The organism is Alphaproteobacteria bacterium, from assembly GCA_040905865.1.
Lineage (GTDB): Bacteria > Pseudomonadota > Alphaproteobacteria > UBA8366.
Genome location: JBBDQU010000078.1, coordinates 1 through 57671 on the forward strand (window position 1 = coordinate 1; position 57671 = coordinate 57671).

At 63.0% G+C, this 57671-nt stretch carries 49 protein-coding genes and 1 other RNA gene (1 of these 50 running past the window's edge); 13 read left to right on the forward strand and 37 right to left on the reverse strand.

Annotated features, from left to right (window positions below):
* Nucleotides 1–56: 56 nt before the first annotated feature.
* Nucleotides 57–1232, forward strand: a complete 1176-nt coding sequence (locus WD767_18150; protein MEX2618014.1) for a DUF2254 domain-containing protein — start codon at nucleotides 57–59, stop codon at nucleotides 1230–1232.
* Between the two features lie 136 nt (nucleotides 1233–1368).
* Nucleotides 1369–2730, forward strand: coding sequence for an MmgE/PrpD family protein (locus tag WD767_18155; GenBank protein MEX2618015.1), 1362 nt, complete (start codon nucleotides 1369–1371; stop codon nucleotides 2728–2730).
* Between the two features lie 3 nt (nucleotides 2731–2733).
* On the opposite strand, the gene WD767_18160 is transcribed toward WD767_18155, so the two are convergent.
* The gene (locus tag WD767_18160) at nucleotides 2734–4161 is read right to left on the reverse strand and encodes an ATP-binding protein (protein MEX2618016.1); all 1428 of its coding nucleotides are present in this window, start codon (nucleotides 4159–4161) and stop codon (nucleotides 2734–2736) included.
* Nucleotides 4158–4877, reverse strand: coding sequence for a response regulator (locus WD767_18165; GenBank protein MEX2618017.1), 720 nt, complete (start codon nucleotides 4875–4877; stop codon nucleotides 4158–4160). Before WD767_18165 ends, WD767_18160 begins: the two co-directional genes overlap by 4 nt.
* A gap of 200 nt (nucleotides 4878–5077) precedes the next feature.
* On the opposite strand from WD767_18165, the gene WD767_18170 reads away from it, so the two are divergent.
* The 4 genes from WD767_18170 (at nucleotide 5078) to WD767_18185 (ending at nucleotide 8061) form a co-directional block, all read left to right on the forward strand.
* A complete protein-coding gene (locus tag WD767_18170; GenBank protein ID MEX2618018.1) occupies nucleotides 5078–5599 on the forward strand; it encodes a hypothetical protein in 522 nt (173 codons plus the stop codon).
* Between the two features lie 173 nt (nucleotides 5600–5772).
* Nucleotides 5773–6396, forward strand: a complete 624-nt coding sequence (locus tag WD767_18175) for a glutathione S-transferase family protein (protein ID MEX2618019.1) — start codon at nucleotides 5773–5775, stop codon at nucleotides 6394–6396.
* A 19-nt stretch (nucleotides 6397–6415) separates the two neighbouring features.
* Complete coding sequence (locus tag WD767_18180) at nucleotides 6416–7090, forward strand: hypothetical protein (GenBank protein ID MEX2618020.1); 675 nt, start codon at nucleotides 6416–6418, stop codon at nucleotides 7088–7090.
* A 14-nt stretch (nucleotides 7091–7104) separates the two neighbouring features.
* Nucleotides 7105–8061, forward strand: coding sequence for an ABC transporter substrate-binding protein (locus WD767_18185; protein ID MEX2618021.1), 957 nt, complete (start codon nucleotides 7105–7107; stop codon nucleotides 8059–8061).
* A gap of 83 nt (nucleotides 8062–8144) precedes the next feature.
* Here WD767_18185 and WD767_18190 read toward each other — a convergent pair whose 3' ends face one another.
* Nucleotides 8145–9239, reverse strand: a complete 1095-nt coding sequence (locus WD767_18190; GenBank protein ID MEX2618022.1) for a mandelate racemase/muconate lactonizing enzyme family protein — start codon at nucleotides 9237–9239, stop codon at nucleotides 8145–8147.
* 119 nt (nucleotides 9240–9358) lie between these two features.
* Here WD767_18190 and WD767_18195 point away from each other — a divergent pair, with 119 nt between their 5' ends.
* A complete protein-coding gene (locus WD767_18195; GenBank protein ID MEX2618023.1) occupies nucleotides 9359–9646 on the forward strand; it encodes a hypothetical protein in 288 nt (95 codons plus the stop codon).
* Between the two features lie 29 nt (nucleotides 9647–9675).
* Here WD767_18195 and WD767_18200 read toward each other — a convergent pair whose 3' ends face one another.
* Nucleotides 9676–10695, reverse strand: a complete 1020-nt coding sequence (locus tag WD767_18200; protein MEX2618024.1) for a S1C family serine protease — start codon at nucleotides 10693–10695, stop codon at nucleotides 9676–9678.
* 185 nt (nucleotides 10696–10880) lie between these two features.
* Between WD767_18200 and WD767_18205 the strand changes: the two genes are divergently transcribed.
* Together WD767_18205 and WD767_18210 are read left to right on the forward strand one after the other, a co-directional pair.
* Entirely contained in the window at nucleotides 10881–13178 is a 2298-nt protein-coding gene (locus WD767_18205) for a UvrD-helicase domain-containing protein (protein MEX2618025.1), read from the forward strand.
* A 1-nt stretch (nucleotide 13179) separates the two neighbouring features.
* On the forward strand, nucleotides 13180–14058 hold the full coding sequence (locus WD767_18210) for a 50S ribosomal protein L11 methyltransferase (GenBank protein ID MEX2618026.1): 879 nt from the start codon (nucleotides 13180–13182) through the stop codon (nucleotides 14056–14058).
* A 60-nt stretch (nucleotides 14059–14118) separates the two neighbouring features.
* Here WD767_18210 and WD767_18215 read toward each other — a convergent pair whose 3' ends face one another.
* Nucleotides 14119–14352, reverse strand: a complete 234-nt coding sequence (locus WD767_18215) for a DUF1127 domain-containing protein (GenBank protein MEX2618027.1) — start codon at nucleotides 14350–14352, stop codon at nucleotides 14119–14121.
* A gap of 621 nt (nucleotides 14353–14973) precedes the next feature.
* Here WD767_18215 and WD767_18220 point away from each other — a divergent pair.
* Nucleotides 14974–17010 carry an aminopeptidase P family protein gene (locus WD767_18220; protein ID MEX2618028.1) on the forward strand — a complete coding sequence of 679 codons (2037 nt, stop codon included), beginning with the start codon at nucleotides 14974–14976 and terminating at the stop codon, nucleotides 17008–17010.
* A gap of 19 nt (nucleotides 17011–17029) precedes the next feature.
* On the opposite strand, the gene WD767_18225 is transcribed toward WD767_18220, so the two are convergent.
* The 21 genes from WD767_18225 to WD767_18325 all read right to left on the reverse strand — a co-directional run bounded on the left by WD767_18225 (nucleotide 17030) and on the right by WD767_18325 (nucleotide 42697).
* Complete coding sequence (locus WD767_18225; protein MEX2618029.1) at nucleotides 17030–18319, reverse strand: S8 family serine peptidase; 1290 nt, start codon at nucleotides 18317–18319, stop codon at nucleotides 17030–17032.
* A 265-nt stretch (nucleotides 18320–18584) separates the two neighbouring features.
* Complete coding sequence (gene ligA, locus WD767_18230) at nucleotides 18585–20672, reverse strand: NAD-dependent DNA ligase LigA (protein MEX2618030.1); 2088 nt, start codon at nucleotides 20670–20672, stop codon at nucleotides 18585–18587.
* On the reverse strand, nucleotides 20669–22339 hold the full coding sequence (gene recN / locus WD767_18235; GenBank protein ID MEX2618031.1) for a DNA repair protein RecN: 1671 nt from the start codon (nucleotides 22337–22339) through the stop codon (nucleotides 20669–20671). Before recN ends, ligA begins: the two co-directional genes overlap by 4 nt.
* A gap of 7 nt (nucleotides 22340–22346) precedes the next feature.
* Nucleotides 22347–23126 carry an outer membrane protein assembly factor BamD gene (locus WD767_18240; protein MEX2618032.1) on the reverse strand — a complete coding sequence of 260 codons (780 nt, stop codon included), beginning with the start codon at nucleotides 23124–23126 and terminating at the stop codon, nucleotides 22347–22349.
* A 124-nt stretch (nucleotides 23127–23250) separates the two neighbouring features.
* Nucleotides 23251–24153 carry a UDP-3-O-acyl-N-acetylglucosamine deacetylase gene (gene lpxC, locus WD767_18245; GenBank protein ID MEX2618033.1) on the reverse strand — a complete coding sequence of 301 codons (903 nt, stop codon included), beginning with the start codon at nucleotides 24151–24153 and terminating at the stop codon, nucleotides 23251–23253.
* 262 nt (nucleotides 24154–24415) lie between these two features.
* Nucleotides 24416–26005, reverse strand: a complete 1590-nt coding sequence (gene ftsZ, locus WD767_18250; protein MEX2618034.1) for a cell division protein FtsZ — start codon at nucleotides 26003–26005, stop codon at nucleotides 24416–24418.
* Between the two features lie 150 nt (nucleotides 26006–26155).
* Entirely contained in the window at nucleotides 26156–27394 is a 1239-nt protein-coding gene (ftsA, locus tag WD767_18255) for a cell division protein FtsA (GenBank protein MEX2618035.1), read from the reverse strand.
* A gap of 46 nt (nucleotides 27395–27440) precedes the next feature.
* A complete protein-coding gene (locus WD767_18260) occupies nucleotides 27441–28301 on the reverse strand; it encodes a cell division protein FtsQ/DivIB (protein ID MEX2618036.1) in 861 nt (286 codons plus the stop codon).
* Nucleotides 28289–29206, reverse strand: a complete 918-nt coding sequence (locus WD767_18265; protein ID MEX2618037.1) for a D-alanine--D-alanine ligase — start codon at nucleotides 29204–29206, stop codon at nucleotides 28289–28291. Before WD767_18265 ends, WD767_18260 begins: the two co-directional genes overlap by 13 nt.
* Nucleotides 29203–30159, reverse strand: coding sequence for a UDP-N-acetylmuramate dehydrogenase (gene murB / locus WD767_18270; GenBank protein ID MEX2618038.1), 957 nt, complete (start codon nucleotides 30157–30159; stop codon nucleotides 29203–29205). Before murB ends, WD767_18265 begins: the two co-directional genes overlap by 4 nt.
* On the reverse strand, nucleotides 30156–31583 hold the full coding sequence (gene murC, locus WD767_18275; protein MEX2618039.1) for a UDP-N-acetylmuramate--L-alanine ligase: 1428 nt from the start codon (nucleotides 31581–31583) through the stop codon (nucleotides 30156–30158). Before murC ends, murB begins: the two co-directional genes overlap by 4 nt.
* The gene (gene murG, locus WD767_18280; protein MEX2618040.1) at nucleotides 31580–32725 is read right to left on the reverse strand and encodes an undecaprenyldiphospho-muramoylpentapeptide beta-N-acetylglucosaminyltransferase; all 1146 of its coding nucleotides are present in this window, start codon (nucleotides 32723–32725) and stop codon (nucleotides 31580–31582) included. The genes murC and murG overlap by 4 nt, the downstream gene beginning before the upstream one ends.
* Nucleotides 32722–33840: a putative peptidoglycan glycosyltransferase FtsW gene (locus WD767_18285; protein MEX2618041.1), complete on the reverse strand. Its 1119-nt coding sequence runs from the start codon at nucleotides 33838–33840 to the stop codon at nucleotides 32722–32724. Before WD767_18285 ends, murG begins: the two co-directional genes overlap by 4 nt.
* Nucleotides 33837–35225 (reverse strand): UDP-N-acetylmuramoyl-L-alanine--D-glutamate ligase, encoded by a 1389-nt coding sequence (murD, locus tag WD767_18290; protein MEX2618042.1) that lies wholly within the window; start codon nucleotides 35223–35225, stop codon nucleotides 33837–33839. The genes WD767_18285 and murD overlap by 4 nt, the downstream gene beginning before the upstream one ends.
* A gap of 5 nt (nucleotides 35226–35230) precedes the next feature.
* On the reverse strand, nucleotides 35231–36316 hold the full coding sequence (gene mraY, locus WD767_18295) for a phospho-N-acetylmuramoyl-pentapeptide-transferase (protein ID MEX2618043.1): 1086 nt from the start codon (nucleotides 36314–36316) through the stop codon (nucleotides 35231–35233).
* Between the two features lie 3 nt (nucleotides 36317–36319).
* Entirely contained in the window at nucleotides 36320–37726 is a 1407-nt protein-coding gene (murF, locus tag WD767_18300; protein MEX2618044.1) for a UDP-N-acetylmuramoyl-tripeptide--D-alanyl-D-alanine ligase, read from the reverse strand.
* Nucleotides 37723–39195 carry a UDP-N-acetylmuramoyl-L-alanyl-D-glutamate--2,6-diaminopimelate ligase gene (locus WD767_18305; protein MEX2618045.1) on the reverse strand — a complete coding sequence of 491 codons (1473 nt, stop codon included), beginning with the start codon at nucleotides 39193–39195 and terminating at the stop codon, nucleotides 37723–37725. The genes murF and WD767_18305 overlap by 4 nt, the downstream gene beginning before the upstream one ends.
* Complete coding sequence (locus WD767_18310; protein MEX2618046.1) at nucleotides 39182–40933, reverse strand: penicillin-binding protein 2; 1752 nt, start codon at nucleotides 40931–40933, stop codon at nucleotides 39182–39184. Before WD767_18310 ends, WD767_18305 begins: the two co-directional genes overlap by 14 nt.
* On the reverse strand, nucleotides 40930–41280 hold the full coding sequence (locus WD767_18315; GenBank protein MEX2618047.1) for a hypothetical protein: 351 nt from the start codon (nucleotides 41278–41280) through the stop codon (nucleotides 40930–40932). Before WD767_18315 ends, WD767_18310 begins: the two co-directional genes overlap by 4 nt.
* Entirely contained in the window at nucleotides 41277–42239 is a 963-nt protein-coding gene (gene rsmH, locus WD767_18320) for a 16S rRNA (cytosine(1402)-N(4))-methyltransferase RsmH (protein ID MEX2618048.1), read from the reverse strand. Before rsmH ends, WD767_18315 begins: the two co-directional genes overlap by 4 nt.
* A complete protein-coding gene (locus WD767_18325; protein MEX2618049.1) occupies nucleotides 42236–42697 on the reverse strand; it encodes a division/cell wall cluster transcriptional repressor MraZ in 462 nt (153 codons plus the stop codon). The genes rsmH and WD767_18325 overlap by 4 nt, the downstream gene beginning before the upstream one ends.
* A 500-nt stretch (nucleotides 42698–43197) precedes the next feature.
* Between WD767_18325 and WD767_18330 the strand changes: the two genes are divergently transcribed.
* Nucleotides 43198–43983, forward strand: coding sequence for a hypothetical protein (locus WD767_18330; protein ID MEX2618050.1), 786 nt, complete (start codon nucleotides 43198–43200; stop codon nucleotides 43981–43983).
* A 32-nt stretch (nucleotides 43984–44015) separates the two neighbouring features.
* Here the strand turns inward: WD767_18330 and WD767_18335 are convergent, their stop codons facing one another.
* The 7 genes from WD767_18335 to rnpB form a co-directional block, all read right to left on the reverse strand.
* Nucleotides 44016–44903: an RDD family protein gene (locus WD767_18335; protein MEX2618051.1), complete on the reverse strand. Its 888-nt coding sequence runs from the start codon at nucleotides 44901–44903 to the stop codon at nucleotides 44016–44018.
* Nucleotides 44890–45906 (reverse strand): stage II sporulation protein M, encoded by a 1017-nt coding sequence (locus WD767_18340; protein MEX2618052.1) that lies wholly within the window; start codon nucleotides 45904–45906, stop codon nucleotides 44890–44892. Before WD767_18340 ends, WD767_18335 begins: the two co-directional genes overlap by 14 nt.
* A 1-nt stretch (nucleotide 45907) precedes the next feature.
* Nucleotides 45908–47218, reverse strand: a complete 1311-nt coding sequence (locus WD767_18345) for a DUF58 domain-containing protein (GenBank protein ID MEX2618053.1) — start codon at nucleotides 47216–47218, stop codon at nucleotides 45908–45910.
* On the reverse strand, nucleotides 47218–48174 hold the full coding sequence (locus WD767_18350) for a MoxR family ATPase (protein ID MEX2618054.1): 957 nt from the start codon (nucleotides 48172–48174) through the stop codon (nucleotides 47218–47220). The genes WD767_18345 and WD767_18350 overlap by 1 nt, the downstream gene beginning before the upstream one ends.
* Nucleotides 48155–49411: a DUF4350 domain-containing protein gene (locus WD767_18355; GenBank protein ID MEX2618055.1), complete on the reverse strand. Its 1257-nt coding sequence runs from the start codon at nucleotides 49409–49411 to the stop codon at nucleotides 48155–48157. The genes WD767_18350 and WD767_18355 overlap by 20 nt, the downstream gene beginning before the upstream one ends.
* Complete coding sequence (locus tag WD767_18360) at nucleotides 49411–50166, reverse strand: DUF4129 domain-containing protein (protein ID MEX2618056.1); 756 nt, start codon at nucleotides 50164–50166, stop codon at nucleotides 49411–49413. Before WD767_18360 ends, WD767_18355 begins: the two co-directional genes overlap by 1 nt.
* A 116-nt stretch (nucleotides 50167–50282) precedes the next feature.
* Nucleotides 50283–50686: RNase P RNA component class A (rnpB, locus tag WD767_18365), an RNA gene on the reverse strand.
* Nucleotides 50687–50873: 187 nt separating this feature from the next.
* Here rnpB and WD767_18370 point away from each other — a divergent pair.
* Nucleotides 50874–51719: an alpha/beta hydrolase gene (locus tag WD767_18370; protein ID MEX2618057.1), complete on the forward strand. Its 846-nt coding sequence runs from the start codon at nucleotides 50874–50876 to the stop codon at nucleotides 51717–51719.
* On the opposite strand, the gene WD767_18375 is transcribed toward WD767_18370, so the two are convergent.
* The 4 genes from WD767_18375 to WD767_18390 all read right to left on the reverse strand — a co-directional run bounded on the left by WD767_18375 (nucleotide 51716) and on the right by WD767_18390 (nucleotide 55910).
* Nucleotides 51716–52381 (reverse strand): N-acetylmuramoyl-L-alanine amidase, encoded by a 666-nt coding sequence (locus WD767_18375; protein MEX2618058.1) that lies wholly within the window; start codon nucleotides 52379–52381, stop codon nucleotides 51716–51718. The genes WD767_18370 and WD767_18375 overlap by 4 nt on opposite strands.
* A 72-nt stretch (nucleotides 52382–52453) precedes the next feature.
* Nucleotides 52454–54244 (reverse strand): ABC-F family ATP-binding cassette domain-containing protein, encoded by a 1791-nt coding sequence (locus WD767_18380; protein ID MEX2618059.1) that lies wholly within the window; start codon nucleotides 54242–54244, stop codon nucleotides 52454–52456.
* Between the two features lie 2 nt (nucleotides 54245–54246).
* Nucleotides 54247–54978: a TerB family tellurite resistance protein gene (locus WD767_18385; GenBank protein ID MEX2618060.1), complete on the reverse strand. Its 732-nt coding sequence runs from the start codon at nucleotides 54976–54978 to the stop codon at nucleotides 54247–54249.
* Nucleotides 54979–55097: 119 nt separating this feature from the next.
* Nucleotides 55098–55910, reverse strand: coding sequence for a DUF3750 domain-containing protein (locus WD767_18390; protein MEX2618061.1), 813 nt, complete (start codon nucleotides 55908–55910; stop codon nucleotides 55098–55100).
* 193 nt (nucleotides 55911–56103) lie between these two features.
* Between WD767_18390 and WD767_18395 the strand changes: the two genes are divergently transcribed.
* Nucleotides 56104–57671 carry the 5' end (the start) of a hydantoinase B/oxoprolinase family protein gene (locus WD767_18395; protein ID MEX2618062.1) on the forward strand. The gene runs 2068 nt beyond the window's last position, so the window shows 1568 of its 3636 coding nt (coding positions 1–1568); the start codon lies at nucleotides 56104–56106; the stop codon falls past the right edge of the window.

Below are 57671 nucleotides of genomic sequence, written 5' to 3' on the forward strand. Positions count from 1 at the left end.
CATAAGAATCCTGTTCGTCCCTCAGCGCATTAACAATTTATGATTCAGCCCTGGCGGTGGGGGCGGCCTTCCTGGCGCACTTCGCGGATTTCATCGATGCTGGCTCGCTGGTGCCGGAGATCGCGCCCGGAATCATCGAAAAGCTGCTGTCGATCATGTCGGCCGCGATGCTGCCCATCGCTACCTTCGCCGTCGCCTCGATGATCTCCGCCTATAATTCCGCCAGCAGTTCAGCGACGCCGCGGGTCTTTCCGCTGATCGTCGCTGACGATGTCTCCAAAACGGCGCTGTCGAGTTTCGTTGCCGCTTTCATCTTCAGTGTCGTGGCGCTGATTGCGGTGAAATCCAGTTATTACGGTCAGACGGGTTATTTTGTCCTGTTCGTCATGACTCTTGGCATGTTCGCCTGGATTATCGCCGTTTTCGTACGCTGGGTGGACAGTATCGCGCGGCTCGGCCGCATGGAGACGACCATCGTCAAGATCGAATCGGCAACGCGCGATGCGCTGGTAATCCGCCGCCGCTTGCCGAACCTCGGTGGCGTGCCAATGGGGGATTCTGCTGCATCCGGGAATGCCGTGTATGGGACGGATATCGGCTACATCCAGCATATCAACATGCGCGCATTACAGGACGAAGCGGAGGTCTCGGGATGTCGCATAGCGCTGGTCTCGTTACCGGGTACTTTCGCGGCGCCGGGCCGGCCGCTTGCTTATATCCGACCGGAAGAAGGAGGCGTGCCCGACATGTCGCGGATCACCGACTCGTTCCTGATCGGCAATGCGCGGGCCTTCGAGGAAGACCCCCGTTTCGGAATTATCGCAATGTCTGAAATCGCGGCCCGGGCGCTGTCGCTGGGGATTAACGACCCGGGAACGGCAATATCGATTATAGGCAGTTTCGTGAGACTCCTGGCGTCTTGGGCAAAGCCCCTTGAAGACGATGAAGCCTGTGAACCGGAATTCGACCGTGTGGAAGTGCCGGGACTGTCGGTGATGGAGCTGTTCGACGATGCCTTCATCGCCATTGCTCGCGACGGAGCGGGTATGGTCGAGGTCGGGGTGCGCCTGCAGAAGGCATTCCTGTCGCTGGTGTCGATAGACGACGCGCAGATGAAGGGAGCGGCACGGCATCATGCCGGACAGGCATTGGCCCGCGCCGAACGCGCGATGACCCATTCCACCGATATAGAAAGAATTCGCGCACTTGAAGAAAGAGTGCGTGGCGCGTGATTCCGCATAGCGTTCTTGTGGGACCATGCAGAATTGAGAGAATGTCGACGGACCATTCAATGCCGGCATGACAATTGCGCGTTGCGCCTTTGGCCCGGTATGCTCCCGATTGTGAGGATTGGCGCAGGAGATGGCGATGGCTGACAACGCAACCGAAGTTCTTGCAGGATTTGCGGCCGGGCTGACATATGACGCCATTCCCGCGGATGTCCGGGACTCGGCCAAGCTGCTGATACTGGATGCGTTCGCCTGCGCGGTGGCGGGCAACCTGGGCGAGGAAACCGGCCAGATGCAGGCGATGGCCACGGCCCTGGGATCATCGCAGGAGGCAAGTCTGATCGGCGGCGGACGGTTGTCGCTTGCCGGGGCGACAGTCATGAACGGTTACCTTATGACGGCGGTGACGATGTGCGACGTGCATCGCCCGACCCTCACCCATATCACGCCGGAAGTCGTGCCCCCGGCACTGGCGATCGGCGAGCGGGACGGCGTTTCCGGCCGTGATTTTCTGGCCGCTGTAACGGCGGGATGCGAAGTGACGACGCGGATCGGCATCGGGCTCGACTTTCCCGCCTTTCGCGGCAAGGGGTGGCACGGACCGGGAGTCATCGGCCCCTTTGGCTCGGCGGCGGCGGTCGGCAGCCTGCGCGGTTTCGATGAAGCGACAATGGCGCGCGCCTTCGGCCTAGCCGGCAGCCAGTCGGCGGGGACCTACGCCGCCTGGGGAACGCCGACCGTGAAGTTCCACCAGTGCCGTGGCGCGCTGTCCGGCTTGATGGCGGCGCTGCTGGCGGAAACGGGCTTCGTTGCGACCAGTGAAATTCTCACCGCTGCCGATGGCGGCATTTACAACAGCTATTCCAATGGCGGCCGCCCGGCGGATGCTGTCGCCGGCCTGGGCGACCATTGGGAAATGCAGCAGATCGGGGTGCGGTTGTGGCCTTGCGCGACGTCCCTGCAGAACGTCATGACGGCGCTGTCCGATCTTGTGGCGGCGAACAGTTTCGCGTTTGAAGATATTGCCAGGGCGACAATTGCGCTGGGCCAGACGCCCTTCGACATGCATGGCGGGTTCGCCATCTATACCGCGAAGTTCGAAGCGATGCTGTCGGCGCATTATGCGGCGGCGGTCTACCTGCGTGACCGGGAACTGACCCTGGCCCAGTTCGAACCGGAATGTTACGACGATCCGGCGCTGCGCCGCTTCGCCGCCGAGAATGTGGCAATCACCTGCGACACGACACTGGGTAACGGGCAGGCTGTTGCGACGGTGGAACTGACGGACGGTCGGGCCTTCACGGCGCGGTGCGAGGCGCCGCTGGGTGCCCCGGAAAATCCGATGTCCTTTGCCCAGGTGCAGGACAAGTTCCGCACCTATGCAAAACCGCGCTACAGCGAAAGCCAGATCGAGAAGGTGATCGGCGCCATCGGACACTTGGAGGAGATGTCCACGGTTCAGCCGCTGATCGACCTGCTGCGCGAACCGGAAACGCCGTGACTTCTATGCCGGGATGTCCAGCGGCAGGGTGACCGTGACGCGCAGCCCGCCGCCCGCCGCGTTATCCAGTGCGATATCGCCGCCATGGGCCCGCACGATGGTCCGGGCAATCGCCAGTCCCAGACCGATGCCGCCGGTTTCCCGGTTGCGCGATTCTTCCAGCCGGACGAAGGGTTCGAAAACGCGCTCGCGCGCGGCTTCCGGAATGCCCGGCCCATCGTCTTCGATGGTAATGATTGCGTCGCCTTGCGATGTGGATATGGCGACACGGGCGCGCTGCCCATAGGCAACCGCATTTTCGATCAGGTTCCGGAATACCCGTTTCAGGGCGTCCGGACGTCCGGTGATGTCGATCCGCTCGGCCGGGTCGCAGGCGATATCCATGCCGGTATCGGCCAGGTCGGCGGCCACGCTGTCGACCAGCGCGGCAATATCGACAATCCGGCTGGGTTCCGCCGTTACGTCTTCGCGGGCGAAGGCAAGGGTCGCTTCGGTCATGCGCTGCATTTCCGCCAGTGTGGCGATGATCCTGTCGCGAAGTTCCGCATCCTCGATGAATTCCGCCCGCAGCCGGATTGAGGTAATCGGCGTCCGCAGGTCATGGGATATCGCGGCGAGCATCTGTGTCCGGTCGCGAACGAAACGCTGCAACCGTTCCTGCATCCGGTTGAAGGCTTCGGTTGTGCGGCGGATATCCAGCGGGCCTTCTTCCGCCAGGGGCGCGGTATCGGCGCCGCGGCCCAGGCTTTCCGCGGCGCTGGCCAGTTGCGCCAGCGGCCGGGTAACGCGGCGAACCAGAACGATGACGATAATGACAAGCACGACGGCCGTGCCGCCGACCATGCTGAGGGTTGGGACCGCCCAGGACGGCGGCGGCGGCGTCACCAGCGTTTCCACATTCATCCACCGCCCATCCTGCATGCCGATGGACAGCGTCAGCCCGAATGCGGGCCGCAATCGGCGTTTTCGCGGCTGCTCCCTGCGGTCATCGTCGCGCCGTTCATATTCGTCACCGTCCCGTCCCCAGCGAAACGGCATCGGCGGCATCCGGTCGACCAGCCCGCCGGCGGTATCGACGTCCATGCGAATTTCGACGTTGTCGCGGCCCAGATAGCGCTGAAAACTTCGCCGAAGCGCCCAGTCCCGGGGTCGGGCGCCATCGGCGCCGACGGCGGCGGCATCGGATACGGTAAACCGTATCCATTCGTCGCTCGATTCCCCGGCGATCCGGGATGCCAGTGCGGCAGGTGTATTTTCGAGCAGGCGGAAAACCGCCGCGCTGCGCTGCAGGACCTGGGTTCGCGCGGCGGCGCGGGCGGCCATGCGGCGCTCGTCGACGAAAATGGCGAAGGTCGCCAGTTGCGCGACAACCAGTGCCGCCAGGATTCCGGCGACAAGCTGTCCCGCCAGGGTGCGCGGCCATATCCTCACTGCCGCAGGACCTCGGCGGCAAACATATACCCGCCGCCCCAGACGGTGGCGATCAGGGAGGGCGATTTTGGATCACGTTCGATCTTCTTGCGCAGACGGCTGACCTGATTGTCGATGCTGCGGTCGAACACGGCGGCCTCCCGCGACCTTGTATGATCCAGCAACTGGTCGCGGGTCAGCACCATGTTCGGGTGCCGCAGGAACGCATCCAGCAGGTTGAATTCGCCGGTGCTGAGGGGGATTGCCGCGCCGGCTTCATCGATCAGTTCCCGCCGCGCGGTATCCAGCGTCCATCGGTCGAACCGGATATTGCCGGTTGATACCGTTTGCCGCTGCGGCGGCAGGCTGTGTACCCGGCGCAGCACGGCCCGGATGCGGGACACCAGTTCGCGGGGATTGAACGGCTTGGTCAGGTAATCGTCCGCGCCCATTTCCAGCCCGACGATGCGGTCCGTTTCATCGGCCATCGCGGTCAGCAGGATGACCGGAATGGCGGAAGATTCGCGCAGGTGCCGGCATAGCGACAACCCGTCCTCACCCGGCATCATGATATCGAGCACGACCAGGTCGATGGCGCTTTTTTCCAGCATACGGCGGGCCGCTGCCGCGCTGTCCGCTTCGCTGACCCTGTATCCGTGCTGGCCAAGATATTTCACGAGGGGATCGCGAATGTCCCGGCGATCGTCGACGACCAGTATATGCGGCGTTTCTTCCATAGCGTCCCGCGTACTCCCTTTACCCGCATCATGCCGCCAATGCATGGCAGCGGGATAAAAGAATTGTATCAGAATGTCGCAAATGCCGCCGCCGGGACGATTGGCGACAAATTGGCGGTTTCCCGACATAGTTTCGGGATGGTTTCGGTGTCATCTGCTTCCTGTGAGAACAACCCGTTCCCCACTCGAAAGGAAGACAGATGATACGCAACAAGAAGATCCTGGTCGGCGTCAGCGTCATTGCCCTTGGCGCCCTGAGCGCGCTGGCGGTGGGCGCGTCGGCGCATGACCGCAATGGCGGCGGTTATGGCAAGCATCATGGCGGCCCGGGCATGAAACGGCATATGCATGCGGAGCGCCTGTTCGACCGGTTCGACCTGGACAAGGATGGCAAGGTGACCGTGGCGGAAATCGACACGGCCCGCGCCGACAGCCTCGCCAGGTTCGACGCCAATGGTGACGGGGTCCTGCAGCTTGAAGAATACCAGGGGCTGTGGATGGAGCGCATGCGTTCGCGGATGGTCGATGGTTTCCAGCGCCTGGACGATGACGGCGACGGCAAGGTCACCGGCGATGAGATGAAGGCGCCCATGACCCGTATCGCCCGCTTCATGGATCGCGATTCGGATGGCGCTATCACCCGCGATGAACTGCATCGCCGCCACAAGGGCGAACGCCGCCACCATCGCGACGACGAAAAAGACCGCCGCGACAGCAACTGACAGACATTCCGACCACCCGGCCCAACTGGCCCTTTCCGCGATGCGGGAAGGGCCATTTTTTTACTCGCGCCTAGGGCGGATGCTTGAAACCGTTGACTTCGTGGTTGGCACCTTCGAGAACTAGGATTGACGACACAGGCGCCTGGGGGGCGCAGAACAGCAACGGGGCGGCTATGAAACTTTATTACACGCCAAATTCACCTTATGCCCGGATGTGCCGGATCGTGGCCGACCAGGCGGGACTGACCAGCGACATCGAACTGGAATGGGTGACCCTGCGCAGCAGGGACAACCCGGTTATCCCGCTGTCGCCGCTGGGCCGGGTGCCGGTGCTGGTCGATGGCGACCTGACCCTGGCCGAGGCGCGGCATATCTGCGCCTATCTGGACGAAAAAGGCGGCCGGACGCAGACAGTCGCGCGCTATGGCGACTGGCAGGCCGTCGCGGCGGAAACGGAGGCGCTGGCCTTTCTGGACGCCATCACGGTCTGGTCGCGGGAAATCCGGCGGGCGGCGGAAGACCAGTCCGATTTCCTGCTGGAGGTCGAGGAAGAACAGGCGCGGCGGGAACTGGCCCATCTGAACACGACCCTGACCGTGCCGGCCGGCGCCCCGCCGCTGACTTTCCGGACGATCTGCCTGTTTACGGCGCTGGGCATGATGCGCTTCTACAAGCTGGTCCCCGACTGGCGCGAAACCTACCCGGCCGTCGCCGCCTGGTCGGATGCCTACGACGCGCTGCCGATTGTCGCCGCCACGGCGCCCCGCGCCGATGCGCTCAAGCCGCTGATACGCTGAAGGAAAGGGAGATCAGGTCATGACGATTGCTGGACAGGCCATATTGCTGGCGCTGCTGGATATCGATCCTGCCGTGGAAGATGAATTTAACGAGTGGTACAACCGCGAACACATGCGCGACCGCGTCATCGGTCTGCCGGGATTCCGCCGGGGGCGGCGGTTCGAATCCGCCGGCGGGAATCCGCGCTATGCCGCCCTTTACGAGGCGGAGAGCGCGGAATCCTTCACCAGCGAGGCGTACCTGTCGCTGATTCGCGATCCTGACGAAAACAGCCGGCGTTACCTGCCCAATTTCATCGGTCCGACCCGCTTCATGGGGCGACTGCTGGCCAGTGCGGGGGAAGGCGAGGGCGCGGTCGCCGGGTTCTACCTGTTCGACGCAGTGGAAGGACGCACGGATGCGCTGCGTCAGTGGCTGGCGGATACGGTGCCGGGGTTCACCGCCGAACGGGGCGTCATCGCCGCGCATGCCTGGGAGGTTGCGGCGGACCTGGTCGCGGCCTCGAAGCGGGTGCATCTGCGGCAGACCCCGGATCGCGTTCCCGGATTTGTCGTGCTGGTGGAGGCCGCGCGGGCCCCCGGGATCGCATCCGTCGACCGGTTGCTCATGGGTCCGGAAGGCATTGCGGCCCATGGCGGAACCGCGCCGTCGATTGCCGGCAATTACCGGACGGTTTACCGGGTCGGGCCCTGAAGGAGGCGTTTTCCATGCCGACCCTGACCATGCCGACCCGCGATTACGGGTTGATGATGCAGATGAAAGAGGATGTCGTCGAACTGAACGACGATATTCAGCTCGAATATCCCGAATTCGACAATATCCTCGTCGCCGCGCGCCGGATGGTGCGGGAACTCGCGTTCGATATCTGCGAAATGCCGGTCACGACCTATCTCTGCGCCAGGGCGCACCGTAAACCCTTCACCGCCATTCCCGTATTCATCACCCGCAATTTCCATCATGCGGCAATCTTCCATGACCCGAAATCGGGAATTCGCGAACCGCAGGACCTGGAGGGCCGCACCGTCGGGGTGAATCGCGGCTATACGGTCACGACCGGCGTGTGGGCGCGCGGGGTCCTGCAGAATGAATATGGCGTGAACCTCGAAAAGGTGCGCTGGGCCGCGACCGATGACGAACATGTTGCCGAATTCGAACTGCCGCCCAATGCGAACTACCTGTTCAGGGGGCGCAATATGGCCGACCTGTTCAAAACCGGAGATATCGACGCGGCGGCAGCGGTCTGGTCGGCGGTGCCCCCCGGCGCGCCGCCGCCGGGCGTGGAACCGCTGATCCCCAACGCGGTGGAGGCCGGTTTCGCCTCCTACCGGAAAACCGGCATCTACCCGGTCAACCACACCATCGTCGTGCGAGACGATCTGCTGGAAGAATATCCGGGCCTTGCGGTAGACCTGTTCGACGCGCTGACGGAATCGAAAGAGGCCTATTACGGCAGCCTCGACCGTTCGGGCGATCTGTCGGAAGAGGATGCACTGACGATCCAGTTGGAGGCGGGTATCGCCGGCGATCCGTTCCCTTACGGCGTCGAGCCGAACCGCAGGGCGCTGGATGCCCTGGCGCAGATGGCGGTCGACCAGCACATCACGCCACGCCGATTTGAGGTCGAGGAACTCTTCGCCGAGGGAACGCTGGATCTGATCGGGTAGGCGGTTGTCGCGGTTGATAAAATGGCAGGGCGGCGGACCCGTAACAGTCCCGCCGCCCTGCGCTATCATCGTCGCGATCTGATCTACGCCTTGAACGCGGCAATCGCCTTTTCGTCGAATTTCAGGCCCAGCCCCGGCGCGGTCGGCAGGATCAGGTCGCCCTTGTCGATCACGGGGGTTTCTTCGTAGAGCGCCAGCATCCAGGGCATGTATTCCACCGTCAGCCCGTTCGGGCAGGCGGCGACCAGATGCACCAGGATTTCCGGCATCACATGGCTGACAATGGGCAGGTTGAAGGCTTCCGCCATGCCCGCGATCTTCATCCACTGGGTGACGCCGCCGGCCCGGACGATATCCACCATGACGATATCGACCGACCGCGCCTCGATCATCTGGCGGAACGGCGCGATGCCGTACAGGTATTCGCCCCCCGCTATCGGCGTGTTCAGTGCGGCGGTGACGCGGGCGAGGCCCTGATAATCGTCCGCCGTGGTGACATCCTCCAGCCAGAACAGCCCGACTTCTTCCACCCGGCTGCCGATATCGATGGCCTGTTCCGGACGCCAGCGCTGGTTGATGTCGCACATCAGCTTGATGTCCGGACCGATGGCCTCGCGCACCACCGTGACGCGGCGGACCTCGTCGGCCGGCGACGGGCTGCCGGGCAGCGCCATCTGGGTCTTCATCTCCCGGAAGCCTTTCTGCACCAGGATCTGCGCCGCCCGTTGCGCCTGGTCATCGGTCAACCCGCGGCGCAGCGACCCGGAGGCATAGGTCGGCACGCGGTCCCGGTGCCCGCCCAGCAGTTTCCACAGCGGCTGTTCCAGCGCCTTGCCCTTGATGTCCCACAGGGCAATATCGATGGCCGACAGCGCCAGGGTGAAGATGCCGCCCGGCCCGCAGGAATCCCCGGCGCCGCTGCGCAGCTTCGCGACGATTTTCTCGATCCGCAACGGATCCTCGCCGACGGTCAGTTCGGACAATTCCTCGACCGCGACCTTCAGGCTGCCGGTCATCTTGCCGCCATAGAAGGTGACGGCGATGCCTTCGATACCGCTATCGGTGCGCAGGCGCAGCATGACGACGGGCCGGAACCGGCCGGCTTCTTCCGGCATATTCGCCAGCGGGTCGTCCTCCGGCACCTTCAGGATGGCGACTTCGTAACTGCTGATTTTCATGGTTTCCCCCGATGTGATTTTAGATTGGCCAGAGCCTACACATCTTTTGCGCGCGAAGGCCAGCACCGCCCGTCGGCCGTGCTATGATTGAACGGATCAATGCAAACTGGAGAGGCGGCATGGATATTCAGACATTCAGGGATTCGGTCCGCAACGATACACCCCCGGACGGTATCGACCGTGCCCTGCAGGCGCTGTGGCAGGATGCGAAGGGCGACTGGGATGCGGCGCATCAACTGGCGCAGGCCCAGAACGACGCGACCGGCGCCTGGGTGCACGCCTATCTGCACCGGGTCGAGGACGACCTCGCTAATGCCGGTTACTGGTACCGCCGCGCGGGAAAGCCGGCGTCGTCTGCGCCGTTACAGGAAGAATGGGACGAAATCGTCTCGGCGCTGCTGGATTGAGCAGCGCACTTCCCGCAATAGCGGCTGCGTCAGTGGCTGGTGCCGCGCTTCAGCCAGTCGTAGCGGTCGCCGGATTTAATGGTGACGTCCTCCATGCCGCCGGCCTGCCGCAGAACCGTAAGCGGAATATCGATCCCCGGTTCGCCCAGCGCCCAGACCTTGCGGTAAAAATCCATCTGTCCCGAAACCGGCTGGCCGGCGACGGCAACGACAAGGTCGCCCGCCTGGATGCCCGCGACCGCACCAGGGCCCTCGGCCGCCAGCCGGGAGACGAATACCCGCTGGCGGTGCTCTTCGGTGTAAACGCCCATCCAGGGATGCCGGGGTCCATCGGACCGGCCATTGGCGATCAACTGCGCCAGGATCGGTTTCAGCGCGTTGATAGGCACGAACATGTTGCCGGGGCTGGGCGTGTCGGGGCCCTGCGCGTCGCCAACGATCAGCGAACCGATTCCGACCAGCCTGCCGTCCTTGTCGACCAGCGCCGCGCCGCCGAACAGCGGGTAAGGCGGCTGGGTGAAGATCGCGTCGGGCAACAGGTATTCCCAGTAACCGGCAAAGTCGCGACGGGAAACGACCCGGGCCGGAATAGCGCTTCGCACGCCGCCATATCCGGCGACAAGGGCGCCGGCACCGGTTTGCAGGGACGATGAATCGCCTATCCGCATCGGTTTGACCGGTAGCGGCCGAGCCATCCGCAACAGGCCGAAGCCGGTGTTATGGTCATAGGCGATGACGCTGGCCGGTTGCGGTTCGCCGTCGGGCCCGGTCACCATCACCGACGACGCTTCGAGCACCAGATAACCGATGGTCACGATCAGGCCGCTCGAATCGATGACGACGCCATGGCCGTCGCGTTCCGTTCCCAGGGTTTTCGCTGACCGGGCGGTGCTTTCGGTCGTACTCTGGACGCGAACCACCGCGTGGAGTACGTCCTCGGCACTGGATTGCGCGGTAGCGGGAACCGGGACCGCCGACAGGACCGCAAAAAGAAGGACGAACGCCGCCGTTTGCTTTGCATATCCGAAAACGCGGTTCCACATATTCATGACGGATTCACCCGATAGAATTGCGAAAAAACTTCAAAACACAGCGTATCACGTTATTGCGTCGCGCCGTAATGTTGCACTGAAACGTGATCCGGCGCCTGAAAGTTCCGTCACCGTTTCGCTGTGGCAGCTTCTGCCCTATATAGGGTAGTACAGCATCCCTTTTAAACGAGACCTGTGGTTCGATGACCGACCCATTTGCCAGCGATCCGCTGGACTATGAAGAACCGGCGCCGTTCGCCCCGGCGCGGCCGGCGCCCTGGCTGGCCTCGCTGAACGAATCCCAACGCGCGGCCGTGGAAGCGCTGGACGGGCCGGTGCTGGTACTTGCCGGGGCAGGCACGGGCAAGACGCGGGTGCTGACGACCCGGCTGGCGCAGATCATCCACACCAATCGGGCGCGTCCCTATCAGATCCTGTCGGTCACCTTCACCAACCGCGCCGCACGGGAAATGCGCGAGCGGGTCGCGGACCTCATCGGCCCGGCGACCGAAGGGCTGTGGCTGGGCACATTTCATGCGCTGGGCGTCCGTATCCTGCGGCGCCATGCGGAACTGGTCGGGCTGAAGTCCAATTTCACCATCCTCGACACGGACGATCAGGTGCGGCTGCTCAAGCAGCTTCTGGAGGCCGAACAGATCGATGAGAAGCGCTGGCCGGCCCGGGTGCTGTCCGGGATAATCCAGCGCTGGAAGGATCGCGGGCTCACCCCGGCCAAGGTGCCAAGGGGCGATGGCGGCGAGTTCGCCAATGGCAAGGCGATCGACCTGTACCGGCAATACCAGGAGCGGCTGACCACGCTGAACGCCGCGGATTTCGGCGACCTTCTACTGCATTGCCTGACGTTGTTCACGGACAACCCTGATGTCCTCGCCGATTACCAGCGGTTGTTCCGCTATATCCTGGTGGACGAATACCAGGATGCGAACGTCGCGCAGTATCTATGGCTGCGGCTGCTGGCGCAGGGGCATCGCAACCTGTGCTGCGTCGGCGATGACGATCAGTCGATCTATGGCTGGCGCGGGGCGGAGGTCGGCAACATCCTGCGGTTCGAACAGGATTTTCCGGGCGCGACCGTGGTCCGGCTGGAGCGCAATTACCGCTCCACGCCGCATATCCTGGCGGCCGCGTCGGGCCTGATCGCCCATAACGAGGGGCGGCTCGGCAAGACGCTGTGGACGGACATGAACGATGGCGAAAAGATTGTCGTTCGCGGCGTCTGGGACGGCGAGGAAGAAGCCCGCTATGTGGGCGAGGAAATCGAATCCCTGCATCGCAAGCAGCACCGGCTGGACCAGATAGCCATCCTGGTGCGGGCCGGGTTCCAGACCCGTGAATTCGAAGACCGCCTGATGACTCTGGGCGTTCCCTACCGGGTGATCGGCGGCCCGCGATTCTATGAACGCGAGGAAATCCGCGACTCTCTGGCCTATCTGCGGCTGATCCATCAGCCGGACGACGATCTCGCCTTCGAGCGGATCATCAACAAGCCCGCGCGCGGCGTCGGCAAGACGACGCTGCAGGCGCTGCATGGATTGGCCAGAATTGAAGGCTGCTCGCTGTTCAGCGCCGGGGTGCGGATTGTCGAGACCGATGAACTCGGCACCGCGGCAAAGCGCAAGCTGAGCACCATTCTGGAGGATTTCCGGCGCTGGGGGCAGATGGCGGGCGGCGTGCCGCATACGGAGCTGGCGGCGACGGTTCTGGATGAATCCGGCTATACGGAGATGTGGCTCACCAGCAAGAAGCCGGAAGCACAGGGGAAGCTGGAAAACCTGAAGGAATTGCTGCCGGCGATGGCGGAGTTCGCGAATCTGGAAGGCTTTCTGGAACATGTCAGTCTGGTGATGGAGAATACCGAGGCCGCCGGTACAGATATGGTCAATCTGATGACCCTGCACAGCGCCAAGGGCCTCGAATTCGAAACCGTTTTCCTGCCGGGCTGGGAGGAAGAGCTGTTCCCGCATCAGCGCGCCATCGATGAAAGCGGCACCGCCGGGCTGGAAGAGGAGCGGCGGCTCGCCTATGTCGGGATCACGCGGGCGCGCAAGCGGGTCCGAATCTCCCACGCGGCCAGCCGCCGGGTCTATAACCAGTGGCGCAGCGCCATTCCGTCCCGGTTTATTGACGAACTGCCGCCCGAATGCGTCGAGGTGACGAGTGATTCGGGCCTGTACGGCAGTTCACGGGATGGCAGGCTGTCGGAATACGGCAGCGGTTCCGGGTTCGGCGGCGTGCCGTCGAAAACGGAGGGCGGCCCCGGCTGGCGCCGCTATCAGGCGCATGGCAAGGGGCAGAAATACATCGACTCGACTGCCTATACGGTTGTCGGGGATGAATCGGGATTTTCCGTGGGCGAGCGCTGCTTCCACCAGAAATTCGGCATGGGCGACGTCCGGGAAGTCGATGGCGACAGGTTGACCATCGCCTTCGATAATGCCGGCGAAAAGCGGGTCGTTGCCGCATTCGTGACCAGGCCGTAGCATGAACCTGACCGCCGATGGCTGGAAGATAGAGGTCTTCGTGCCGCCGCGCGCCGCGGCGTTCTTCGAACAGGCCTTCGAGCCGTTCTGTATGGCCCTCGTATCGTTTGAGGTGGAGGAAAACATCCTGTGGCGGGTCGAAGGCTATACCCTGGCGCCGCCGCCATCGGAGGCGCTGACAGCCGCCATTGCGATTGCCGCTGCCCGTGCGGGGGTCCCGGAACCGGAAGCCGTCTGCCTGCCATTGCCGGCAACCGATTGGGTGGCGGAAACCCAGCGTTCGTTTCAGCCGCTGCGGGCCGGGCGTTACTTTGTGCAACCTTCGCATTTCGAGGGGACGGCGCCGGCCGGAGCGCATGTCATCCTGCTCGATGCCGGTGCGGCCTTCGGAACGGGTGAACATGCGACGACGAAGGGCTGCCTGCTGGCGCTGGACCGGTTGGCGCGGACGCGGCGCTTCGCAAAACCGCTGGATCTAGGCTGTGGCTCGGGCATCCTGTCCATTGCTGCTGCATTGACCTGGCACGCGCCGGTAATGGCGGCGGATATTGATCTGCGGTCCGTTGCCGTTGCCCGCGCCAATGCGCGGCAGAACCGGGTTGCCGGACAGGTGACATCCCTGTGCAGCAACGGATTCGCCGCCCGCGCGATTCGCCAGGCGGCGCCTTATGATCTTATCCTGGCCAACATCCTGGCGCGGCCGCTGGTCGCATTATCGTACGCGATCCGTCGGCATATCGCGCCAAACGGCGTTTGCGTCCTGTCGGGTCTGCTGGCCCATCAGGAGCGGGAGGTCGGCGCAGCGTATCGTCGCCAGGGATTCCACCTGGTACGGCGACTCCCGATCGACGGTTGGCACACGCTTGTCCTCGCCCGGTAACTACCGTCCGGCTGCCATATCCCGTTTTACCGGGGGCCGCCGGATGGGCAGGGAATTCGCTCAGGAAACCCAGTAGAGCCGCTGGTCGCCTTCGTGGAGATGCCGGTAATTCAGCGGCAGTTCTTCACGCCGGATTCCGATATCGGCAAGCGTATGATCGTCAAGGCTGCCAAGATCACGCTGCGACGACCGAACCGCTCTTCCCGAAAACATCGTGCTTGTGAAATGAGCGATACGCGAGAACAGGTCGCTCGACTGCGATTGACCCGTTTCGGAAACAGTTATGTTCGCCATGTTCGATATCCTTTTCATAACAGAATGTTAATTCGCACCTATGCGAGTTCTTGCCTTCAATATATGCCGCAATAATGAATATTTGAGCGGAATTTTTGCGTTGCAGCATTGCGATTGACGCATGGCAAAACCGGATGAAGAATGCGACAAACTTGACGATTCCACGGCCGTTAGACGAAGGAATGCCCGCTGGCCGCCGGTATGTTGATTGATCGTGGGGGAAAAACGGTACCGCCTGCCGTCGTCATGGACTACGCCCCGTGGGGCGAAAAGTTATCGACGATCGGCGTCTGCTTGTCGTCGCGCGATGAGCGGCGGCAGGCGGTACCTGGGTCCGATACCAGGGGGGAGGATAGTACCGGACCGTTCTGTATTACTTCCGGGAAACACGGACCCGTTGGTTATTTCCTTGACCTCTTTGTACCTCAACGATTCGGGAATGTCAGCAAAAATATTGCGTTGCAGCAATAAATTTTGCAGGGCAATAAAAATTGCTGCTTTGCGGCAAATATTTGCGGATTCCTGCGGGATTTCATGAAAATGGGATTGCTGGTGCGGTTCAATTCTGTGAGTCTGGCGACAACCGGTGGGGCGCAGGTGGTGACGGAAAGGAAGTTGAAGATGGCGTCTGATGCACCGGATTATGACGGAGACACGGCGCTGCTATCGGAATTATCGGCGGCCGGCGTCACCCTGAACCGGGACGCCGTGTATTCGCTGGTCGCGGGCGTGGCTGGCGCCCCGGAAGGCCGGCGGCCCGACGCCTGGATCGACCTGATTGCCCCGCGGGCGAATGCGACGCTGCGTGACCAGTTGCAGGCGTTGAAACGGATGATATCACAGCAGGGCGATGGCGGTTTCGCCGAAGGCCCGGCGCCCGCCGCCCGGCTGGCGGCGCTGCGCGCCGAACTGGCGCGGCGCGGGCTGGATGGCTTCATCGTACCGCGGACCGATGCGCATCAGGGCGAATACGTGCCGCCGCATGATGAACGACTGCGCTGGCTGACCGGGTTTGCCGGGTCCGCGGGTACGGCCATTGTGCTGCGCGAAACGGCGGCGATTTTTGTCGATGGCCGTTACACGCTTCAGGTCCGCAACGAAGTGGCTACCGCGCTGATAGAGCCGATTCACCTGACGGATACGACGCCGGCGGATTGGATTGCCGCCAATTTGTCCGCGGGGAGCAGCCTTGGCTACGATCCCTGGCTGCATTCGGAGAATGCCGTTGACGCCTTCCGGCGGTCGGCGAAGCGGGTCGGATGCAATCTGGCGCCGCAGTTGGACAACCCGCTGGACGCGATCTGGCTGGATCAGCCGGCGCCGCCGATAGCGCCGATTGTCGCGCATGACCTGGCCTATGCGGGCAAGCCGTCGGAAGAGAAACGGGCCGAAATCGGCGCTGCCCTGCAAAAGGCCGGTTGCGATGCCGCAGTGCTGACCGCACCGGATTCAATCGCCTGGTTGCTGAATATCCGCGGCGGCGACGTGCCGCGCGCGCCAATGCCGCTGTCCTTTGCGATTGTGCATGGCGATGGCGCCGTCGACCTTTTTGTCGATCCGCGCAAGCTGGCGCCGGGCCTTGGCGCTCATCTTGGAAACGGCGTTTCCGTCAACAGCGAATCGGCATTTCCCGCCGCGCTGGCCGCATTGCAGGGCAAAATCGTGCGCGTGGATGCGGCGAGCACCGCTGCCTATGCGGTCGACCGGCTGAACGAGGGCGGTGCGACCGTATCGCGCGGCGACGATCCCTGCGCACTGCCAAAGGCGTGCAAGAATGCAGTCGAAATCGCCGGGGCCCGCGCGGCCCATGAACGGGACGGGGCGGCGCTGACCCGCTTCCTAGCGTGGTTTTCCCAAAAGGCGCCGACGGGTACGCTGCGGGAACTGGAAGCCTCCGACAGGCTGGCGAAATTCCGGTTTGGCGATTCGCTGATCCGTGATCTCAGTTTCGATACAATTTCCGGATCCGGCCCCAATGGCGCCATCGTGCATTACCGCGTGTCGCCGCGCAGCGACCGGCGGATCAATGTGGGGGAGCTGTTTCTGGTCGATTCCGGCGCGCAATACCTGGATGGCACGACCGATGTTACCCGCACCATTGCGGTCGGTACGCCAACGGCGGAAATGCGCGATCGTTTTACGCGTGTGCTCAAGGGCCATATCGCGATTGCGCGTGTGCGCTTCCCGGCGGGAACGACGGGCGCGCAACTGGACCTACTGGCGCGCCAGTCCCTATGGCAGGCCGGTCTGGATTTCGATCATGGAACAGGCCATGGCGTCGGCAGCTATCTCAGCGTCCATGAGGGGCCGCATCGCATTTCGAAGGCGCCGAGCACGGTTGCCCTGCAGCCGGGCATGATCGTGTCCAACGAACCGGGTTATTACAAGTCCGGCGCCTATGGGATCCGTATTGAAAACCTGGTCACCGTGGTGCCCTGCAAGGCGCTCGCGGGAAGTGAACGGGTGATGCTGGAATTCGATACCCTGACCCTGGCGCCAATCGACCGCAGCCTCGTGGATGTCGCGCTGCTGGATGCCGGTGAGATCGCCTGGTTCGATGGCTATCACGCCCGGGTCCGGGAAACGTTGTCGCCGGCGCTGGCCGGTCCGGACAAGGCATGGCTGGAAGACGCCACGCGGCCGATTCAGCAGGCGTGATGGCGGATTGGGAAGCGCCTTACTTGCAATTCGGCCGCATCCGGACGAGTCCCCAGCCAAAAACAGGGTCGCGCCCCGGGGGGCCGAGGTCCTGCGTCAGTTTACGCAGGGCGGCGCGCAACGCCACGGGGTCGGGCCTGGCGCCGCTGGCAATTTCCAGCGTGACGGCGGCCGTGATAAAGGGGGCCGCGAAGGAAGTGCCGCTCTGCAGCGCACCGCCGCCATTCATGGCTGTCCAGAGGCCCACGCCAGGCGCGGCGAAATCGATATAGTCGCCCTGGTTGGCATGGTCATAGGCGGCAAGTTGCTGGTCGATGGCGGTTACCGCCAGCACATTGGGATGGGCAGCCGGATAGGCCGGTTTCGCGGATGCGCCGCCATTGCCCGCCGCCGCGACGATCACCAGCCCCTTCGCCGATGCCCGTTCCATGAGCAGCGAAAGGACCCTGTTCTCCGATCCCGTCAGGCTGATATTGACGACCGGTACGTTCTTGGCAACCTGCCAGTCGAGCGCCTTCATCATCGACCCCAGGCTTGCCTTGAGCTTACCGTCCGGCGTTGCCGAAAAGATATTGGCCGCATAAAGCGAAGCGCCGGGCAGCAGCCCGTTCCACTGGCCGTCGTTGCCGTTGCCGATGAGGATCGCAGCTACGCCGGTGCCATGGTCGGAAACTCCGGGCTTGTCCTGGGCCGCGAGAAAGGATCGTCGCGCAATATTCCGGCCGCGCAGCGCGGGATGTTCCAGGTCGACGATGGTATCGATGATTCCGATGCGCAACCCGGCGCCGCAATCCCGCGAAACCTCGCCCCAGCCGAATAGCTTTCGCCCGTAATCGCCCTTCTGGCCGGACCCGGGACTCAGTCGCTGGTTCGCGCCCGAAACGACGGACGGGTATTGGGCGCGGATCGAGGCAAGCGCCTGGTCCACGGTGACATCCGCCGGTGTCCGTAACCGCAAGACGGTCATGTCCAAAGCATCCAGGCGGATCCGTTCAATAAGGGCGTATCCATCACGCACCATGGCGCGCAGGAACCCGGAAGGCGGATCGACAATGAGGACTTCGCGCGGTTCGTGGGCTTCCGCATCCGTATCGGCAAAGGCCGGCGCCGACGCATTGTCACCTGCGGCGGGCTGACCCGGAGATTGCGGCGCTACAGCGGGGGCCGGGCTTTCAGTCTGCTTTTCCGTGCTGCCGATGACATTGCCGTTCTTGTCGTACTGCAGGATACTCGTGCTCGACTGCGCGACGGCGAGGGACGCACCGAAGGTAAAAAGGAACAATCCGGCCACCATACGGACAAAGATCATGTCGTCGGGCTCCTCCGGTCCTGGCCATCGGTGCCAGCGCCGCATAGCAATCCGCAGACACTGTCGCCAGCAGCCGCGCATATTTCGTCGTCGCTCATCAGCACGGTATCAGAAACATTCTCGCAATCAATTTCGCAATTGTCCTGTTAAAGCAAATCGTGATTAATCGGAATCACCCGGGTGATTCCGATTAACACGTGAATCTGCTCTATAGGCGCTTCAGCATCAAGGTCCCGGCTTCGGCCGTTACCGCAGGTTCCGCCATTCATTGCGTCTTTTCGCCGACCATTTCGAGCCATTCGTCTTCGCTCAGGATCGGAATTTCCAGTTCGGCTGCCTTTTTTGCCTTCGAGCCGGCGCCCGGACCGGCTACGACATAGTCGGTCTTGCCGGATACGGAACCGGAAACCTTCGCGCCCAGCGATTCGGCCCGCGCCTTGGCCTCGCCGCGAGTCATTCGTTCCAGCGTGCCTGTAAAGACAATGGTCTTGCCGGCGACGGGCGAATCCGTTGACGATTGAACGAATGGCTCAATCGTCAGGATGTCCTGCAGATCGTCCAGCACTTCCTCGTTATGGCCCTCGGCAAAGAAGGTTATCAGATCGGCGGCGACCGACGGACCGATGCCATCGATACCCAACAGGGTCGCCAGGGCCTCCGACTCTTCGTTCCGCGCTTCGATCATCGCGGTCCGGAAGGCATCGAACGTACCGTAGTTGCGGGCCAGAAGCCGGGCATTTGCCTGACCGACCTGGCGCACTCCAAGCGCGTAGATGAACCGGTCGAGGGGGATCGTTCGCCGCGCATCGATTGCCGACATCAGATTCGCCAGCGATTGCTCGCCCCAGCCTTGCCGTTTCGCAAACGCCTCTTTCCGGTCCCGCAGCCTGAAAATATCCGCAGGCGTCCTGATCAGCCCGTCTGCCACGAAGGCCTCTATATGTTTGCCACCCAATCCTTCAATGTCGAAGGCGTTGCGGCTGACGAAATGCTTCAGTTTCTCCAGCGATTGCGCCGGACAGACGAGGCCGCCCGTGCAGCGGCGCACGACTTCGCCTTCCTCCTGCACGACGGCGCTGCCGCATTCCGGGCAGTGGGTAGGGAAGTCGAAGGCTTTCGAATCCACCGGCCGTTTGCCCAGGACGACCTCGACAACCTGCGGGATGACATCGCCGGCACGCTGGATGACGACGGTGTCGCCGGTGCGGATATCCTTGCGCGCGATTTCGTCGGCGTTATGCAGCGTCGCCCGGCTGACGACAACGCCGCCGACCGTGACCGGCTCCAGTTCCGCCACGGGAGTCAGGGCGCCGGTGCGGCCGACCTGGATGGAAATACGACGCAGGATCGTTTCCGCGCGCTCGGCGGCAAATTTATGGGCGATTGCCCAGCGGGGCGCGCGGCTGACCATGCCAAGTCGCGCCTGCCAGTCCAGCCGGTTTACCTTGTAGACGATTCCGTCGATATCGTATGGCAGGCTTGCGCGGCTTGCCGCGATTTCCGCGTATAGCGCCAATGCCGCCGCGGTATCGTTGCAGCAGCGCGACAGGGGATTGATCGAAAACCCCCATTCCTTCAGCCGGGTGAGCAGGTCCCAGTGGGTCTGCGCGATTGCCGCGCTGGTCTGGCCGGTCGCGTAGGCAAAAAAGCGCAGAGGACGGCTGGCGGTGATTTTCGGATCGAGCTGCCGCAGGCTGCCCGCTGCCGCATTGCGCGGGTTCGCAAAAGGCCGGTTGCCCGCTGCCTGCTGCCGTTCGTTCAGGGCGAGGAAATCGTCGCGACGCATATAGACTTCACCGCGCACTTCAAACACCTCCGGCGCATTGCCCGGCAGGGTATCGGGAATGTCCGGGATGGTGCGCAGGTTCGTGGTGATATCTTCACCGACCGATCCGTCGCCCCGGGTCGCGCCTGTCTTGAAGACGCCGTTTTCGTATCGCAGGGATGCGGACAGGCCATCGATTTTCGGTTCGGCAACAATTGCCAGCGCCTCCGTTCCGGGCAGGTTCAGAAACCGGCGTATCCGGACTGTGAACTCGTTTACGTCGTCCGCGCTGAAGGCATTGGCGAGCGACAGCATCGGCTGCGCATGGGCGACCTTGGCGAATCCGGCCGATGGCGCCGCGCCGACCCGGGTGCTGGGACTGTCCGGGCGAACCAGGTGGGGAAACCGCGCTTCCAGGACGTCGTTGCGCCGGCGCAATGCATCATAGGCCGCATCGGAAATTTGCGGCGCATCCTGCTGATGGTAAAGCCGGTCATGCCGCGCGATTTCGGCGGCCAGCGTCGTCAGTTCCCGTTTGGCGTCTTCTTCGGTCAATTCGTCCGGTGGCGCCGGTTCCCGGTCTGTCATGGCACGTGTCCTTCCATAAGACGCCGCGCGGCGGCCCTGGCCTCTTCGGTTACGGCGGCGCCGGAAAGCATGCGCGCCAGCTCCTCATGCCGTTCCGCGCTGGAGAGGCGTTCGACGCCGGTCGTCACCCGGCCGCTCGACATGGCCTTGTGGACGCGCAGGTGGTCCGCGCCGCGCGCCGCCACCTGTGGCGAATGGGTCACGACGAGGACCTGAAGCTGATCCGCCAGTCGCCGCAACCGCTCGCCCACCGCATGCGCCGTCGCCCCGCCGATGCCGCTATCGACTTCATCGAAGACGAGCGAGGGCTGCGCCCTCATCGTTGCGAGGGATACCTTGATCGCCAGCATGAACCGGGACAATTCGCCGCCGGATGCAATGCGACCGATGGGTCCCGCCGTTTCGCCCGGATTGGTGGCGACGGTGAAGCTGGCGCGGTCTATTCCGTTTTCGTACCAGTGTGCTTCGGGCAGGCGTTCCATTTTCGTGGTGAATACGGCCCGTTCCAGTTTCAGCGGCACGAGTTCCGCCTGCACCGCCTTGTCCAGTCTGGCGGCGGTCTTGATCCGCGACTGGCTCAGATGTTCCGCCTTTTCGAGATAGCTTTTGCGCGCCTTGATAACGGCGGCGGTCAGCATCGAAATCGCTTCTGTCTGGTTGTCAATCAGCGCCAGCCGTTCCTGCATTTTCTGGCGGAGCGCGGGCAGCGCATTAGCATCGACGCGATGCTTGCGGGCGAGTTCGCGCAGGGCGAATAGCCGTTCCTCCGTCGTGCCGAGGCGGGCATCGTCGATTTCGATGGCATGCCCGGCGGCGTTCAGCGCATCGGACGCGGTTTCGACTTCGTCCAGCGCCCGGTCGAGCGCGGCAACGGCCTCGTCGAGTTGCCCGTCGGCGGATCCGGCGACCCGTTCCAGCCGCCGCAAGGCGTTCCGCAGAGATTCGGTGACCGCGACCCGCGGTTTCATGTCGGCCTGTGCGGCGTTGACCGCCTCAACCAGATGGCTCGCCTGCATCAGACGTTGCCGTTCGCGGCTTAGCGCCGCATCTTCATCGGGTCGCGGATCAAATTTGTCCAGTTCCTCCAGCGCGTGGCGCAGGTAATCCTCGTCCTGCCGCGCCTGTTCGGATTCCGTTTTCACCTGATCGAGTGCGCCGCGCGCATCACGCCAGGCGCGATAGGCCCGCGCGGTTTCCGCAGCCTGATCCTGTAATCCGCCAAAGGCGTCCAGCAGCGGCAGGTGAGTCGCCGGATCGAGGAGGCCCTGCTGCGCGAACTGTCCCTGTACCTCGATCAGCAGCGCGCCGACCTGCTTCATGAATCCCACGCTGGTCGCCTGGTCGTTGATGAATGCACGGGTCCGCCCGGCGGCATTCAGAGTGCGGCGCAGAATCAGGACATCATCCGACTCAATGCCATGTTCCCGCAGCAGGGCATGGACCGGATGGCTGGAATCAATCTCGAACGTCGCTGTAACAGTGGCCTCGCCGCCGTCCTGGCGCAGGAGACCGGTATCGGCCCGTTCCCCGATCGCCAGGCCGAGCGCATCCAGAAGGATGGACTTGCCGGCGCCTGTTTCGCCGGTAAAGACGCAGAGTCCCTTTTGGAAGGAGAGATCGAGTTTTTCGATCAGAACGACATTGCGAATGCTGAGCGTCGTCAACATCGAGGGATTATTTCGTCCAGTCCCACATCCAGCTGAGCCAGGACCCCTCTTTCAGGGCGGGTTGCAGATTGCCCTTGTCCAGCAGCGCGTAACTGTCTTCGTACCAGCTGCTGCCGGGGAAATTGTGACCCAGAACGGCAGCCGCCATCTGCGCCTCGTCTGTAATGCCAAGCGCCAGATAGTTCTCGGTCAGCCGCAGCAACGCTTCGGGAACATGCGTGGTTGTCTGGTAGTCGCGTAGCACGACGCGGTAGCGGTTGATGGCGGCCAGATTGTCGCCACGCTTCTGGTAATACCGGCCGACAGCCATTTCCTTGCCGGCCAGATGGTCGTGCACCAGGTCGATCTTGGCGCGTGCGTCCCGGCCATACTTGCTGTCCGGATAGCGCTGGATAACGTTGTCAAGGGCGGCCAGCGCCAGTTCCGTCATCTTCTGATCACGGCCAACATCTGAAATCTGTTCGTAATAACACAGGGCTTTCAGGTAATACGCATAGGGCGCATCGTTGTTGCCCGGGTGCAGTTCGATGAAACGTTCGACGCCGACGATGGCTTCGTCGTAGTCGTCGCGTTTATACGATGCATAGGCCGACATCAGTTGCGCCTTGGTCGCCCAGACCGAATAGGGATGCTGCCGTTCGACTTCGTCGAATGAACTGATGGCGTCCTTGTAAAGGCCGGCCTGCAGGGCATCGACGCCGAAATTATACAGTCGCTCGACCGACTGTTCGACATAGGCGGGCTCTTCTATCGTACAGGCGGCGACGGACACACACGCGAAGAGCATGATTAATCGGCGAAATGATATCGAAAGGAAACGCATGCGGGCACGACCCTATTTTGATACAGGCGGTAATATATCACCGGCTGCGGGGATTTCCCACAGGAACCATACTCGAAATCGGGGCAAATCAGGCGCTGGCGGCGACCGCGCGGGTATCCCAGGTCGGGGCGCTCATTCCGGCCGGGCGAGTGCCTGAAACCGTGGTCCAGGCCGAATCCTGGTCGAACAGGGCGCGCAGCAGCTTGTGATGCATCGCGTGGCCCGATCTGACGCCGCGGAATTTTCCAAGCATCGGACCGCCTGCAAGATACATGTCGCCGATACAATCGAGAACCTTGTGGCGTACAAATTCGTCAGTGTACCGCAAACCGCCCTCATTGACGACCTTGTCGCCATCGACGACAACCGCATTGTCGAGCGAGCCGCCCCGGGCGAAGCCGGCCTTGACCATCGCCTGCACTTCATGCAGGAAACCGAAGGTGCGGGCGCGGCAGATATCCGCCTTGAAGGCGGGGCCGGAAACATCCAAGCTGAGACCCTGGCGGCCAATGGCGGCGCTGTCGAATTCGATGTCGAGGGTGATGGAAAACCCGTTATAGGATTCCAGCGATGCGACGCTGTCGCCGTCACGCACCGTTACCGGACGCAACACCCGGATCATGCGCCGGGGAAAGTCCTGCTCGACGATGCCGGCCTGTTCGATCAGCGCGACAAACGGTTCCGCGCTACCGTCCATGATCGGAATTTCGGGACCGTTCACTTCGATGACGGCATTGTCTATTGCACAGCCCGCCAGCGCGGCCATGAGGTGTTCGACCGTCGCAATAAGCACTCCGTGTTCGTTGACAAGGGTCGTGCAGAGCTCGGTCGCTCCGATAAAATCGCAATGCGCGGGAATGACGCTCACCGTAGCCGGCACATCCGTGCGGCGGAACAGGATACCGCTTTCCGGCGCCGCCGGGTGTATCGCCAGCGAAACAGGGACCCCGCCATGCAGGCTGATACCGGAACATCGTACGCTGCTTCTCAAGCTTCGCTGCCAGAAAGAATCTACCAGCCTTGTTATTTTCTCCATTACTCGGGAGACCCCTCTCGCCGGACGCCGGCCAATCATTACCGGCTATTGGTTACCGGTTTGATCGGTCAGCGTTTTTTTAACGCATTAACCTGATTGCAGGTGTAACAACCGACCCAGTCGAGCTCAAATCACTCTTTGTTACCAATTGTTACGTAGCCGCGTTGTCTGCGCGGCTACGTAACATTCTGATATTACGCCGGTTTTAGCAGGGGCCTCAGTTTGCCTGACGACGCAGGAAAGCCGGTATCTCCAGCATTTCCTCTTCCGCCGCCGAGGTGCTGGGAGAACTGGACGAATCGAGCCCGCTCAGGCTGGCCTGACCGCCTGTCTCCTGTGGCCGCGTCGTGGGCGCGGGACGCGCCGGACCGGCGGCTTTCGGCGCAAGACGCGGTTCTTCAGCCTGCGGCTTCTGCGGCCGCCCGCTGCCCGTCATGCGTTCGAAAAGGGACAACCCCCGGCGGCGTTCCTTCGGCGGCTCGCTGCGGGCGTTTTCCATCGCCGCCGCGGCAAAAGGCTCCGCTTTCCCCCGGCTGCTGTTTGCGTCGCCCGGGCGTGCCGGACGCGGCGGGATGAATGCCGGACGATCCGACACCGCTGCTTTCGGGGCCAGCGGCTCGGGGACGGGTTCCGGCTCCCGCGCGACAGCCTGGACGACTTCGTTTTCCCGGGCGGTGGCGATTGCCGGCTCTTCTTCGGAATGTCCGGTTTCGACCCGCTGCGGTTCCATTTCCGTTTCCGGTTCCGGTTCCATAGCGACTTCGACAATCTGTTCCGGTTCCGCGACGTTTTCCACCGGTTCGGCAGCGACGCTGACGGCCGGCTTGGCGACGGCGCGGGACAGGCCGACAGGTAGCGGCCGGTAGTCGGACTGTTCGACCGCTTCAATACCTGTCGCAACCACGGATACCCGGATAATCCCTTCAATGGATTCGTCAAAGGTCGACCCGAAAATGATATTGGCGTCGGGATCGACTTCGTCGCGGATCCGGTTTGCGGCCTCGTCGACTTCGAAGAGGGTCATGTCCGGCCCGCCGGTGATGTTGATGAGCACGCCTCTCGCGCCTTTCATCGTCACATCGTCCAGCAGCGGGTTTGAAATGGCCCGTTCGGCGGCTTCGGTGGCGCGCTTGTCGCCTTCCGCTTCGCCAGTGCCCATCATGGCCTTGCCCATCTCGCTCATAACCGTGCGAATATCGGCAAAGTCGAGATTGATGAGGCCCGGCATGACCATCAGGTCGGTCACGCCGCGAACGCCCGAATGCAGCACGTCATCGGCCATGTTGAACGCATCCGCAAAGGTTGTCTTCTCATTGGCGATGCGGAACAGGTTCTGGTTGGGGATGATGATCAGCGTGTCGACGAACTGCTGCAGTTCCTCGATTCCGGCTTCCGCGATCTTCATCCGGCGGTTGCCTTCGAACTGGAACGGTTTCGTGACCACCCCGACTGTCAGAATGCCCTGTTCCCGGGCCGCCCTGGCAATAACGGGCGCCGCGCCGGTGCCCGTGCCGCCGCCCATGCCGGCCGCGATGAACACCATATGGGTGCCGTTGAGGTGATGCTGGATTTCGTCCAGCGCCTCTTCGGCCGCTGCGGCGCCTATTTCGGGCCGCGAGCCCGCACCCAGCCCCTCGGTCGTGCTCAGACCCATCTGGATCTTGCGTTCGGCGAGGGAATGGCTCAGGGCCTGTGAATCCGTATTACAGACGACAAAGTCGACTCCTTCGAGATTCGAGCGAATCATGTTGTTGACGGCGTTGCCTCCAGCGCCGCCGACACCCACGACGAGGATACTCGGACTCAAGATGGTTTCCGACTTTGGCATGCTGAGGTTTATTGTCATGAGATCTGCCTCCAGGATACCGGTTATAATATCAGAATGTTCCGGCGAATGCCGGGATATTCCCGCGTCGTCGAGACGCCGCGAGGAATTTCGTTGCGGGGGGCCGCGATTCTAGAAATGTTCACGGAACCACCCTCCAAAACGGCCGAACGGGCCGCGATATGACTTGATGACCCCGGCTTCCGCCGGCCTGATTTCGCCGCGATCGTCGGCGGCGTAGGTCAGCAGCCCCGCAGCCGTCGCAAAGGCGGGCCCACCGGTCGCTTCCGCGAGCCCGGCGATTCGCATCGGCCGGCCCAACCGGACCTGTTTGTCCAGGATCTGGCTGGCGAGGAGCCGGACATCATTGATCTGGCTGGCGCCGCCCGTCAGGACCACCCGGCGACCGGCCAGCTTGTCAAAGCCGCTCAGTTCGAGTCGTTCTCGGACGAGTTCAAAGGTCTCTTCCAGTCGGGGTGCTATTATGCTGACGATGAAGGATTTCGGGACACGGTTGACGGTGCCTTCTTCTTCCTCGCCGATTTGCGGCGCATCGACGATGTCGCGTTCGTCGTTCGGTGACGACAGTGCGCTGCCGTAAAGTGTCTTCAGCCGTTCGGCGTGACTTAGCGGGGTGGACAGGCCGCGGGCGATGTCGTTGGTGACATGCGTGCCGCCGACCGGAATCGTATCCGTAAAGGCCAGCGTGCCATCGTAGAAGACGGCTACGGAGGTCGTGCCGCCGCCCATGTCGATGACCGTGACGCCGAGATCCGTTTCGTCTTCGACCAGGCACGACAACCCCGAGGCATAGGCGCTGACAACATGGCCGCGGACGTTCAGGTGGCATCGGCCGATGCAGGTATTGAGGTTCTGGATGGCGCTGGCGGCGACGGAAACAGTTCGTACCTGTACGCCCAGCTTTTGCCCGGACAATCCGCGCGGATCGCGGATGCCGTTCGAGCCGTCAATCTTGTACCCTGCCGGGATGGCATGCACGAGCGCGCGTTCATTACCGGTGTCGCGCAGGCGGTTTTCGTTGAACAGGCGGCGCATTTCGCCGTCACCGATGGCGCCGCTCTCAATCGTGGTTTCCAGAATCATCTGGCCGCTTTCGGGGTGGCCGCAGCTGACATTGACGAAGACGTCGCGAATCTGTTCGCCTGCCATCTGTTCCGCCGCATAAACGGCGCTGATCACCGAATGCTGGGCTTCTTCCATATTGACGATCGTACCCGCCTTGAGTCCCCGGCTGGCGTGATGGCCGATTCCAGTCACGCGAACGCGATCGTTTTCGTCGATTTCCGCGACGAAGCAGCAGATCTTGCTGGTGCCGATGTCCAGCGCTGTAATCAGTTCCTTGCGGGCCAAGACCTGTTTTCCTTTCCTTTGGTCCGGTTACGCGAAAATTGCGTCTTCATGTGCTGTCTCCACGGTCCCGCTGTTGAACGATCAGGCGGTCGCGGATACGCAGATCGACGACCGAAATGTTCCGGCTTAAGATTTTGCTGTCGCGGTCCAGGGTAACCAGCCGCGACCAGGCGGCCTGCGGATCGGATTCCGGAAGGTGGATATCGATGCCGTCGTCGAGCTGAAGGTTCCAGCGCCGGTTGCCAACCCAGATGCCGGCCCGCACCCTCTGCATCAGGTGCGGCGCGCTTGTCAGCATGTCGAGAAGCGCCGGCGCGTGCTTCGGCGCGGCTTCGCCGATGATGACCTTCAGATGCGTATAGCGTTCCAGCCCCTCTGCGCCGATGACTTCGCCGTGGGGATCGACCAGGACAAATTGTCCGTTGCGCTGCCAGATCGCCATCGCGGTACGCTCCTTGATGCTGACATACAGGGTCCCCGGCAGCCGCCGCTGGACAACCGCATCCGCAACCCAGCCCAGCGCGCGCAGACGGCTTCTGATCGCTTCGGTATCGATGGTGAGGATCGGGTCGTTCTGTCGAACCCCGATTGCATTCAGCAACTGGGCGCGGGTCGTTTCGGTGCGGCCCTCGACAAGGATCTCGTCGACCGAAAGACCGGCGCGGACAGAGGCTTCGGTTGCGGAGACGATGAGATGATCCGTCAGTCGCGCCACCATACCGGATGACCACGCCCAATAGGCGCCGCTGCCGGCGCCGCCTATGAGAAGCAAAAAGCCGGCGGCATGCAGCGCGGGACGGCGCCAGCGCGGCGCGACGCGCCGGCGTTGCGCCTTCCGGTTTATCTTCCCGCGCGGCGACTTTTCCTGGCCGCGCCAGAGGCCCAGGGTGGAAATCAGCTGTCGCATGCGGCGTTCTCCACCATCCATGTGACCAGCTCGCCGAACGGCATGCCTGCATGGGCGGCCTGTTCGGGAACGAGCGACAGCGGCGTCATGCCCGGCTGGGTATTCAGTTCCAGCATGTAGAGCTGCCCCGGTTCGCCCGCCGTGTCGTCGTAACGGAAATCCGAACGGCTGACGCCCTGGCATCCCAGGGTGCGGTGCGCCGTGACGGCGTATTCCATGGCCAGACGGGCGACGTCATCGGGAATCGGCGCCGGGCAGAGATGAACGGTCTTCCCTTCGGTATATTTCGACTCGTAGTCGTAGAACCCGGTCAGCGGCCGCAACTCCGTTACCCCCAGCGCCCTGTCGCCCATTACGGCGACGGTCAACTCGCGGCCGGGGATGAATGTCTCGACAAGCGCCGTATCGCCGAAGGGCCATTCACGGGTTGGAACCCGGTTGTCGCCGGGTCGAACGATGTACACGCCGACACTCGACCCTTCGTCATTCGGCTTGATCACATAGGGCGGTTCAAGGTCGGTGCAGGCGCTGATCTGATCCAGCGTCATGACCCGGCCGTCGGGACAGGGAATTCCCTTCGCGCCGAACAGGATCTTCGCCTTCTGCTTGTCCATGGCGACGGCGGAGGCGAGGACGCCGGAATGGGTGTAGGGAATGCCGAGAAGATCCAGCAGCCCCTGTATCTTGCCGTCCTCGCCATGGCGGCCGTGCAAGGCGTTGAAAACGACATCCGGCTTTTGCGTTATCAGGGCGGCGATCATGGCCTGGATGTCGCCGGTGACATCGATGCAGGCGATCCGGAAGCCGCATTTACGCAACGCGTCGGCACAGGCCTTGCCGGTGACAAGCGATACCTCCCGCTCTGCCGACGTGCCGCCCATCAAAACCGCAACGGATTTCTTCATGCCGCACCGCCATTGGCCGTATGGCCTGGAATGACCGAAGCCGGCTGGCCGATGCGCTGGATTTCCCATTCCAGCAGAACACCGGAATTATCCTGAACCCGTTGCCGGACAGTCTCGCCCAGCACCTCGATATCGGCGGCGCATGCCGCACCGGTATTGATCAGGAAGTTGCAATGCTGCTCGGATACCTGCGCACCGCCGATGCGTAATCCCCGGCAACCTGCCTGGTCGATCAGTTCCCAGGCCTTGATTCCCTCCGGATTCTTGAAGGTGGAGCCGCCAGTCTGGGTGCGCACCGGCTGGGTTTGCGTCCGCGCTTCGGAAATTTCCGCCATGCGGGCCGCGATAGCGTCCCTGTCGCCGGGGGCAATCCGAAGCTCGGCACGGACAAAGACCCAGTCATCCGGCACCTGGCTGTGACGGTATGAGAATCCCATCGCTTCGCAGCTCAGGACATTCAGGACGCCGGCGGGATCGATCGCCCGGGTGCGGATGACGACATCCCGGGTTTCCCGCTGATAGGCGCCGGCATTCATACGCAGGATGCCGCCGACGGAGCCGGGAATGCCCGACAGGAATTCCAGGCCCGCGAATCCTTCGCGCTGTGCCGTGCGCGCCACGTTAATCGCCAGCGCCGCGGCGCCTGCCGCAATGGTCTCTTCCTCGATTGAAATGCGCGAAAACGCCCGCCCAAGCCGGATCACCACGCCGGGCACGCCGCCATCCCGGACAAGCAGATTGGAGCCGACGCCGATAATCGTGACCGGGATATCGCGCGGCTTCTCGGCGAGAAAATACCGCAGGTCATATTCGTCCGCGGGTTCGAACATGACCTCCGCCGGGCCGCCGACCTTGAACCAGACGATTCGCGACAGCGGATAGTTTTCCCTGTAGGCGCCGCGAATTTGCGGCAGACGGTCAACAAGTCTCGGATTGCCGGTCATGACATTCATTGCCCCGTCTCCGCCGGCGCGTCCGACAGCTGACGTAAAGCGCCGGGCAGGTCATTGGCCCAGTTGCTGATCGATCCGGCGCCGAGACAGACCACAAGGTCGCCCGGCGCGGCCATTTCGCGGACCAGCGCGGGCAGATCGGCAGGATCGTCCAGCGGCGAAACCTGACGGTGTCCGTGGGTGCGCAATCCCTGGATCAGCGCATCGCGGTTGATTCCTTCGATCGGCGCCTCACCGGCCGGGTATACATTGGCGACGATAACCGAGTCCGCATCGTTGAAGCAGGCGCAGAATTCCTCGAACAGATCCTTCAGGCGGGAATAGCGGTGGGGCTGGACCACGGCGATGACACGGCGACGGGTCACCGCGCGCGCGGCTTTCAGGACCGCCGCGATTTCCACCGGGTGATGGCCGTAGTCGTCGATTATGGTGACGCCTCCGGTTTCGCCCGTTTTCGTGAAACGCCGCTTTACGCCGCTGAAATCCTTCAGCCCGCGCGCGATTGCTTCGTCACTGATCCCCATCTCGTTCGCGACGGCGATGGCGGCCAGGGCGTTCAGCATGTTGTAGGCGCCGAACATCGGCAGTTCGATCCTCTTCAGCACACGGGCCCGGTCGTCGCGCGAATCGATCACGACATCGAAGGTGACGCCGGCGGGACCTGTTTGCAGATTTTCGCCGCGGATTTCCGCCTGCGGGTTTGTGCCATAGGTCACAAGCCGACGGCTGCTGATCTGACCGATCAGCGTCTGCACGTCGGAATCGTCAATGCACAGCGCGGCGAATCCGTAGAAGGGTATGTTCTGCACGAAGGTTCGGAACGCTTCCTTCTCCGCATCGAAACCGCCATAGAAATCAAGGTGCTCCGGATCCATATTGGTCACGATGGCGATGGTTGCCGGCAGTTTGGTGAAGGTGCCGTCGGATTCGTCCGCTTCCACGACCATCCAGTCGCCATCGCCCAGGCGCGCATTGGTGCCGTAGGCGTTGATGATGCCGCCATTGATGACGGTCGGGTCCAGTTCCGCTGCTTCAAGCAGGGCGGCGACCATCGAAGTGGTTGTGGTCTTGCCATGGGTGCCGCCGATGGCGATCGACCATTTCAGGCGCATCAGTTCACCCAGCATTTCCGCGCGGCGGACAACCGGAATCATGCGCGCCAGCGCCTCGGTCATTTCGGGGTTTTCCGGCCTGATGGCCGACGAGACCACGACGACCTGCGCATCCGTGACATTGTCCGCCGCGTGGCCGACAATGACCTGAATGCCGAGTTTGCGCAGTCGGGCGACATTGGCGCCTTCCGCGACATCGCTGCCCTGCACCTGATAACCGAGGTTATGCAGGATCTCGGCGATCCCGGACATGCCGATGCCGCCAATACCGATGAAGTGAATCAGGCCGATGGACAGGGGCATCGCTCTCATGCGGCTTCCTCCCGCAGCGTGGCATGCGCGCCGTTTCCGTTTTCTCTGATGACGCCCAGGACCAGGTTTGCCAGCCGCTCGGCGGCTTCCGGCATTCCGGAACGCGCCGCGCAGCGCGCAGCCATTTCCAGCGTCGAGCTTACGGAAAAAAGCGATTTCAGCCGGTCGGACAGGACCGTTGGCGTAAAATCGCTGTCCGGAATCATCCAGGCGCCGCCGGAATCGCAAAACCGCGCCGCGTTCGCCGTCTGGTGATCGTCGATGGCGTGCGGATAGGGCACCAGTATGGCCGGCCGGCCGGCACAGGACAGTTCGGCCGTCGTGGATGCGCCGGCGCGGCAGATCACCAGATGCGCCTCGCTGAGGCGTCCGGGGATGTCGTTGAAGAACGGCGCAAGGACAGCTTCCGTCTCCGTCCGCGCATAGGCGGCCCGGACGGAATCGATATCCTCCCGGCGGCATTGCTGGGTAATGCGGATTCGCCTGCGCAAACCGTCCGGCAGGGCCGCCAGCGCCTCGGGAACGACTTTTGAAAAAATCGACGCGCCCTGGCTGCCACCCGTGACGAGCATATGGATCGGCGATTCCGCATCCAGCGGCGGATACGGATTGTTCCGGATCGCCAGAATTTCGGGTCGGACAGGATTCCCCGTCCAGACGGTTCGTTCCAGATCCGCATCGCGCAGGAATGCCGTGGTCTTGAAGGCGGTAGCGATCCGGCTGGCACGTGGCGCGAGCACGCGATTGGCGCGGCCCAGAACGGCATTCTGTTCGTGGATCACCGTCTTGATCTTCAGGTGCGAAGCCGCCAGCATGGTCGGAATTGTCGGGTATCCGCCGAAGCCGACAACCACATCCGGTTTCATGTCGCGAAGCAGGTTCCGCGACTGGAAAAAGCCGATCGCGAGCCGGAACAGGGCGACACCTTTCGTAAGGGGGCCGCGCCCGCTGATGCCGGCGGCCTGGATAAAGCGGGTTTCAACGCCGGCGAATGATTCGCCGTAGGAATTGCCGCGCCGGTCCGTGATCAGGGCCAGCCTGTGACCCTGCGCCAACAGGTTTTCGGCCAGCGCCTGGGCGGGAAAAACATGGCCGCCCGTACCGCCGCTGGACAGGATGATCAGCTTGCCGTCTGCAGTCATCGCTGGCTCCCCGGACGGCGGCGGGTCAGCGCCAGCAGCATTCCCATGCCGAGGCCGAGCGCCAGGAGCGACGATCCGCCATAGGAAATGAAGGGTAGGGTCATGCCCTTGGTCGGCATCAGGTTGACGGTCGAGGCCATGTTGATGATGGCCTGCAGGGCGAACTGCACGATCAGGCCGGTTGCCGCCAGCACGATGAAAAGATCCGTATCCGCCAGCACCCGGACGAGGCCGCGCAGGATGATAAAGACGAACAGGGCGATTATGATGAAACAGGCCAGCAGGCCGAATTCCTCGCCGGCGACAGCAAAAATGAAATCGGCATGGGCGTCGGGCAGAAACGCTTTTGCCGTTCCCTCGCCGGCGCCGCGGCCCAGCAACCCGCCATTCAGGAACGCCTCCATCGCCCGGTCGATCTGGTAACTGTCTCCCGAGGCCGGATCGAGGAACCGGTCGATCCGGCTGCTGACATGGGGAAAGACGAAATAGGCGACAACCATCGCCAGGATTCCGGCAATGCCGATCATAAAGACCCAGCTCATCGAAAGCCCGGCCAGAAACCACTGGATAAACCAGATGGCGGTCACGACGATGGCCTGCCCGATATCGGGTTGCGCCAGCAACAGCGAGAGCACGATCAGATAGAGGACGCAGGATATCAGGTAGCCGGGAATATCCTCGCCGAGGCGGCGGGCCGAAAACATCCAGGCCGCGACGACGGCAAAGGTCGGCTTGATGAATTCCGAGGGTTGCAGCGAAAAGCCCGCAATGATCAGCCAGCGCTGCGAACCCTTGATTTCCGGGCCGACAAGCAGCGTCAGGATCAGCAGGCCGATCGTGCCGGCGAAGGCGATGGCGCCGACCCGCCGGATATTGCGCGGTTCCAGCAGGGAGACCGCGATCATCAACGCGATGGCGGGCACGATCATCAACGCCTGCCGACGCACGAAATACAGCGAATCCAGGCCAATCCGCTCCGCAACCGGCGGGCTCGCCGCGACGGTGAGGACGAGGCCGAATGCGGTCAGCAGGCCGAAGCCCAGCAATGTCCAGTGATCGACGGTCCACCACCAACGGCCCAGGATTGAGGTGTCGTCGCGCGCGATCGGCCTCATGGCGCCGCCTCCCCGGTCGTGGAGAGGCGCCGGACAAGGCGACCGAATTCACGGCCGCGTTCCTCGAAATTGGGAAACTGGTCGAAGGAGGCGCAGGCCGGCGACAGCAGGACCACCGCATCTTCCGGATGTTCCGAACTAACCGCCGCGTGGGCATCCTGTACTGCCTGCGCCAGGGTGCCTGAAACTTGCGTATCGATTTTGTCAGACAGCGCCGTATTGAACGCTTCCGCGGCCTCGCCAATCAGATAGGCGCGCCGGATGCGCGGCAGGAAGGGGGCTATGGCTTCCAGCCCGCCTTCCTTTGGCTTGCCGCCCGCGATCCAGTAAATCACGGGATAACTGCCAAGCGCCTTGGCGGCGGCTTCCGGGTTGGTCGCCTTGCTGTCGTTGACGTAGCGGACGCCGGCGATTGTGGCGACCAGTTCCTGGCGATGCGGCAGGCCGGGATAGCTGCGAATGCCGGCCACGATATCCGCGCGGGCCAATCCGGCAGCCTGTGTCGCCGCATAGGCGGCGGCGGCATTCTGCGCATTGTGCGATCCCGGAAGCGTCTGGACATCGCCCAGATCCATGACAGCGACCCGTTCGCCGGCGACGTCGTCATACAGGATGCCGTCTTCGGCATAGACGCCGCCATCGGTTTTCCGGCTGCCGGAAACCGCGATGACCGTCACCGCGGGATTGTCCCGCAATACGTCACAGGTGGCGGCGCTGTCCGGATCGTCGACCCCGACAATGGCGGTGCCGCGGCAATGCTGAAAAATCCGCCGTTTGGCCGCTTTGTAGCCTTCCATGCCGCCGTGGCGGTCAAGATGATCCGGCGTGATATTGAGCAGAATCGCGATATCGAACGCCGCCGATGGCATCAGTTCAAGCTGGAAGGACGACAGTTCCAGCACATAGGTGCCGGATTGGCCCAGAGAGGCCAGGTCGAGTGCCGGCGTGCCCAGGTTGCCGCCGACCTGGACCGGTTGTTTCGCGGTTTCCAGGATGTGACCGATCAGGGCCGTCGTCGTCGATTTCCCATTGGTTCCGGTGATACCGATATAGCGTGCATCCCGTTCGGCGCGGGCCAGCAGTTCGATATCGCCGACGATTTCGGTGCCCTGCGCCCGGGCGCGCGCCGCAACCGGGTGGGGTGCGGGGAAGGTGTGGGGAATGCCGGGGCTGAGCACCAGCGAGTCGACATCCTTCCACAACCCGTTGGTCAGGCTGGTGACCGTTATGCCGGCGGCTTCGGCCTCGGCGCGACGATCGCTGCTGTCATCCCAGGCATATACCTGCGCGCCGCTGGCCAGCAGCGCCCTGGCGGTGGACAGGCCGGATTTGCCCAGCCCCATGACCGCGATGGTTTTGCCTGATGTGGAAGGAATCCGGATCATCGCGCCTACCTCAGCTTCAGTGTGGAGAGGCCGACAAGGGCGAGAACGATGGCGATAATCCAGAACCGGATGACGATGGTCGATTCGGCCCATCCCTTCTTTTCGAAGTGATGGTGCAGCGGCGCCATGGCGAAGACCCGCTTGCCGGTCAGCCTGAACGACGCGACCTGCACGATGACCGAGACTGTCTCCAGGACAAACAGGCCGCCGACAATGGCCAGTACGATTTCATGCTTGGTCACGACGCTGATCGCGCCGAGCGCGCCGCCGACCGCGAGCGACCCCGTATCGCCCATGAAGACCATGGCGGGCGGGGCGTTGAACCACAGGAAACCCAGGCTTGCACCGACCATCGCGCCCGCGAACACGGCGAGTTCGCCGGCGCCGGCGATGTAATGGATTTGCAGGTAGTTCGAATAAACCGTGCTGCCCACCAGATAGGCGATAAATCCGAAACAGCCGGCGGCGATCATCACGGGCACGATGGCCAGCCCGTCCAGCCCGTCGGTCAGGTTGACGGAATTGGAGGCGCCGATCATCACGAAGGCGGCGAAGGGAACGAAGACCCAGCCGAGATTGATCAGAACGCTTTTGAAGAACGGCACGACCAGGGCATCGTTCAGCGGCGGCTGCGTCAGTTGCAGGACCCAGATTGCGGCGGCGACGGAAATCAGCAACTGAAACAGCAGCTTCAACCTGCCGGATAGGCCCTTTGAATTTTTGCGCGACAGCTTCAGATAATCGTCGGCAAAGCCCACCGCGCCGAATCCGATCGTGACGAACAGGACAATCCAGACATAGACGTTGCTGGAATCGGCCCAGAGGATGGTGCTGATCGTGATCGACAGCAGGATCAGGAAGCCGCCCATCGTCGGCGTGCCGATTTTTTTCAGATGGGTATCCGGAACGTCTTCGCGGATGTTGTTGGCCGCCCGCTGCCGGCTTTTCAGCCAGTTGATGACTCTGGGCCCGAACAGGAAGCTGATGATCAGCGCGGTCATGATCGCGCCGCCGGTCCGGAATGTCAGATAGCGGAACAGGTTGAACGCCAGAAAATCTTCCGAGAACGGCACGAGGAAATTGTAGAGCATCGCCTAGCGCCCTCCTGCCATTGCTTCGGCATCGGCATCGCGATCCAGCGCCGCCAGCGCCGCAACGACCGGCGCCATATTGCTGCCAAATGACCCCTTGACCATCACGACGTCGCCGGGACGGATCGCATCGCGGACAATCGGCAGGATCGCGGCGCTGTCGCTGCCATGCGCGGCGCACCGGTCATGTCCCAGCGCCGCAGCCAGATGGGCCATGTTTTCGCCCGCGAGAAAGACGAGATCGATATTGTTGCCGGTGATGCTTTCCGCCAGCCCGGCATGCAGTTCAGGCGCCTGCGGCCCCAGCTCCCGCATGTCGCCCAGCACCGCGATGCGGCGACCCGGCGCCGTGCCCAGCACGTCGAACGCCACCCGCATAGAGGCGGGGCTGGCATTATAGCTTTCGTCGATCAGCAGGAAGCTGCCGCCATCGAGGCGGACATTCGTTCGCGACCCCCGGCCCTTTGGCGGGGAAACGTCCGTCAACGCCGCCATCGCGGCATCGACATCCGCGTCCAGCGCGGTGACGGCGGCCAGGACGGAGAGGCTGTTCAGCGCCCAGTGGCGGCCCGGCGCGCCAATTGTATACGTAACGTCCCGATCCGGAATGCGGGCGGAAACCCGGCTGTGCGCCGGCTGGACGTCGGCGGCAGCGAGCCGGAAATCCGCCATGTCATGGACACCGAAGGTCAGGATATTGCGAATGCCCGCCGCGTCCGCATGGCGGCGCAGGCGTTCGAAATGACGGTTGTCACGGTTCAGTACGGCGGTGCCATCGCGGTCCATGCCGGTGAAAATTTCCGCCTTGGCGTCCGCAATTCCTTCCTCGGAATCGAAGAATTCCAGATGGGCCGATTCCACATTGGTGATAATCGCAACCTCCGGGTGGGCCAGCCGGGAGAGCGGCGCGATTTCGCCGGGCGCGCTCATGCCCATTTCGAATACGCCAAACCTTGCGTCGCGCGGCAGTCGCGCGAGACTGAGCGGCAGACCCCAATGGTTGTTGAGGTTGCCGCTGGTCGCGGTGGTTTTGCCCTGCCGGCCGAGCACCAGCGCAAGGGCGTCCTTCGTGCCGGTTTTTCCTGCGCTGCCGGTAACGGCGACGATTCTGGCGGCGCTGCGATCACGCGCGTGACGGGCCAGCGCGGTCATGCCGTTCTCGGTATCGGGCACCGTCAGCAGCGGTCCGCCATGGTCCACCGAATCCGCCACCATGGCGGCCGCGGCGCCGGCGGAAAATGCGTCACGGACATAGGCATGGCCGTCCATGTTCGGGCCCTTTATGGCAATGAACAGATCGCCGGCCTGCACCGTACGGCTGTCGATGGACACGCCGGATGCCTGCCAGGATGTCGTAGTCCTGCCGCCGGTGGCCTGGGCCGCTTCGTTGGATGTCCACAGCGCGGTCATGCCGTAGCCCCGTCAATGTCGCGGATCGCGCCACGTGCGACCTCGATGTCGTCGAACGGCAGGATACGGGTGCCGATCGTCTGGCCCTGTTCATGGCCCTTGCCGGCAATGACCAGAACGTCGCCTGTCTCAAGCCCGGCAATGGCGGTTCGGATCGCTTCGCGCCGGTCGCCGATATCCGTCGCCAGTGGGCAGGCGTCGAGGATTCCGCGCCGAATGGCCGCCGGAATTTCGCTGCGCGGATTATCGTCGGTGACGATGACCCTGTCGGCCAGGGCTGCGGCGATGGCGCCCATTTGCGGTCGTTTGCCTGCATCCCGGTCGCCGCCGCAACCGAATACCGTCACCAGCCGGCCGGCGGCATGGGCGCGCGCCGCGCCGAGTACGGTGGCCAGCGCGTCGGGCGTGTGCGCGTAGTCGACGATGACCGGCGCGCCGTTCGTTCTGTGTCCGACAATCTGCATGCGGCCCGCTATGCCGTGCAATTGTGCCAAAAATGGGACCATGTCATCCATGTCCGCGCCGCACCCGGTAACCAGCGCGAGGGCGCAGAGCGCATTGGAAACCTGGAAATTTCCCGGCAGGGGAAAGGCGACGTCGAATGGCCGGCCATGGACGGAAAGGGACAACCGCCAGCCGCCACCCTGCGCAACCGCGTTGACGCAGCGGATGTCTCCGCTTTTCCGACCGTAGGTCAGCAGGGTCAGATTACGGTGGCGCGCGATTCTGGCGACGGGTTCAAACAGGTCTGAATCGGCGTCAACCACAGCGACGCCGCCGTCGTCCACGAGTTCCGCGAACAGCCGCAGCTTGGCGTCGCGATAGGCGTCCATCGTTTTGTGATAATCCAGATGATCGCGCGTTATGTTGGTGATCGCCGCGGCGGCGACACGCACGCCGTCCAGCCGGTACTGGTCGAGCCCGTGGCTCGACGCCTCGACAGCCAGGCGGTCGATATTGGCCATTTTCAACGCGGCGAGGGTTTCATGCAGCTTAACGGGATCCGGCGTCGTCAGTCCCGGACCGCCCGCCCATCCGGGCGCGGTGACGCCCAGCGTGCCCAGCGCGGCGGCGCGATGGCCCGCCAGCGTCCAGAATTGCTGCGCAAAATTCGCAACCGACGTCTTCCCGTTGGTGCCGGTTACCGCAACGATGGTGGCAGGCTGTTCTGGAAAGAAACGCGCCGCCATGAGAGCGAGGCGGCGGCGGGGATTCGGATCGATGATAACGGGCAGCGCGTCAGGGGCTTCCGCCGGACGGGAGCCGGGGGGCGCAAGAACCGCGGCGGCGCCGTTTCGTATTGCCTGCCCGATATAGTCGCGGCCGTCATGAACCGTACCGGGCAACGCCGCAAACAGAAATCCCGGGCGTACCTCGCGGCTGTCGGCGGTAAGGCCGATGATTTCGGTATCGGGCAGGATCGTCGCCGTCGTCACATTATCTCCGTTGACCAGCTCAGTAAGACGCAAGCTGGCGCCCCTCCCGGTTGAGTTGAATATCCAGCAGTTCGTGAATTTCCGGCGATGTCTCATCGACCGGACGGACGCCAAGCAATGGTGCCGTGCGTTCAATCAGTCGTTTGACGGACGGGGCCGCGACCCAACCGCCGGTCGCGTAGCCATGGGTCTGCTTGTTGCCCTGCGGTTCGTCAAGGATCACCAGAACCACGTAACGCGGCGCATGCATCGGAAAGGCGGCGATGAACGATGAAATCAGGGATCGCCGCCGATAGCCGCCGTTGCCCGGCTTGTCGGCCGTGCCGGTTTTCCCGCCGACGACATAGCCTTCGGCGGAAGCGTTCCTGCCGGTGCCGTTCTGGACGACGAGCCGCATCAGCCGCCGGATTTCGGACGAGGTCCGTTCCGAAATCACCCGCTTGCCTTCCGGCGGTTCGGTCGAATCCTTGCGGATCAGGGTGGGGCGATGGACCAGGCCGCCATTGACCATCGCAGAGACTCCGGACGCCAGTTGCAGCGGGCTGACGGCCATGCCGTGGCCATAGGAAATCGTCATCGTATTCACCGGACGCCATGGCGACGGCGTGATCGGTGAGCCGACTTCCGGTAATTCGATGTTGGCCTGCCGCAGCATGCCAAGCTGGCCGAAGAATTCCTGCTGCGCTTCGGCGCCGACATCCTGCGCCATTTTTGCCGCACCGATATTGGACGAGTACATGAAGATTTCCGGAACCGACAGCCAGCGCTTCTTGGCGTGGTAATCACGGATGAGGAACCTGGACACGCGGATAGGTTCGGTGGCGTCGTAGCCGCCGCTCAGTTTTACGACGCCATAATCCAGCGCCATGGCCGCGGTGAAAATCTTGAACGTCGATCCCAATTCGTAGACACCCAGCGTTGTGCGGTTGAATTTCTGATCGGGCAGGGCCGTGCCGGCATTATTGGGGTCGAAATCCGGCAGCGAGGCCATGGCGAGGACTTCACCATTGCTGACATCCATGATGATGCCTGCGGCGCCGATCGCGTTGAATTCCGTCATTGCGCGGGTCAATTCGCTCTGCACGGCATGCTGGACCCGAGTGTCGATGGTCAGTTGCAGGGGCGTATTGTTGTCACGCAACGATGGATCGAAGGACCGCTCTATTCCGGCGATGCCGCGATTGTCTATATCGACATAGCCCAGAATATGGGCGGCCAGCGGCCCGTTGGGATAGACGCGGGTTTCCGCGCTCTGGAAATACAGCCCCGGAATGCCGAGCGCATTAACCCTGGCCTGCTGGCGGGGGGTCATGTTGCGCTGCAGCCAGATGAACGACCGGTCGGTTTTCAGGGATCGCGCAATTTCGGCTTCGCGAAGGTCCGGCAGCGCCCGGACAAGCTGGCGCGCGGCATCGTCCGCATCGATAATCTTGCGCGGGTTGGCGTACAGCGAGGCGGTGTTCAGGTTGGTGGCCAGCAGGACCCCGTTCCGGTCCACGATATTCGACCGGTCCATGCGCATCGCCTGGATATGCGTGGCGTGTGCGGTCTTTGGCTCCCGGGCCTCCTGAAACAGGGCGATATCGACCAGCCGGACGGAAATCGCAACGAACGCGAGCATGAGCATCGCGCCCGTGAATACGATACGGCTATGGCTGACCTCCAGGACATGGGCGTTCCGCTTGTCCGTATGGGCTGCGCAGGGCCGGGTGCCGGCACGCTGCGAATTACGCCGCCGCTTCGACAGGTGCCTGCGCCGGGAGAAAATCATCGTACGCTCCTGACCGCCGAAGCGCTGACGGGTGTCCCGCGCGTCGTTTCGACCGCAAGTGTCGGGGCCGGCGTATCGACGAGATCTTCCAGCCCGCCGACCTGCGAGGTTTCCGGGTATTGGAGGTCGGGCAGATACTTGCGCGCGAGGTTCTCGATATTCTCCGGCCGGTTCAGATAACTCCATTCCGCACGGAGGACATGGACGGCGTTCTGCTCCCGCAGGATCTGCTTGTTCAACCGGCTGAGATCGTTTTGCAATTGCTCAACCTTGAAAGTGATGTTGAACAGGGCGAAGCCCGCGATACCCGCAAGACCTATCCAGATGAAAATGGCAGTGCTTCTCATGCTGCGTCCTCCATCGGCCATGCCGCCGCCGCTGTTCGGCAAGCGGCCCGCATCCGTGCGGACCGTGCTCGCGGATTTGCGCGCGTTTCGGTTTCGGACGGGGTCAGGCCCCGGCGGTGGAGAAGCGTGAAGGACGGCGCGCGTCGATGCGGCGCTTCGGGCGCATGACGCGAGGCGCGCGGCGCTTCGTCAGAGCGGACCCGCAGGAAATTCTTGATCCGGCGGTCTTCCAGGGAATGGAAACTGACGACAACCAGCCTGCCGCCCGGCTGCAACAGATGTTCCGCGGCCACAAGGCCGCGGTCCAGTTCGCCCAGTTCGTCATTCACATGGATACGCAGCGCCATGAAGGTCCGGGTTGCGGGGTCGATACCGTCGGCGGCGCGCGGCATGACATCGCGGATGATCTGCGCCAATTGCAGGGTCCGGGTGATGGGACCCGTTTCCCGCGCCGCAACAATGGCATGGGCGATGCGTCGGGCGTGCCGTTCTTCGCCCAGGCGCCGGATCAGGACGGCCAGTTCCCGCTCGTCGAATTCATTGACGATATCGGCGGCAGTGGGGCCCTCCTGCGCCATACGCATGTCCAGTGGGCCGTCGCCGCGAAATGAAAACCCGCGTGCGGCGTTATCCAGTTGCGGGGACGATACGCCAAGGTCGAATACGACCCCATCCAGCGCCGGGGCTCCGGCGTTTTCCAGCAGTTTCGGCAGGTCCCCGAACCGGCCGTGCAGCAGGGTCAGTCGACCGTTATATTCGCGCGCCATTTCCCGTCCCCGCGCAATGGCGTCCGGATCGCGGTCGCAGGCCCAGACTGTGCAGTCCGCCGCGTCCAGTATTGCGCGGGAATAGCCTCCGGCGCCGAAGGTTCCATCGAGGTAGACCCGGCCGTCCGCCGGATCCAGCGCGGCCAGCACCTCGTCCCGCATGACCGGGATATGACGGTCCGATGCGGTCATGCCGGAGCTCCGCGCGGCGCGGCCGGCAGGGTATAGTCCGGCGATGTCCGATTGACTCCGGCTGCATAGGCTGCATAGAGCTCCGGCTGCCAGATGTGAAACTGCCTTCCGGCGCCGATGAATACCGCTGTTTCTTCGATCCGGGCGGCGTTGCGGAAGTCTTCCGGCAGGACGATACGGCCCTCGCCGTCTATGCTCAGTTTGCGCGCCCGGCCCAGTATAGTGGTCGTGAAATATTCCTGTTCCCTGGTGTATTTGCCGAAGGAATCGATGTTTTCGGTCAGGGCTTCCAGTTGCGCCCGGTCTATCGCTTCAAGCGCGGTTTCCCATTTCGGCGACGGGTAAATGTAAATATACCGGCCGTCTCCTTCCGGGAGTTCGGCACGAAAATCGGCCGGCAGGGAAACACGTCCCTTCCTGTCGACCTTGTTTCGGTGTTCTCCCGTGAATAACAGCATTCCCGTTCCCGATTTCCGCATTCTCCACCACCGGGTTACATGCTATCTTTGCCGGAGGTGCGGACCCGTTAGGTAGGACGGATTATATGTCCGCCATGACAATTCATGGTACTTTATGGAGTATCATGGAATTTTTTGGGAAGTCAAGCAACGTGCAGTAAAAGCGCGAGAACAAATGCGTCTATTCTGTTCTCTTTCAAGAATCCAGTTTTAGCGACATCATTAAATACACCTACAAGGACTTGTGGGACCCCGATGAATAAATGATATTTTGCGAATCGGGTTCAATATATGTTCCTATAATGTTCTTTTCGCGACATATTTATTGGCGCGTGTAATTTGGATTTTTCCGCCACAAGGACGGTTTGGTATCGGGGTCGATGCCTGTATTCTATGTTTGCGCGCTGTCCTGAAAGTGGTGGTTACGAGTATTAGTTCTTGAATTTTGGCGATGGACTGCAAGGGCGTAGCGGAAATGGCGGCAACGGAGGAATGTACAGATGAGTCAGGGTGGAGCGGGTCTGGGGCCGATGCCGATAACGGATTTTGAAATCGGCGCCGTGATACGGCGCAGCTTTCTGGTGCTCTTCAAGAATTTCGGTCCGTTCATCCTGTTGTCGCTGATATTCATGCTGCCTTCACAGTTTCCGTTATTGCTGGCGTCGCCGGAACCCTCCGTCGAAGCGGGTGGTGACGTCACCGTGGATGCAATGGTTCCGTTAGCCACCTTCGTCGTGCATTTCCTGTCGACGAGCCTGCTGTCCGCCACGCTGGTATATGGCACAATCATCCAGCTGCGCGGCGGTCACGCGACGGCGATGGAATCGGTCGTGAAAGGCCTCGGCCTGTTGTTACCCGTGATCGGCGTAAGCCTGCTGGCCGGCCTGATAACCCTCGCGGGAATGCTGCTGCTGATTGTCCCTGGAATTCTGGCATTCACCGTCCTGTGGGTCGCCGTGCCGGCGGCGGTTGTCGAAAGGCCCGGCATAGTGGCCAGTTTGCGCCGCAGCGCCGAATTGACCGACGGTTATCGCTGGCGCGTACTCGGTGTGATCGCGGTTATCCTGCTGATCAGCGCCGTGATCGAAATGATCGTGGTCGGGCCGCTGGTGGCAACCATGAACCATGAAACGGCCGGCATGCCAATTGGCGCGACAATTATCCTGCTGATTGTCCAGGCTTTTTTCGCGGCGCTGTCCGCGGTGACGATTGCTGTCAGCTATCACGATTTGCGGATTACCAAAGAAGGCGTCGGCACGGAGCACATTGCAGCGGTATTCGATTAAAGGCGTGAATCTGACTTATTTATACCGCCGCGTCAGGGGCGGTCGAATTTGTTCGCCCGCGGCTTTCCAAACAAGGCGCTGTGCTCCAGATGGCCGCGAAGGGCCGCGTAAAAGGCCCGCAGGAAATCCGATGCGTCGACCGGATGTTCATCCGATGGCGTCCAGCCGATTTTGGCCTGGATCGTCCGTGCGATGGCGGCCCGGGACTCGACGGTGTCCGGCGCGTCCTGCCGCAGCACCTTTTCCAGCGTCTGCAATTCATACACGCCGTAGACCGACAGCTGGGAGGGGGTAAAACGGATGGCCGTCCGATGAGACTTGTCGGTTTCCGATACCGCGATATCCGGCAGCAATGCGGTTTTCGGCGTTTCGACCACCCAGGTGCCGGCGACGATATCGCCGCAGCGCAGCCTGTCACGGTTGAACCAGGGCAGCGCCATCAGCATCCCTGTCCATGACAGCGTCAGCAGATTGACCCAGAAACCGTTGCCGCCATGGACCGACATCAGCAGGGTGACCGGCATGAAGAGTTCGACCTCTCGCATCAGGTTCCGGGCAAAGATGGCGCCTGGCAGCAGCCGCCCGCCGTTGCGATCGATCACCCGCAGGCCGAGAAGCCGCTTCCCCGGCGTCGTGCCCTGCCATCTCAGTTCGAAGAAGATGAAATAAAAGCCCCGTATGCCGAAAGACAGGACAATGGCCAGCGACATCGCCCATTTTCCGCCGGTATCGGGGAAAATTGCGATGGCGATCAGCACTATTGAGGCCAGGCCGAGTAAAATGATGCCTATATCGATCAGGACGGCGAAGAAGCGATCCCCGCGGGCGGCGAGCCGGACCCGTAATGCCAGGCCTTCGGGGGTGACGATCTCGCGAACTGCGCCGGCGCGCATGCTGGCGGGCGGGTCAGTTGGCGTCACGGCCTGCCTCCCGTCCCGAAAAGGCGAAATATGCCAGCCAGGCCAGCAATACGCCGCCGCCGATGCCGTAGCGGAAAATGCCGTCGGTGACGAGCTGGCGGGCAAACCCTTCGAGCAGCGCCGCCACGAAAAACAGCCCGACGGCGCCGATGGCGACCACGGCGGCCATGCGGCCTTTCACCGCGAGATTATGCAGCCGGCTGTAACGGTCCGGGAAGGCGAGGGCGCCTCCCAGGACAAGCCCGGCGCCGCCGCATAACGCCATCGCGAGCAATTCCGTCGTGCCATGGATCATCAGCCAGGCCCAGAGGTCCCAGGAGAGCCCGCGCGACGCGTAGAGCGCGGCGAATGCTCCCAGGGTGAGGCCGTTCACGAACAGCAGCAGCACGGTTGGAACGCCGAAGGCGAAGCCGAGCGCGAAACTCAACAATCCGATCTTTGCGTTGTGGCTGAACAGGAAACTGGCGAAGAGATTGAGGCTGTCGATGGCGGTGTCGTCGGTTTCGTAAAGGGCGGCGCGCAGGTCGCCGGTTTCCGCCGTCGGGGACCGGAATCCGGCCATCGATTCGGAGACGAAACTGTAATACCAGTCCGGGCTGTTCGCCGTCAGCACGAAGCCCACGATACCGCCGAAGGCCAGGACCGCGAAAGCGGCGGCGATATGCCATCGTGCCGCGCGGACCGCCGCGGGAAAGTCGCGCACCAGAAATCGCCGTATTCCCGCGCCCGGCGACTCGCGACCGCCGTAGACGCAGAAATAGGCGCGAACCGCGAGGCTTTCGAGATAAGCGACGACATTCCGGTCCAGCGAAATACTGCGCGCGACCGACAATGAGGAAATGGCCGAACGGTATAGTTCCGGAAGGCGGCGCAACTCCTGCGCGGAAAGGCTCGACAGGCCTGATCGCTGCACCCGCTGCACCAGGCTGTCGAGGTCGCGCCAGCCTTCTTCGCGTTCGCGGCGGAAATTGTAGCTTCGGAGATGCGCTTCTGGTTCCGCCATGTCAGATAAGTTCCAGTCGCTTGATGTGAATGTACCGGTTCAGCAGTTCGGCGCCGACCGCATGGCTTGGCGCATCGATGCAATGGATACCCATGCGGCGCAGCCGTTCGAAAACCGTGCGGCGCTCGCGCAGGAAGCCGTCGGCGACAACCATGCGATTGACGTCTTTCAGGGTCCGGGGGCTCTTTTCCGGAGGCGTGTGCAGCCGGGGATCGTGCATCGACACGAAGATGACGAGGTGCCTCGCGGCCAGCCGTTGCAGGTTCTCGACCATCAGTTCCGCCGTCACCGTATCGACGAATTCCGTTTGCAGGATGATGAGCGAGCGCCGTTTCAGGCGCGTCATCAGTTCCATCAGGCCCCGGGTAAAGTTCGTTTCTTCCTGATGGTATTCGATGTCCGATGTCAGGCGCATCAGCCGCGGAAATTCGTGGACGCCGCCAAAGGGCTCCGCGGAGACGCGGGTCTGTGCGTCAAAACCGAAGACGCCGATGCGGTCGCCGTGACGCAGCGAGGCGTGGCCAAGCAGCAACCCGGCATTAATCGCGTGATCAAGCCGCGGAATGCCGTGCAAGGGCGTGCTCATCAGGTGTCCGGTATCGAACGCCAGGATGATCTGGTGGTTCCGCTCGGTCCGGAATTCCTTGCAGACAAGCTTGTGGTGGCGCGCCGAATGCTTCCAGTCGATGGAGCGGTGATCCAGTCCCGGCATGTATTCGCGCAGGGCATCGAATTCCGTTCCCTCGCCGGACTGGCGCTGGGTCTTGATTCCGAATGTGGCGTCCCGCACGGATAGCGTCAGGGCGGCGCCGCGGACCGCCCGGATATTCGGGACAATCGGCACCGATGCATCCGTTTCGCGGATGTGGCGCCGCTCGACAAGGCCCAGTGGGCCCTGCCAGCGCAGCCAGAGACGCTGAATCGCCGCATGCCCGCGTCGGTTCGGCACCAGAGGGATCCGTAATTCGCATGATTCGCCGGGTATCATCCGGCAATGCTGATGCGGCGGCGGCTGGAGTGTGCCGCCGGTGTCGCAGGCCAGCGTCACTGTTGTCGGATGACGCAGCGCGATGCCGGACAGCGCAATCGTCACGACGTCACGGTCGCCGACATAGAGCACGCCGGGTATTTGCACATCGATGGCAAACACGCCGACGCGCGGCGTAAGAACAGCATCCCATCCGGTGATGGCGACAGCGACGGCAAGGCAACCGAACGCCAGCGGCCACAATGTCTCGTCGGCGAGAATCAGGGCAAACCCGAGCGGGACACCCGATGCAAAGACAATGAAGGCGCGAAGCGTCGGCAGCATCAGCGCGGCGCCGGTACCTGGTCGAGGATGGCCCTGATGACCTGATCGGCATTCGTGCCGTCTATTTCCGCGCCCGGCGCCAGGACAACGCGGTGTCGCAGCGCCGGAATGGCGAGCGTCTTCACGTCGTCGGGAATGGCATAGTCGCGGCTTTGCAGGGCGGCATAGGCGCGCGTGGCGATGGCCAGCATGTTCGCGGCCCGGGGCGAGGCGCCGAACTGCAGTGACGGGTGCTCCCGGCTCGCCCGGATGACATCGACGATATAGTCGATCAGGTCGGCTGACAGCCGGATTCCGGTGACGACCTGCCGGATCTGTTGCAGGACCGTGAGGTCGGCGACCCGGGTCATGCCGAACGCGTCCAGCGCCGGCATCGTGGTGCGCTGGCCGTGCTGTTCGACGATGGCGCGCTCCTCGTCCCGCGACGGATAGTCCAGCACATGCTTGAACAGGAAACGGTCGAGCTGCGCTTCCGGCAGCGGGTACGTGCCATGCTGTTCGATCGGGTTCTGCGTGGCGATCACCATGAATCCGTCGTCCAGCGGATAGGTCTTCCCGTCGATGGTGACGGTGCGCTCATGCATGGCCTGCAACAGGGCTGACTGGGTCTTGGGCGGTGTCCGGTTTATTTCATCCGCCAGCAGCAACTGCGTGAAAACCGGCCCCTTGGTCAGGGTGAAGGCGCTTGTCTGGAAATTGAAAAGATTGGTGCCCGTGACATCGCCCGGCATCAGATCCGGTGTGAACTGGATGCGTCCGAATTTCAGCGACAGGGCATGCGCAAACGCCTGCGCCAGCAATGTCTTGGCGGTGCCGGGCACGCCCTCCATCAGGATATGGCCGTCTGACAGCAGGCTGACGAGCATCAGGTCGATGGCGGTATCCTGTCCGATGACAACCTTGCGGACCTGCTCCCGCAAGGCCTCGCTTGTCGTCCTAATGCCGTCTAGGTCCATGTATCATCTCCTGCTTCCAGTGGTGTAGGCGCTGCATCGCGCGCAGCAGCCGGGGTCCGCCCGAAAGGGGCGCCGCTGATGCCTCGCGGTACAATGCTTCAAAGGACGGTTCCATTCGGCGCGCCGCGCCGATACGGTCTATCCATCTGATTTGTTCCGCCGCGTTCATATGGCGTGGCGCATGAAGCTGCTGCGCCAGTTCACGAAGCACGATGCCGGGATAGGCGCGCGCGACTTCCTGCTCATGGCCGGCCTGCTGCAACAGGTCGATCGCGTTTTCGATCAGGTCCGATTCCGTTGCCGTACCGCGGCGCGGGGCGGGTAGCGCCGCCCCGAAACGGCTCGACGCCGCCCAGACCAGAATGCCGAGCGCCGCGATTGCGGTGACGGTCGCCGCAAGGAAAGGCAATCTGAACAACGTCCGCCACAGGCTCGGGGTCTGGAAAAATCCGTGGATGACCTCATCGATAACGACCGTGCCGTCCTTTGGCCGCATCAGCTCGATCATATCGAGCATCAGTGCGGCATGATCGCCGCGACCGATTCCCGCATTGGACAGCAGGTCCGGATCCGAAACGACGAAAAGCGTCCGGCCCTGCACCGTGACGGCGCCGACGAGGATTCCCTCCCAGGCGGAAACAATGGGCTCGATGACCGACGATCTGATCAACTGAAGGCCCTCGATTTCCGGCACGGCCCGGCCGCGGATTCGGTTCGTCAGGGTGTCATTATCGACGCGCCCGCCATTGAATCGCCGAACCGATGCGGCGGATGCTTCGTTCCAGCCGATTTTCACGGGCTCGCGGATCACGACCGCGTTCGGGTCGAACTGCCGGATCACATGCTCGACCCACTTCCGGGGCTGAAATGCGACGTCGCGAACCCAGCCCGGGTGTGCAGGGTCGGCGTCCGCCGCCCATTTGGGCAGGATCAGCAGGGTCCGGTCCGCCAGCCCGTAACTGCCCGGTTGCAGGTTCGGTTCCGCGAGAATCAGCAGCGCTTTCCCGCCGGCCTTCGCCGCCGAATTGTTGCGGCTCACGACCGTTGGAATGCCGCGCCGTTGCAGGAATTCCAGGAAGGCGCGGTGTCCGACGGCAGACGTCGAAAACACATTGGCGCCGCTTGTCCCGGGCTGGTCATCCGATATGGCGAAATAGGCCGCGCCCGCGAAGGCAAGGATACCGCAGGTGATCAGGATGGCGACGGTGCGCGGCGAAAAGACAGGTTGTTTCGCCATTAGCGGACCGTGGCCTGGCGGCGCGTGAAATTACGGTAGCCTTCGAGGCATTGCTCGAAGGTGTCCCGGTCGATTTCCATGCCACCGAATCGCGTGCGTTCGACCGATGCAACGATGAACGCAAGGCTGGCCCTCGCAGTTTGGGGCAGTGATACCGACGCCACGACCTCCCGGCTCGTCAGCGCGGGTTGCACGGCGGTTCCCTGCTGTGTCCGGATATCCTCGATGAACCGCAACAACAGCAGATGGACGGCGTCCGCCAGCGCGCCGTCGCGGGCAAGTCGCTCGACCTCATCCAGCGGGGAATGCGGCGTGCCGGATTGTACTGCGGTCCGGGCCGGGACCGGTTCCGTTTCGGCGGGACGTTTCCGGTCGCGCCGCATCTTCCGCATCGCAAGATAGACGAGGTACACGATACCCGCCGCGATCAGTGTCCAGGCGATGTATCGGAACATGTCGGGCAGGGGGCGGGTCGAACCTTCGAAATCTGTTTCAAACTGAAAATCAGGCGCCTCGGGCTGAATCGGGGCAGGGCGGGTTTCCGGTGCTGGCGGCGCCGGGGTGACGGGAAACTGGCGCTGGTAATCCCGGCCCGACAGGACGGTCTCGATGTCCTGCCTTACGGACTCGGTATCTCCCGGCGCCGCCGCCGTCTGTGCGTGGGCGATGCCGCCGCCGAAAACAATCGGCAGGACGAGGACAAGGATGTTTCGGATTGGCGGCACTCGCGGCCCGATGGCCGGGTTCGGTTTCATTCCTCTGTTTCCGGCGCGATACTCTGCCATTTCCGCGACCCTGAAATCCAAATAATCACTACGTGCCGTCGCACCGGATTTTTATACACATACCGGGCAGTGCCCGTAATTGTAGAAATGTCAGACGGTCTGTAAGCCGGGTTCTGTTCCCGCCCTTTCGGGCGTTCGATGGCCATTCATCTGGGACGTCCGTCGCCGGATGCCTCGTGCGACCTACCCGGGCGGCAGCCCGAAAACCTGCCTTCCGGCGCCGAAACGCCGAAATGCCGCCCCTTTTCGGTCTTGCTCCCGGTGGGGTTTGCAATGCCACCCCCGTTGCCGGGGATGCGGTGCGCTCTTACCGCGCCTTTTCACCCTTACCGGCAGGCCTTGCGGCGATGCCGGCGGTACGCTTTCTGTTGCACTTTCCCTGGGGTTGCCCCCGCCGGGCGTTACCCGGCACCGTGTTTCCGTGGAGCCCGGACTTTCCTCCCCCCGGCCGCGGTTTCCCACGCCGAAAGGCAGCCATCCGACCGTCTGACAGGCCCTACATAATGTCCCCAGCGCCCGAATGCTATCGAACATTTTCATTATCCCTCTGGACGCAAACATAATTTTCGTCGCAGACTGGTACACCTGCGGGCTCCCGCGGGGGCGCAATCGTCGAAATGACAAGGGATACAGCGAATATGAGCGCAGGAGAACGTCTGCCCGGAACTCCGGTTCCCATGCATAAATGGACCGGTCATGGCGGTATTACCATTGCCGGAGACACCTGGGGCGACCCGAACGGGCCGCTTGTCATCCTGCAGCATGGCGGCGGCCAGACCCGTCACGCATGGAAAGGCGCCGGTGAAACGCTGGGCGAGGCAGGCTATCACGCCGTTGCCTTTGACGCGCGCGGACACGGCGACTCCGACTGGGCGCCGCCGGATGAATACGATCCGGATTTCATGGTCGAGGACCTGCTTTGCGTCGCGAAGGCGCTGGGCAACTTGAATCCCATTCTCGTCGGCGCTTCGATGGGGGGCGGGGTCAGCCTGCTCGCCATCGGCAAGAAGCGTATCGATGCCGCGGCGCTGGTGCTGGTCGACATGGCGCCAAAGATCGAAACCGAAGGCGCGCTGAAAATTCGCGAATTCATGAATCAGAAGCCGGACGGCTTCGACAGCCTGGAAGAAGTCGCCGCCGCCATCGCCAATTACCAGCCGCATCGCAAGCGGCCGCGCAACCTCGACGGGCTGGCGAAGAATGTCCGCCTTGGCGCCGATGGAAAATACAAATGGCACTGGGACCCGGCGCGCCGCCGCAGCATGGAGAATATGGAAAACTATCGCAAACGGCTGCACGAGTGTGCCGATACGCTGACCCTGCCGACCCTGCTGGTGCGGGGCGGGTTGTCCGATGTCTTGAGCGAGGAAGGCGCGCAGAGTTTCCTGAAACAATGCCCGCATGCGGAATACGTGAACGTGAAGAACGCGGCGCATATGGTCGCGGGCGACCGCAACGATATCTTCGCGGATTCTGTGATCGACTTTCTTGGCCGTGTCGCGCCGGTATCGGTGTCGAGCTAAACCAGTCTGAGCAATCCGGCGAGCAGTCGGGCGCATTCGGCGTCCGGTTGCCCGTCAATTCGCGACGGCCGGAAATGCCGCTGGAATGCGGCAAGCGCTGCGTCGTTTTTCGCGTCATAACCGTATTGCGCCAGCATTTCCGGGACGGCGGCAATATCGGCGTCACATTCTTCCGGCCATAATCCCAGTTTCCGGTCCGCCATCCGTCGCCAGTCGAAATGCTCACCGGGGTCAGTCTTCCGGCCAGGGGCGATATCCGAATGGCCGACCACGTTGCGGGCCGGGATCGGGTGGCGGGCGACGATGCCGGCCGCAAGGTCGATCAGCGCCGCCATCTGCGTCTCGGGGAAGGGCCGATAGCCGTGTTCGTGCCCCGGATTGACCAGTTCCACGCCGATGGAGCGGCTGTTTACATCGCGGTGCCCGCGCCAGTGGGCAACGCCGGCGTGCCAAGCGCGGCGGGACTCATCCACCAGCCGCAGGATCGCGCCGTCTTCGTCGATCAGGTAATGCGCGCTGACCTGCGCCGCCGGATCGCAAAGCCGCGCCAGCGCCGCTTCGGCCGTTTTCATGCCCGTATAATGCAGCACCAGCATATCGATGGCCGAACCGGCCGCGCGCGGTCCGTGATTGGGCGATGGATGATCGGCGATCCTGGGCATGCGACTTCCCTTCGCGCACCTTCACAGGATTGCCGGATCGCCATGGGCGATTCCAGCAATCCACGATCTGATTCAGGCGGCGCCTTCCAGCGCCTCGCGCTTCATTTCCACTTCAAGCCAGCGTTCCTCCGCCTTGTCCTTTTCCTGCCGGGCGGCGTCAAGGCGGGCGGCGGACGATTCGAATTTTTTGCGGTCGCGGCCGAACAGTTGCGGATCGGCAAGCGCTTCTTCCAGCGCGGCGATTTCCGATTCCAGCGCCGCAATGCGGCCCGGCAGTTGTTCCAGGTCTGTCTTCTCCCTGAAGCTCAGCCGTTCCGTCCTGCCCTGGCGGTGGTCCGGGGCGGATGCTTTCGGCGTGTCGCGGCGCTGCGATTCGATCCGCGCGTTCCGCTGCATCAGGTAGTCGTCATAGCCGCCCGGATATTCCGCGACATCGCCATCGCCTTCGACGGCGATCATGCTGGTCACCAGCCGGTTCAGGAAATCGCGGTCATGGCTGACCAGCAGGAGGGTGCCGTCGAAATCGCTCAGCATGTCCTCCAGCAGGTCCAGCGTATCCATGTCCAGATCGTTGGTCGGTTCGTCGAGCACCATCAGGTTGCAGGGCTGCGCCAGTTTCACGGCCAGCGCCAGGCGGTTGCGTTCGCCGCCCGACAGGCTGGAAACCGGGCTGCGCGCCTGTCCTTCGTCGAACAGGAAATCCCGCAGATAGGCCACTACATGGCGCTGCCGGTCACCGACCATGACGCTGTCGCCGCCGCCAGGACACAGCGTGTCCCACAGCGACGCATCCGGATCGAGCGAGGCGCGGTGCTGGTCGAAATGGGTCATGGTGACCCGCGCGCCGTGTTTCACGGTGCCGCTGTCCGGAGCCAGTTCGCCGGTCAGCAGCTTCAGCAATGTCGTTTTTCCGGCGCCGTTGCGCCCGATGATGCCGATCCGGTCGCCGCGCAGGATACGGGTCGAGAAATTATCGATAACGGTGTTGCCGTCATAGGCCTTGGAGATGCCGTCCGCGTCGATCAGGATGCGGCCGCTGGTCGGCGCGGCATCCGCGGCGATGGCGGATTTCCGGTTCGGACGCAGCAGGGCGACCCGTTCCTCCCGCAGCGAGGCGAGCTTGCGCACCCGGCGCTGGTTGCGGCGGCGGCGCGCGGTGACGCCCCGCTGCATGTAGCGCAACTCCGCCTTCAGGTAATGTTCGACCCGGCTGCGCTCCTGTTCCTGGTCGGCGATGATCTGGTCGGACCACTCCTCGAAGCCGCCGTATCCGGCGCTCAGCCGGTGCATCTTTCCGTTGTCGAGCCACAGGGTGGCCTGGGACAGCCTGGTCAGGAAGGCGCGGTCATGGCTGATGACCAGCAGACCGCCCTTGAACCGGTTCAACTCGTCCTCCAGCCATTCGATCGTCTGCAGGTCGAGATGGTTGGTCGGTTCATCCAGCAGCAGGATATCGGGGTCGGTCGCGAGTGCGCGGGCCAGGGCGGCGCGCCGCCCTTCGCCGCCGGACAGGGACGATGCGATCTGCGCGGGGTCCAGTTGCAGCCGGTCCATCATCGCCGCTGCCCGGTGTGTTTCGCCGCCCCCGGCTTCGACATATTCCGACAGGGTCTGGCCTGGTTCGGGCGCGAAATCCTGCGCCAGATAGGTTACCTGCGTGCCGGGCTGGATGAACCGCTCGCCCGACAGCAGTTCGACTTCGCCGGCCAGCGCCTTCAGCAGGGTCGACTTGCCGCTGCCGTTGCGGCCGACAAGGCATATCCGTTCGCCGCGCCCGATCGCGACATCGATATCGGTGAACAGCGTGCGGGTGCCGAATCCGGCGCTGGCGGCGCGCAGGGCAAGAAGAGGTGGCGCGGCCATGGTCAGGTGAACCCGCGTTCCTTCTGGATGACGTCATAGGCGCCATTGATGGTCGCCAGCTTGCGGTTGGCGACTTCGATAAACTCCTCCGGGACGCCCTGCGCGATCAGCCGGTCGGGATGGTTTTCCCGCACCAGTTTCCGGTAGGCGGCCTTGATGTCGTCATTGGCGGCGTCGCGCGGTACGCCGAGAAGCTGGTAGGGGTCGTTTTCATCCGGCTTGCGGTTGAGTGAGGTCGCGCGTTTGAACGCGGCCTCGTCGAGCGCGAAGATCGTCGAGACATCCCGCAGATACCGCTCCTCGGCGGGATGAATCTCTCCGTCCGCATGGGCGATGAAGGCGAGGCAGCTGAGCAGTTCCTCCAGCACGACCGGGTTGTCCCGGAACAAGCCGGCAAGCTGCCGCGCATACGGCTCGAAGCCGGCGCTGTCTCGCCGCGCCTGATTGAATACCTTGGAAACATTGGCGGTTTCATCCGCCGGGACCCGAAACACCTGTTTGAAGGCATCGATTTCGTCGCGTGTGACGACGCCGTCGGATTTCGCCATCTTCGCGCTGAGCACGATGACGCCGATGGTGAAGGCGATCGACCGTTCCGGGTACTCCTCGACATCCTGCTGGGTTGCCCGGTAACGGTCGACGGCATGGCCCGCCACGGCGCCGATCAGCGCCCCCAGCGGTCCGCCAAACGCAAATCCGGCCGCGCCGCCCAAAATTTTACCCCAGATACTCATAAGACGATTTCCTGCAGGCCGACCGGAGCTAGATCAGATCATGGTTGGTTGGAATCGCCTGTGGCGATTCAACATGCGAATTTGTTCTATCCTATTGAAGATATAGCACCTTCACAGGTTTAAAGGGAACCTGCTCCGGTTTTCTTTAAGCCTGATGTGCCATGGTCGCCACCCTCTTTTACCCGGCTGACCTGCGGAATCAAGCCAAGCCTTCCGATACCGGGCAGCTTTACCGCAAGGCTCATCGGATCGACACCGAAAGTAAGCCCGATGATATTGATTTCCAGCCCTTCCTCCGCGGCGGCAAGGACACCGAACAGCCCCTTGATGGAAAACTGGTAGCCGGTACCGCTCGGTGCGCGGCCCACCAGCGAATCGCCCAGATAGTCCTTGCCGATCGCCGTCGGCGGCAGGTCCAGCCGCAGTTCGGGTACCTCTTTCGCCACCCAGGCAGTGAAGGTATTGCTGTTCGGGCCCGGATAAACGGTATAGGCGTCCTGCCACGGATAGGAGCGCGCCGCCGCGTCGATCTTTTTGATGACTTCGTCAACGCCGTTGCCGCGCAGTTCGGCCAGCAGTTCCGGCTTGTTGCCGAACCAGTACCGGTCGGGAATGCCGTTATGGACGGCAAGAACGCTGTTGCCCCAGCGTTTCCGCCAGCCGATTACCTCGTAGTTCGTATAGGCCGGCGCGCCGGTCTGCTTTACCGAAATCCACGTATGCACGCCGAAGGCGCCGCGCCAGCTATAGGTCCGCGCGCCGTATATTTGGACAACGGCTTCGTTTGTCGTGGCCGGATCCGGCGCGATATTCGCCGGTTCGCGGCTCGCCGTCCGCCAGTCCCCGCCCAAAACGTCACCTCCCGCGAGTATCAGAACCGGCCCCGCCAGCAGGGCGATCAGCGCCAGTAATGTGTGTTTAACCCACCGCATCTGATCTAGATAGACCCTCCCGCATCGGGCGACAATGTCGCCACTGTAAATTTATCGTGCGCCGCAACGGGCTTATGGGCCCGGTCTGTGGCTTTTGCATGGCGGCTTCAGGCGGCGAGCAATATTAACTTTGATAATTTGACGACAAATCGTTTTATGTTTTGCATGGCTTCATTTCAACAGGGACCATGGCATGACCGCAACCGACCCGCGCTGGCAGTTCTGGATAGACCGCGGCGGCACGTTTACCGATGTGGTGGCGCGCCGGCCGGACGGGGCGCTGGTGACGCACAAGCTGCTGTCGGAAAACCCCGAACATTACCGTGACGCGGCGGTGCAAGGCATCCGCGAGCTGATGGGTGTCGCGCCCGGCGCCGCTATCCCGGGGGCGGATATCGAGGTCGTGAAAATGGGTACGACGGTCGCGACCAATGCGTTGCTGGAGCGCAAGGGCGACCGCACCCTGCTGGTCATCACCGAAGGGTTCCATGATGCGCTGCGCATCGCCTACCAGGCGCGGCCGCGGCTGTTCGACCTGAACATCGTCCTGCCGGAACTGCTTTACGAGCGCGTGGTCGAGGCGCCGGAGCGGGTGACCGCGCATGGCGAGGTTCTCATCCCCGTGGATCTGGAGAAGACCCGCGCCGGGTTGCAGGCGGCCTATGATGACGGCATCCGCGCGGTCGCCATCGTCTTCATGCATGGTTACCGCTACACGGCGCATGAAACCGCCGTGTCGAAGCTGGCGCGCGAGATCGGCTTCACCCAGGTGTCCAGCAGTCACGAGGCCAGCCCGTTGATGAAGCTGGTCGGACGCGGCGACACCACCGTCGTCGATGCCTACCTGTCGCCGATCCTGCGCCGATATGTCGACCAGGTGGCCGGCGAGCTGCAGGGCGTGAACCTGATGTTCATGCAGTCGAATGGCGGGCTTGTCGATGCGCGTCTGTTCCAGGGCAAGGATGCGATCCTGTCCGGCCCGGCCGGCGGCATCGTCGGCGCGGTACAGACCACGACCGATGGCGGGTTCGACCGGATCATCACCTTCGACATGGGCGGCACCTCGACCGACGTGGCGCATTACGACGGCGAATACGAACGCGCCTTCGAAACGCTGGTCGCGGGCGTGCGGGTGCGCGCGCCGATGATGCTGATTCATACCGTCGCCGCGGGCGGCGGTTCGATCTGCTTCTTCGACGGCAGCCGTTACCGGGTCGGCCCGGAATCGGCCGGCGCCAATCCGGGCCCGGCGGCCTATCGCCGGGGCGGACCGCTGGCGGTGACCGATTGCAATGTCATGCTGGGCAAGCTGCAGCCGGAGTTCTTCCCCACCGTCTTCGGGCCGGACCAGAACGAACCGCTGGACCGCGACGTGGTGCACCGGAAATTCGCCGAACTCGCCGCCGAGATCAAAACGGCGACCGGCGACGACCGCAGCCCGGCGGAGGTCGCCGAAGGCTTCCTGAAGATCGCGGTGGAAAACATGGCCAACGCGATCAAGAAAATCTCGGTCCAGCGCGGCTATGACGTCACCGGATATGCGCTCGCCTGTTTCGGCGGGGCGGGCGGGCAGCATGCCTGCCTGGTCGCCGATGCGCTGGGCATGAAGAAGGTGTTCATCCATCCCTTCGCCGGGGTGCTGTCGGCCTATGGCATGGGGCTGGCGGACCAGCGCACCATGCGCGAGAAATCCGTCGAGGCGCCGCTGGAGGAAGCCGCCGCCGGCATCCTGCCGCGAACGCTGGACGCGTTGGCCGCCGA

Bases quoted from the DNA above. Each gene is read 5' to 3' on its own strand.
- WD767_18155 (MEX2618015.1), top strand. From the start codon at position 1,369: ATGGCTGACAACGCAACCGAAGTTCTTGCAGGATTTGCGGCCGGGCTG.
- WD767_18165 (MEX2618017.1), bottom strand. From the start codon at position 4,877: ATGGAAGAAACGCCGCATATACTGGTCGTCGACGATCGCCGGGACATT.
- WD767_18170 (MEX2618018.1), top strand. From the start codon at position 5,078: ATGATACGCAACAAGAAGATCCTGGTCGGCGTCAGCGTCATTGCCCTT.
- WD767_18175 (MEX2618019.1), top strand. From the start codon at position 5,773: ATGAAACTTTATTACACGCCAAATTCACCTTATGCCCGGATGTGCCGG.
- WD767_18180 (MEX2618020.1), top strand. From the start codon at position 6,416: ATGACGATTGCTGGACAGGCCATATTGCTGGCGCTGCTGGATATCGAT.
- WD767_18185 (MEX2618021.1), top strand. From the start codon at position 7,105: ATGCCGACCCTGACCATGCCGACCCGCGATTACGGGTTGATGATGCAG.
- WD767_18190 (MEX2618022.1), bottom strand. From the start codon at position 9,239: ATGAAAATCAGCAGTTACGAAGTCGCCATCCTGAAGGTGCCGGAGGAC.
- WD767_18195 (MEX2618023.1), top strand. From the start codon at position 9,359: ATGGATATTCAGACATTCAGGGATTCGGTCCGCAACGATACACCCCCG.
- WD767_18200 (MEX2618024.1), bottom strand. From the start codon at position 10,695: ATGAATATGTGGAACCGCGTTTTCGGATATGCAAAGCAAACGGCGGCG.
- WD767_18205 (MEX2618025.1), top strand. From the start codon at position 10,881: ATGACCGACCCATTTGCCAGCGATCCGCTGGACTATGAAGAACCGGCG.
- WD767_18210 (MEX2618026.1), top strand. From the start codon at position 13,180: ATGAACCTGACCGCCGATGGCTGGAAGATAGAGGTCTTCGTGCCGCCG.
- WD767_18215 (MEX2618027.1), bottom strand. From the start codon at position 14,352: ATGGCGAACATAACTGTTTCCGAAACGGGTCAATCGCAGTCGAGCGAC.
- WD767_18220 (MEX2618028.1), top strand. From the start codon at position 14,974: ATGGCGTCTGATGCACCGGATTATGACGGAGACACGGCGCTGCTATCG.
- WD767_18225 (MEX2618029.1), bottom strand. From the start codon at position 18,319: ATGATCTTTGTCCGTATGGTGGCCGGATTGTTCCTTTTTACCTTCGGT.
- ligA (MEX2618030.1), bottom strand. From the start codon at position 20,672: ATGACAGACCGGGAACCGGCGCCACCGGACGAATTGACCGAAGAAGAC.
- recN (MEX2618031.1), bottom strand. From the start codon at position 22,339: ATGTTGACGACGCTCAGCATTCGCAATGTCGTTCTGATCGAAAAACTC.
- WD767_18240 (MEX2618032.1), bottom strand. From the start codon at position 23,126: ATGCTCTTCGCGTGTGTGTCCGTCGCCGCCTGTACGATAGAAGAGCCC.
- WD767_18260 (MEX2618036.1), bottom strand. From the start codon at position 28,301: ATGCGACAGCTGATTTCCACCCTGGGCCTCTGGCGCGGCCAGGAAAAG.
- WD767_18265 (MEX2618037.1), bottom strand. From the start codon at position 29,206: ATGAAGAAATCCGTTGCGGTTTTGATGGGCGGCACGTCGGCAGAGCGG.
- murB (MEX2618038.1), bottom strand. From the start codon at position 30,159: ATGAATGTCATGACCGGCAATCCGAGACTTGTTGACCGTCTGCCGCAA.
- murC (MEX2618039.1), bottom strand. From the start codon at position 31,583: ATGAGAGCGATGCCCCTGTCCATCGGCCTGATTCACTTCATCGGTATT.
- murG (MEX2618040.1), bottom strand. From the start codon at position 32,725: ATGACTGCAGACGGCAAGCTGATCATCCTGTCCAGCGGCGGTACGGGC.
- WD767_18285 (MEX2618041.1), bottom strand. From the start codon at position 33,840: ATGAGGCCGATCGCGCGCGACGACACCTCAATCCTGGGCCGTTGGTGG.
- murD (MEX2618042.1), bottom strand. From the start codon at position 35,225: ATGATCCGGATTCCTTCCACATCAGGCAAAACCATCGCGGTCATGGGG.
- mraY (MEX2618043.1), bottom strand. From the start codon at position 36,316: ATGCTCTACAATTTCCTCGTGCCGTTCTCGGAAGATTTTCTGGCGTTC.
- murF (MEX2618044.1), bottom strand. From the start codon at position 37,726: ATGACCGCGCTGTGGACATCCAACGAAGCGGCCCAGGCCACCGGCGGC.
- WD767_18310 (MEX2618046.1), bottom strand. From the start codon at position 40,933: ATGATTTTCTCCCGGCGCAGGCACCTGTCGAAGCGGCGGCGTAATTCG.
- WD767_18315 (MEX2618047.1), bottom strand. From the start codon at position 41,280: ATGAGAAGCACTGCCATTTTCATCTGGATAGGTCTTGCGGGTATCGCG.
- rsmH (MEX2618048.1), bottom strand. From the start codon at position 42,239: ATGACCGCATCGGACCGTCATATCCCGGTCATGCGGGACGAGGTGCTG.
- WD767_18325 (MEX2618049.1), bottom strand. From the start codon at position 42,697: ATGCTGTTATTCACGGGAGAACACCGAAACAAGGTCGACAGGAAGGGA.
- WD767_18330 (MEX2618050.1), top strand. From the start codon at position 43,198: ATGAGTCAGGGTGGAGCGGGTCTGGGGCCGATGCCGATAACGGATTTT.
- WD767_18340 (MEX2618052.1), bottom strand. From the start codon at position 45,906: ATGGCGGAACCAGAAGCGCATCTCCGAAGCTACAATTTCCGCCGCGAA.
- WD767_18345 (MEX2618053.1), bottom strand. From the start codon at position 47,218: ATGCTGCCGACGCTTCGCGCCTTCATTGTCTTTGCATCGGGTGTCCCG.
- WD767_18350 (MEX2618054.1), bottom strand. From the start codon at position 48,174: ATGGACCTAGACGGCATTAGGACGACAAGCGAGGCCTTGCGGGAGCAG.
- WD767_18355 (MEX2618055.1), bottom strand. From the start codon at position 49,411: ATGGCGAAACAACCTGTCTTTTCGCCGCGCACCGTCGCCATCCTGATC.
- WD767_18360 (MEX2618056.1), bottom strand. From the start codon at position 50,166: ATGAAACCGAACCCGGCCATCGGGCCGCGAGTGCCGCCAATCCGAAAC.
- WD767_18370 (MEX2618057.1), top strand. From the start codon at position 50,874: ATGCATAAATGGACCGGTCATGGCGGTATTACCATTGCCGGAGACACC.
- WD767_18375 (MEX2618058.1), bottom strand. From the start codon at position 52,381: ATGCCCAGGATCGCCGATCATCCATCGCCCAATCACGGACCGCGCGCG.
- WD767_18380 (MEX2618059.1), bottom strand. From the start codon at position 54,244: ATGGCCGCGCCACCTCTTCTTGCCCTGCGCGCCGCCAGCGCCGGATTC.
- WD767_18385 (MEX2618060.1), bottom strand. From the start codon at position 54,978: ATGAGTATCTGGGGTAAAATTTTGGGCGGCGCGGCCGGATTTGCGTTT.
- WD767_18390 (MEX2618061.1), bottom strand. From the start codon at position 55,910: ATGCGGTGGGTTAAACACACATTACTGGCGCTGATCGCCCTGCTGGCG.